The sequence below is a fragment of the Geodermatophilus sp. SYSU D01176 genome, assembly GCF_054050015.1.
On record NZ_JBJGYN010000031.1, the window covers coordinates 1 to 56,193 of the forward strand.

Genomic DNA, 56,193 nt, shown 5'->3' on the forward strand with positions numbered 1-56,193 from the left:
CCCCCCCCCCCCCCCCCCCCCCCCCCCCCGCCCCCCCCCCCCCCCCCCCCCCCCCCCCCCCCCCCCCCCCCCCCCCCCCCCCCCCCCCCCCCCCCCCCCCCCCCCCCCCCCTCGCCGTCTCACAGCAGGTGTGCTGATCGGTCGGCGGTTCGTGCGCGCGCAGCGGCGAGATGCGTGCGAGACCGCCGATCTCGCCAGTCGACCTACTCCCTCACCCACCCGAGAACCGCTGTCAGCGCCCGGCCAGCAGCGCCGTCTCGAGGTCGGCCGGCAGGCCGGGTCGGGGCAGACCGTGCGGCGGGGGCGGCAGCTCGTCGACCCCCCGCAGCCAGGCCCAGGTGTCGGCAACGGTCTGCGCCAGCGGCCCGCTGGGCAGCCCGAGCCGGCGCGCGCGGCTCGTGTCGACGTCCCAGGCGGTGCGGGCCACCTCCGCCGGCAGCCACAGCGGCAGGTGCAGCCACGGCTCGACGCCGGCCGCCAGCAGGTCCGCCTCCGGCACCGGCGCCCACTCCGCGTCCCCGTCGGTCACCTCCCTGCAGAGCTCGAGCAGGCCGCCGAGGGTGGTCATCCCGGCGGGGCCGGTGGCGTTGACCGCACCGGACTCGCCCTGCTCGGCCATCGCCACCAGCCAGCCGGCGAGGTCGCGGACGTCGACGGCGGCGATCGGCTGGTGCCACCCCTCGGCCGGGACGACGACCCGCCCGCCCCGCGCGATCCTCCGCAGCCACCAGCCCAGCCGGTCCACCCGGTCGTCGGGGTCGACGATCAGCCCGGCCCGCGCGGTGAGGAACCGGCCCGGCACCGCGGCACCGATCACCCGCTCGGCGGAGGCCTTGACGGGCCCGTACTCGTCGTCGTCGGTCCCCCAGGTCGGCTCCTCGTCCTCGGGGCCGATCGGGCCGGGCGGCCAGTTCGCGTAGGCGTTGAGGCTGCCGGCCCCCGTGCAAGGTCCCGGCGCGAGCGTGCGAGTGCCGGGGGGCACGGGGGTCCGTCTACTGGCAGGAGGTGTCGACGACCAGGTCGGGCGTCCAGCCGTCCAGGGCCTCCGGCAGCGCGGTGGGATCGTCGCGGTCGCCGTGCAGCGCGCGGGCGCCGGCGGGCGGGTCCCCGGAGACGCCGCGGGTGAAGGTCGCCACCTCGTGACCGCGGTCGAGGGCCGCCGTCGCCACGTGCCGGCCGAGGGAGGAGGTCCCGCCGAGGACGAGCAGTCGCACGTCCCCAGCTCAGCCCGGCCGCTCCCCCGCCGTCCAGCCGGTTCGCTGTCGGCGCAGGCCTCCTCAGACCGCCGGGGTGTACGACAGAGCGTCCGGCACCTGCGGGAGCGGTGTCGACCGGGCGGCGGCCAGCACCATCTGCGGTGAGCGCGGCAGGCCGCGGCGGGTGCACAGCCGCAGCGCCCGGGCCCCGGTGATGACGTCGGTCTCCGGGGGGACGACGAGCAGGTCGGCGCGCCGGGTGCCGCCGGCCCAGGTCAGGCAGACGACCCCGGCGTCCATGCTGCGGAAGCCGCCGGTGCGCACCACCCGCCCGCCGACGACGACCTTGCGCGGCGCCGGGGACCAGGCGTCGAGGGGGTAGGTGAAGCGCTCGACGCGCAACCCCCGCTTGTCCAGTGCGGCGACCAGCTCGGGCAGCTCGACGGCGAGGTCGCGGCTGCGCGGGAACCACGCGCCGTCGAACGCCTGCTCACCGGACCCCACGTCGCTGCGCAGGCTCACCCGGACGTCGATCCCGCCGCGGTGCCCCTCGGCCGCCAGCGTGTGCCGGGTGGTCCTCATCAGCGTCGCCTCCTCGTCGATCCCCCGGGCCCGCCGACACGGCCCCGAGGAGAACGTAGGCAGCCGCGGGGGCGCGTCCCGGTGAGCGTGTCCCGGGCGGGTCGCCGTCCCCCGGCCCGCCGTCACGTCCGGTCATGGGGCGGTCACGACACCCTCGGTGGCGGTTTTCGCGGAAACCGCCACCGGGGCGTCGGGACCTTCAGGACGTCAGCTCGAAGACCGTCGTGCTGTCGTAGACCTCGCCCGGGAGCAGCACCGTCGAGGGGAACTCCGGCTGGTTCGGCGAGTCCGGGAAGTGCTGGGTCTCCAGCACCAGCCCGTCGCCCTGCCGGTAGATCCGGCCGCCGGTGCCCACGAGCGTGCCGTCGAGGAAGTTGCCCGAGTAGAACTGGATGCCCGGCTCGGTCGTCGAGATGGTCAGCGTCCGGCCGCTGTCCGGGTCGTGCACGGCCGCCGCCTCCTCGAGGCCGTCCTCGCTGTCCGAGCCCTCCCGCGCACCGTCGTCCTCGCGGTCCAGCGCCCAGTTGTGGTCGTAGCCCTGCCCGTAGAGCAGCTGCTGGTCGGCCTGGCGGATCCGCGCGCCTATCGGGGTGGGCTCGCGGAAGTCGAAGGGCGTGCCCTCCACCGGGGCGATCTCGCCGGTGGGGATGAGCGTCTCGTCGACCGGCGTGAAGCCGCCGGCGTCGATCTGCAGCTCGTGGTCGTAGACGTCCCCGGAGCCCTCGCCGGCCAGGTTCCAGTAGGTGTGCTGGGTCAGGTTGACGACGGTGGGGGCGTCGGTGGTGGCCTGGTAGTGCACGGTCAGCCGCGACTCGGCGTCCAGGCGGTAGGTGACCGTGGTGGTGAGCGTTCCGGGGAAGCCCTGGTCGCCGTCCTCGCTGACCAGCTGCAGCTGCAGGGCGGCCACCTCGTCGTCGCTGACGTCGGCTGCGGTCCAGACCCGCTCCGAGAAGCCGCCGGGACCGCCGTGCAGGGTGTTGGGGCCGTCGTTGAGCGGCAGCTGGTACGTCACGCCGTCGAGGGTGAACCGGCCCTCGGCGATGCGGTTGCCGAAGCGGCCGATGAGCGCGCCGAAGTAGGGGTCGTCCTCGGAGAGGTAGCCCTCGAGGTCGGGGAAGCCGAGGACGACGTTGTCGACGTCCCCGTCGGCGTCGGGCACCTCGAGGGTCTGGATGACACCGCCGTAGGTGAGCACGCGCATCGTCGCCTCGCCGTTGCTGAGGGTCCAGCGCTCGACGGCGGTGCCGTCCGGCGTGGCGCCGAAGGGCTCGACGCTCGTGCGCGGACCGCCGTCCCCCCTGCCCGGGTCCTCGGCCGCGCCCGCCGGGGCGGCGAGGCCGCCTGCCAGCAGGCCGGCGCCGAGCACGGCGACCAGCGAGCGGCGGCGCCGGCGGCGCCGGGCGGAGGGGGCGGGCGGCGGCTGTCCGGGCATGGGTACTCCGGTGTCCGTGGGCGGTCCACCGGCGTCGTCGCGCGGTGGCAGGACCACTGCCCGAGCCCCGCGCCTGGGACGGCGTGCGCTCGGCTCCCCCGTGGTGCGGCCCCAGAACGCCGCCCGACGCTAGGGAGGCCGCGCAAGGGGTGTCAACGGACCCGCGCACCCGGCGCGCGACACGCCAGAGGCCCCGCCCGGACGCGCCGGACGGGGCCTCTGGATGAGGGTTCAGGACTTCGGCTTGCGGTTCTTCGCCTTGCCGCGCTCGGTCTGGTCGAGGACCACCTTGCGCACCCGGACGGCGGCCGGCGTGACCTCGACGCACTCGTCCTCGGCACAGAACTCCAGCGCCTGCTCCAGGTTGAGGATGCGCGGCGGGACCAGCCGCTCGAGCTCCTCCGCGGTCGAGGACCGCATGTTGGTGAGCTTCTTCTCCTTGGTGATGTTGACGTCCATGTCGTCGGGGCGGGAGTTCTCGCCGACGATCATGCCCTCGTACACCTCGGTGCCCGGGGCGACCATCATCGAGCCGCGCTCCTGCAGCGAGAACATCGCGTACGACGTCGCGACGCCCTGCCGGTCGGCGACCAGCGAGCCGGTGGGGCGGGCGCGCATGTCGCCCATCCACGGCTCGTAGCCCTCGAGGTTGTGGTTGAGGACGCCGGTGCCGCGGGTCTCGGTGAGGAACTCGGTGCGGAACCCGATGAGGCCGCGCGAAGGTACGATGTACTCCATCCGCGCCCAGCCCGTGTCGTGGTGGACGAGGTTCTCCATGCGCCCGCGCCGGGTGGCCAGGGCCTGGGTCAGCGTGCCGACGTACTCGCCCGGGGTGTCGATGGTGACCCGCTCGACCGGCTCGTGGAGCTTGCCGTCGATGGTCTTGGTGACCACCTGCGGGCGGCCGACGGTCAGCTCGAACTCCTCGCGGCGCAGCTGCTCGACGAGGATGGCCAGGGCCAGCTCGCCGCGGCCCTGCATCTCCCAGGTGTCGGGGCGCTCGGTGGGCAGCATGCGCACCGAGACGTTGCCGACCAGCTCCTGGTCGAGGCGGTTCTTGATCAGGCGCGCGGTGAGCTTCTTGCCCGACCGGCCGGAGATCGGCGAGGTGTTGATGCCGATGGTGATCGAGATCGACGGCTCGTCGACGGTCAGCGGCGGCAGCGGGCGCGGGTCGTTCGGGTCGGCGAGGGTGTCGCCGATCATGATGTCCTCGATGCCGGCGATGGCCACCAGGTCGCCGGGGCCGGCGCTCTCGGCCGGGGTGCGGGTGAGGCCCTCGGTGACCAGCAGCTCGGTGATCTTGACGCGCTGGATCGAGCCGTCGGTCTTGCACCAGGCGACCTGCTGGCCGCTCTTCATGGTGCCGGAGTGGATGCGCAGCAAGGCCAGCCGGCCGAGGTAGGGCGAGGCGTCGAGGTTGGTGACCTGCGCGCGCAGCGGCTCCTCGGCGTCGTAGGTCGGCGCCGGGATGGTGTCCAGCAGCGTCGTGACCAGCGGGCCGAGGTCGGGGCTGTCGGGGCTGGTGCCGTCGGCCGGCCGGGTGAGCGAGGCCTGCCCGGTCTTGCCGTTGCTGTAGACGATGGGGAACTCGAGCGCGTCGGTGTCCAGGCCGTTGTCCTCGAGCAGCTCCATGAACAGCTCGTAGGTCTCGTCGACGACCTCGGCGATGCGCGCGTCGGAGCGGTCGGTCTTGTTGACCACGAGGATCACGGGCATCTGCTTGGCCAGCGCCTTGCGCAGCACGAAGCGGGTCTGCGGCAGCGGGCCCTCGGAGGAGTCCACGAGCAGCACGACGCCGTCCACCATCGACAGGCCGCGCTCGACCTCGCCGCCGAAGTCGGCGTGGCCGGGGGTGTCGACGATGTTGACCGTGACCGGGTTGCCGTCCGCGTCGGCGAGCCGGATGGCGGTGTTCTTGGCGAGGATGGTGATGCCGCGCTCACGCTCGAGGTCCATCGAGTCCATGACGCGGTCCTGCGTGGAGTCGTTGTCCGTCCCCTCGCCCTTGGCGCGCCCGAGGGCACCTGCCTGGCGGAGGAGAGCGTCGACCAGGGTGGTCTTGCCGTGGTCGACGTGGGCGATGATCGCCACGTTGCGCAGGTCGTCGCGAGTGGGCATGCGGGAGGGCACCTCGGGGGAGATCAGGGGGTCGGCGCGTCCGTCTCTGTTGCGGAGCGCCCAGACACCAGGGTCAACAGCCGCCGGCCCGGTGACCTTCCCATGCTAGGCGCTCGGCGGCCGGTCCCCGACGTGAGCGGACTCACCCTCGGACGCCGCCAGCTCCCCCAGCATCCGCTCCACGGTCCGCAGGCGGCTGCGCTCCCGGACGGCCAGCAGACCGCCGGCCAGCGCCAGGCCCGCGGCGAGGAGCCAGCCCGCACCGCCCGGCCCCGCCGGCAGCAGCGTCACGACGGCGACCAGCACCGCGGCGAGACCCGCGAGGCCCGGCACGGCCGTCCGGTTGGCCTGCAACCGGCGCCGCTCCGCGGTCAGTCGCCCCTGCCACTCCCCGTCGGCGTCCTGGGGCAGGACGCCCGTCGAGACCGCCCTCCCGACGTCGGCCTGGTCCCGGGCGGTGGCGGAGACCCGCAACGCGACCGCGGCGAACAGCGCGACGCCCACGGTGTAGAGGGCGCTGCGTACGGCGACCTCCGCCCAGCGCCAGACCTCGCCGAACAGCAGGACCTCGGACACCTGCATGACCGGGCCGAAGAACGCACCCCCGACGAGGGCCGGCCACAGGGCCGCCGGCAGCCGCCCCCGGCCGGCCCGCGTCGTCACGCCGTCAGCCTGGCCGACCGAGGTCCCTGCGCGCCAGCCCGAGCAGGCGTGTCAGGCCCGGTCCGCCACCGCGTAGGTCACCCCGGCAGCGACGAGGGTCACCAGGGCCACCGCCAGCCAGGACGCCATCCCCACGCCGAGGGCCAGCACGTGGGCGAGCACGAAGGCGCCGACGTAGAGCGCCCCGAGACCGAGAGCCACGGCCCAGCCGCGGTGCGTCACCCACAGCCACGCCGCCCCCAGCCCGGCGCCGATGAACAGTGCGCCGCCGAGCGCCCGGACCCCGGTGGCCTGCGCGACACCGAAGCCGGCCGCCAGGCCGACGGCGACCAGGACGGCGGACGGGAAGCGCGTGCGGGTCAGGGTGGAGGTCGTCATGCCGTCCAGTCTCCCCGGCCGCGTCCAGCCGCACCCGCAGCGGCCTACGTGGCCGGGCGGACGAGTCCGAACCGCCGGCCGAGCACCGGGCCGATGACCGGCCACGCCGATGCGCGCAGCGACGAGTCCCGCACCGTCATCCGCCACCGTTCCTCGGGCACGAACCAGGCAGCCGTGCGGGCGCCCGCTTCGGCGAGCCGCGCCACGGGCGGCTCGAGCCGCTCGTGGACCCGGTCCAGTGCGGCGGGGACGTCCGCGACGGCCGACACCGTCGCCAGCTCCTCGGCCACCGCCACACCGCCGGCCATCGCGAGCGACGCCCCCTGCCCGGCGAGCAGGGAGACGCACCAGCACGCGTCGCCGAGCAGGGCGACCCGGCCGCGGTGCCACACCCGTGCGCGGACCTGCACGGTCCGGTCGGTGTAGCGGTCCACGGCCGAGGGGAGCGCCGCGAGCAGCTCGGGGACGAGCCAACCGAGGTCGCCGAAGCGGTCGTGCAGCGTCCCGGGGAGGTCGGCACCGGCCTCACCCCCGCCGTCGGGTGACCGGTGCACGAGGAAGGCGGCGGTGCGCCCCTCGTCCACGGGGTAGACCGCCACCATGCGTCCGGGTGCGGTGAGCGTGACGAAGTCCTCGCGGCGGACCCCGCGCAGGCTGCCGTCCAGGAGCCAGGCCCAGACGGCGTGGCCGAGGTCGCGGGTGCTCCACTCGTCCGGCTCCAGCAGGTCCTTGCGCACCCGCGAGTGGACCCCGTCGGCGCCGAGGACGACGTCCCACTCCTCCTCGGCGCCGTCGGCGCAGCGCACGAGGACCGGGCTCCCGTCCGCCGCGGCCGGCTGCACGCCGGTCACCTTGCGCCCGTGGGACAGCCGGACGCCGGCGTCCAGCGCCGCGGAGTACAGCTCTGCCTCCAGGTCGCCGCGCAGGAAGTTGTGGTGCCGCCCGCCGAAGGCGCGGCGGCGCAGCGCCGGATAGCCGACGGCCACCCGCGGTCGACCGGAGCCGTCGACGAACACCAGCCGCTCGATCGGCGCGTGGATGCGCTCCAGTGCGGGGCGCAGCCCCAGGCGGTCGGCCGCGTCGAGGCCGGGACCGAAGAAGTCGATCATGTAGCCGCCGCCTCGGGGCCGGGGCGCGGCCTCCGCCACCGTCGGCGATCCACCGAGCTGACGCAGTCGCAGGGCGGCCGACAGCCCGGCGATGCCGGCTCCGACGACGAGGACCCGCATGCCGCACCCCTCCCCCGCCACGCGGGACGGAGGACGGAGCGCCGTGCCGCACGGTGTGACCTGGCAGACGTCGGAGGCGGTGACGGGGTTCCCGGGACGCGGCGAGGGCCCCGGGCGGATCGCCCGGGGCCCTCGAGGCGCTGGAGCCGTCCCCCTGCAGGGTCCCGCGCCGAGCCGGCGAGGCGTGGGGGCAGAGGGGTTCCTCCTCAGGCGGCGCGGAGCACGGCCTCGATCTCGAGCTCGACGGTGATCTTGTCGCCGACGACGACGCCGCCGCCGTCCATCGGCATGTCGATGTCGACGCCGAACTCCTTGCGGGAGATCTCGGTCTTGGCCGAGAAGCCGGCACGGAAGCCGCCGTAGGCGTCGGGGCCGAAGCCGTTGAGCTCGAGGGCGAGCTCGACCGGCTTGGTGATGCCCTTGATGGTCAGGTCGCCGACGACGGTCCAGTCGGCACCGTCGGTGCGGACCTCGGTCGAGCGGAAGGTCATGTGGGTGTGGTTGCCCACGTCGAAGAAGTCGGCGGAGCGGATGTGCGCGTCGCGCTGCTCCTGCCGGGTGTCGATCGAGTCCATGTCGATCGTGGCGGTCACGGTGGACTGCGCCGGGTCCTCGGCGGTGACGATCTCGCCGGCGAACTTGGTGAAGTACCCGCGGACCTTGCTGACCATCATGTGGCGGACGGAGAAGCCGACCGTCGAGTGGCTGGCGTCGATGTCCCAGGTGCCGACGACGTAGCCGGGGATCTGCGTGGCGGTGGTCATGGTGTGCCTCCAGGTGGTTGAGCGTTTGACTTTCTGCTCGCCCCAGCATAGTTGAGGGTTCATCTATTCCGCCAGTACCCTGGAGGACATGACCGCCGACGTGTCGCTCGTCCCCGGCAACCCGGGCTCGTCCCCCGGGGAGCCGCGCTGGCTCGACGCCGAGGAGCAGCACGCCTGGCGCGCCTGGCTCTACAGCAGCCAGCTGCTGCAGGACCGCCTCGACCGGGAGCTCACCCACGCGACCGGCATCTCGCACGCCTACTACGAGATCCTCGTCGCCCTGTCCGAGACCGAGGGCCGCATGATGCGGATGAGCGAGCTCGCCGACCGCTGCCTGTCCTCACGGAGTCGCCTGTCGCACGCGGTCTCGCGGCTGGAGGAGCGCGGCTGGGTGCGCCGGCAGGTCTGCCCGGACGACGGCCGCGGCCAGCTCGCCGTCCTCACCGACGACGGGTTCGCGGCCCTGGAGGCGGCGGCCCCGGTCCACGTCGAGGGCGTGCGCACCCACCTGTTCGACCAGCTCTCCCCCGAGCAGGTCGCGGCGATGCGCGACATCGGCGAGACGCTGCTGCGCCACCTCGGCCCCCGCTGAGCGGAGACCCCGCAGACGATCATGGCGCCGTGACCAGGCCCGGAGCTCAGGACGTGGTCACGGCGCCATGATCGCCGCCGGAGAGCGCTAGACGGTGCAGCCGTCGGGGCCGCAGACCTCGCCGCCGCTGATCACCGGGATGAGCGGCGTGCGCTCGGCCCAGGCCCGCTCGAGCACCTGCAGCAGCGCGTCGGCCGGCTGGGCGCCGTTGACGCCGTACCTGCGGTCCACGACGAAGAACGGCACGCCGCTGATGCCCAGCGCCTGGGCCTCGGCCTCGTCGGCCCGCACCGCGCCGGCGTAGCGCTGGTCCTCCAGCGCCGCCCGCACCTCGTCGGCGTCCAGGCCGGCCTCGGCGGCCAGCCGGACCAGCGTCGCGCGGTCACCGACCGCCTCGCCCTCGCTGAAGTAGGCGGTCAGCAGCCGCTCCTTCACCGCGTCCTGCACCCCGCGCTCACCGGCCAGGTGGATGACCTGGTGGGCGTCGAAGGTGTTGGCGCGCACCGCCCGGTCGAACCGGAAGTCCAGCCCCTCGGCGGCGGCCTGCTGGGTCATGTGGTCGGTCATCTGCTGCGCGCCGAGCACCGAGGTGCCGTACTTCCTCGCCAGCCGCTCGGCGTACTCGGTCGGCGAGACGTCCTCGCCCGCCGCGGCCGAGGGCGCGCCCGGGTCGAGCTCGAAGGACTTCCACTCCACCTCGACGGCGTCCCGGTGCGCGAACCGCTCCAGGGCGGCCTCGAACCGGCGCTTGCCGATGTGGCACCAGGGACAGACGACGTCGGACCAGATCTCCACCTTCACGCCCGGCCGAACGCCCCTGGTGCCACGCGGCATTCCGCCCGGTTCAGTCCTCGAGCAGGTCCCGGGAGACGACGCCGGTGTCGGGGTTGTCGGTGAACACCCCGTCGATGCCGGTCTCCCAGAACACGAGCTGCTCCTCGATCGCCCGGCCGTAGTCGCCGGGGTCCTCGCCGGCGTCCCGCAGGTCGGCGGGCAGGAACTCGTTCTCGTTGCGGAAGGTGTACGGGTGCACGAGCAGGTCTGCGGCGTGCGCGTCGGCCACGAGGGACGTCGGCTCGCCGAGGGTGCCGTCGGCCTCCCGCGGGATGACCTGCCCCTTCTCCGGGCCCACCCCGTCGGCGTACTGCGCGATCTCCGCCAGCCCCTCGGCCGAGGAGAGCTCGGCGTAGGTGCGCGGGTCGCCGGCGGCCACCAGGTCGGCCGGCGCACCGGTCGCGGAGAGCAGCTGGACGAGGGGGACGTCGACCGTCTCGTCGAGCTCGCGCAGGTTGGCGGTCTCGAAGGACTGCAGGAACACCGGCGAGTCGCGGCGGTCCAGCCCGGCCTCCTCCAGGTCCTCGACCAGCGGCTCCTCGAGGGAGAGGTCGATCGAGTCGAAGTAGGTCGGGTGCTTGGTCTCGATGTAGACGCCGACCTCCCGGCGCAGCTCGCGGCTGAGCTCCTCGCGCAGCTCGAGCACCTCGTCGAGGGTCGGCACCTGGTAGAGGCCGTCGTAGACGGTGTTCTCCTCGCGGAGGTCGGGCAGCCGCTCGACCGCCCGGAGGCTCCGCAGCTCCTCCAGCGTGAAGTCCTCGGTGAACCAGCCGGTCAGCTCCACCCCGTCGATCACCCTGGTGGTGCGCCGGTCGGCGTACTCGGGCCGCTCGGCGACGTCCGTCGTCCCGGAGATCTCGTTCTCGTGCCGGGCCACCAGGACGCCGTCGGAGGTGCTGACGACGTCGGGCTCGATGTAGTCCGCACCCATCCGGGCGGCCAGCTCGTAGGCCCCCAGCGTGTGCTCGGGCCGATAGCCGGAGGCCCCGCGGTGGCCGATGACGAGCAGCTCGTCGGCGCCGGGGCCGGTCTCCTCCCGCTCCGGAGCGGCGGCGGCCGGCCCGGCCAGCAGCAGCGGGACGGTCATGGCGGTCGCGGTGAGCAGCGCGGTGCGGCGGTGGGCAGCTCGCATGGGTTCTCTCCCCGGGGCTCGGACGGCGACCCTCGCCGTCGGCCCCCGGACGATCCGAGCCCGGGAACGTGGACGGGAAGGGGCGCTCGCGCGGCGAGGAGGCGAAACGCCGGGGGCGGGTGGCGGTCGGAGCTGCGCGTGCCGATCCGGTCACCCGAGCGCGGGGCTCAGCCCTGCCAGACCTCGGTGACCTCCGCGACGACTCCGGCGGCCTGCCCGCGGCCGGCGCGCGCCGAGCCCGCGCGGGCGGCGGGGTCGAGCACGTTGCGGCCGATGGCGCGGCGGCTGGCCGCGTCCGGGGCGACGACGGCGACCCGCGCGACCATGCCGGTGACCTGCGCGTCGACGCTGGCCAGCGGCCCGACGCCGCGCGGGACGGGCGCGAGGACGACGACGCGGTCGTACCCCTCGGCGAGGTCGGCGTTGGCCGCCGAGCGCATGCCGCCGTCGACGTAGCGGCGGCCGTCGATGGTCACCGGCGGGTACACGCCCGGGACGGCGCAGCTGGCGGCCACCGCCTGCAGCAGCGGCACGCCGGAGGAGCGGTCGAGGACGCGGAACTCGCCGGTAGCCGCGTCGACGGCGGTGATGCGCAGGTCGCGGTCGGGCCACTCCCGGCTGACCACACGCGAGCCGATGACGTCGAGCCGCTCCCGCTCGGTCGGGGTCAGCCCGGCCTGCTCCGCCGCGAGCGCCAGCGCGCCGACCCGCCGGCGGAACCCGACGTCGTCCCCTCGGCTGCGCAGCACCCGCCCAGGCGTAGCGGGCCAGCGCGGCGCGGGTCATCCGGGCCGCGGTCTCGCCGGTGGGCGGCTCGAGCTGGCGGGCGAACAGCGCCTCGAGGTCCGCGCCGCTGGTGAGCTGCGCGCCGACCACCGAGCCCGCCGAGGTGCCCACCACGAGGTCGGCGCCGGCGAGGTCGACACCGGCCTCGGCGAGGCCGGCGAGGACGCCGATCTCCCACGCGATGCCGGTGATGCCGCCACCGCCGAGGACGAGGGCCGTCCGCTGGTCGCTCATCGGGCCATCCTCACCCGCAGTCGGCCCTCGGCACGGGTGGTGACGTACGCCCCGCTGAGCGCCCCGCCGAGGACGGACCCGGATGACGGCCAGGCCGGGCGCTCCGACCCCGGCCGCGCACAGCCGGCCGCCCGGCCCGCCGCGGTCCCGGGACCACCCGGGGGTCCCGGTCGGCTCCACCCTGCGGGCGGCGGTGCGCCGCTGGGGCGCCAGGTGGCCGACCTCGTGGCGGACCCCGACGTCGCGGTCTGGGACCGGCCGTTCGGGTGCTCGAGCGGGAGCGCGCCGCGCGGGGGCGGGCCGCCGTCACCGGGGGCTGAGCCCCGTGACCGCCGCCGCACCCGTCCGCTCACCCGGACGGGTGCGGCGGTGCAGGCAGGATCGCGGAGCGCTCACTATCGTCCGGCGGGTGGCGAGCGAGATCGAGGCGGGCACCGAACACACCGGCGTGCAGCTCGCGCACGTCGAGGCGACGCCGACCCGACAGGTCTCCCAGCGGCTGCTGTTCGCCTTGTTCGTCTTCGTCGTCACCGTGGCGCTGGTCTACGCCGACCGGGACGGGTACCGCGATGGCGACGACGTCGGCGCGATCACGCTGCTCGACGCCGCTTACTACGCGACCGTCACGCTCTCCACCACCGGGTACGGCGACATCACGCCGGTCACCGACCAGGCCCGGCTGATCAACTTCCTGGTCATCACGCCGCTGCGCGTGCTGTTCCTCATCGTCCTCATCGGAACCACCCTGGAGGCGCTGACCGCGCGCTCCCGGGAGGAGTTCCGCATCCGCCGCTGGAGGTCCCGCGTGCGCCAGCACGTCATCGTGTGCGGCTACGGCACCAAGGGCCGCAGCGCCATCCGTTCCCTGCAGGCCAACGGCACCCCGCTGGAGCAGATCGTCGTCGTCGACCCCGAACCCCGGGCGATCGACGAGGCCAACTCGGTGGGGCTGCACGGGATCGTCGGGGACGCCGGGCGCACCGACGTCCTCCGCCGGGCCCACGTCGAGCGCGCCCGTGCCGTGATCGTCGCCGCCAACCGGGACGACGCGTCGGTGCTCATCACGCTCACCGTGCGCCAGCTCAACCCCAGCGTGCCGATCACCACGTCGGTGCGCGAGGAGGAGAACGCCAACCTGCTCCGCCAGTCCGGGGCGGACACGGTCATCACCACCTCGGCGACCTCCGGCCGGCTGCTGGGGCTGTCCACGGACGCGCCGCGAGTGGTGGCCACGGTGGAGGACCTGGTCACCGGCGGCCACGGGTTGGACCTCCAGCAGCGCCGGGTCACGGCCGGGGAGGTCGGCCTCGGGCCACGGCAGCTGCGCGACATCGTGCTGTCGGTGACCCGCGGCGGGCGCACGCTCCGGTTCGACGACCCGCTCATCGGCACGCTGGAGCCCGAGGACGTGCTCGTCGTCGTGCGCTCGCACCCCCCGGGCGGGGCGGTCGCCGCGAGCTGACGGCGGTGACGAGAGCGCGCTGGGCGACCGTCGTCCCCACGTGCCGGCCGAACAGGTCGCGCAGCCGCTCGCGCTCGGCCAGGCCGGCGACCATCGAGTTGAGACCCGCCTGCAGCAGCCCGATCTCGCCGGCGTCGTCGACCGGCACGCGGACGTCGTGGTCACCCCGGCCGACCCGCTGCACCGCGCGGCGCAGGTCGTGCAGCGGCGCGCCCACCGAGCGCCCGGCCAGCAGGGTGGCGAGGAGTCCGACCAGCAGGGCGGCCACGACGAGGAACACGACCGCCGCCTCGTCGGGCCCCTGCGGGCTGCTCGGGTCGAGGAAGAGCAGGGCCAGGCCGGTGAGCGGGACGCCGCTGGTCAGCCCCCAGGTCAGGAGCAGCCGGACGCGGACGCGAGGCTCAGCTTGCCCACCGGCGGGTGGGCCTCCAGCGCCCGGGCGGTGACCTCGCGGCCGATCCGCAGGGCCAGCAGGTAGGTGACGCCGGCGGTGACCACGCCGCCGAGCAGCGCGGCCAGGCCGATGCGCAGCCCGACCAGCGGGAACGGCGAGACGACGGCGCCGACGACGCCGACCAGCAGCGCCCGCCGAGCCAGGTCCACGCGGCGACCAGGGCGATGTCGACGGGCAGCCGCAGGGCGCGGGCGGCCTCCGCCGGGGTGGGACGGCGACCGGCCGCCAGCCAGGCCGCGGTCGGCCGTTGCAGCCGCAGGCCGGCGAGGACCCCGAGCGGCAGCGCCACCGCCAGGTAGGCCGGGGCGGTCAGCACGATGACGGCGCGACCGCCCGCGGGGTCGTGCGCACCGGCGGACAGGCCGATCAGCAGCAGCGCGACCGTGCCGACGCCGACCAGGTTGGCGACCACGACGAGCACCACGATGACCGGCACGGCGCCCGTCCGGTGGGTGCCCACTCCAGCGCCGCGTCGAGCCGGCGGGCCCGCCGTCGGCACCCTCCTCATGGACGCCGGTGCGGGGGCCGGGTCGTCGCGCACGGCTCCCATGGTCACCGAGGCGCCCGCGCCTGCCCGCGGCCGGGCCTCAGACAAGGAGGGCCTCCAGGGCGTCAGACTGCTGCACCAGGTCGGCCGCTGTGGTCAGCCAGCCGGCGACCAGCAACAACGGCCACGCCTGCTCGTCGTCCAGCGATGCCGTCGTCGCCACCAGTGAGGCCTGGGCCACGGCCCTGCACGCCATGTTCCGCATGACGGCTCCTTCCCTCGGGTGCCAGGACGGTCGGCACCGCGGGCGCCCGGGTCCAGCCGTGCAACACGAACGTCACTCCGAGGGGGTGGGCGGCGCACCGCTGCGGGCGACCGCCTCGCGCCCCGCACCCCCCGGATTGGCGGGCGCGGGGCCCGCTCTGCCGGGGAGAGACTGCCCGGGCCAGCAGCGGTCGGGTCACGGGGGACGGTCACATGTCGGAGGAGTCCGCAGCCGGGAGGAGGCACCGGCACGGGTCGGGCCTGTGGCAGGGCGCGGCCGTGGTGGTCGCCGCCGCCACCCTGATGGCGAGCTCGCCGGTGGACGCGGCCGATCGGCCCGCCGCGAGCACCGAGCAGGAGCCGCCGGCCCGGTTCGAGGCGTTCGCCCACCGAGCCGACGACGCCGCCCTCCCGTCCGCCGCCCCCGGCACGACCGCATCGACCGCACCGACCGGCTCGCCGTCTCCGTCGTCACCCTCGTCGTCGGGCGCGGCGGCGGCCGCGACGGGCCTGGCAGCCGGCGGGATCCCGTCGGTCGCCAAGGCGGCCTACGACGCCGCAGCCGCGGTGGCGCCGGCCGACTGCGGCATCGCGTGGTCGCTGATCGCCGCCATCGGACGCGTCGAGTCCGACCACGGCCGCTTCGCCGGAGCCGTGCTGCAGACCGACGGGCGGTCGGCACCGCGGATCATCGGGATCCCGCTGGACGGCACCGGCACCGCGCTGATCAGGGACACCGACGGCGGACGCCTCGACGGTGACACCGTCCACGACCGCGCCGTCGGCCCGATGCAGTTCATCCCGTCCACCTGGGCGCGCTACGCCAGCGACGGGGACGGCGACGGCAGCAGCGACCCCTTCGACATCCACGACGCCGCCCGGGCGACCGGCCGGTACCTCTGCGGAGCCGGCGGCGACCTCACCACCGTGGGCGGGCAGCGGCGCGCCGTCCTGGCGTACAACCACTCGCACGAGTACGTGGCGACGGTCCTGACCCTCGCGGCGCGGTACGCCGGGACGCCGGCCCCCGTCGTGCCGACCGAGGCGGTGCCCCCGCCGTCGGCCCCACCGGCGAACCCTGGCCCGCCGCTGGCGGTGCAGCCGGCCGCGACCCCGGCGTCGTCCGCCCCGCCGTCGACGGTCGCCGCGTCGCCCAGCACTCCGCCGACGACCACGACCCCGCCGACGACGACTCCCCCGACGGTCACGACGCCGCCGGCCACGACCCCGCCGGTGACCACGCCGACGGTCACCACGCCGCCCAGCACGACGACCCCGCCGACCACCGCGACCCCGCCGACCACCACTCCGCCGACGGTCACCGCACCGCCGACCAGCACTCCGCCGAGCACCACGGCTCCGCCGACGACGACTCCCCCGACGACCACGACTCCGCCGACCACCACCCCGCCGACGGTCACCGCACCGCCGACGACGACCCCGCCGACGGTCACCGCACCGCCGGCGACGCCCGCGCCGGCCCCGACGTCCGGGTGCACGACCCCGGCGGTCGCGTCGCTCGGCGCGGTCGACATCCGCGACGGCTCCGCGGACCCGTCCGTGGCGACCGCCGTCGGTGCGCGCGTGACAGAGGCCGGCGGCACGGTCGGCGCCGTCAGCACCACCCAGGACGCCACCTCCGCCGTCCTCCACCCGGACGGCCAGGGCGAAGTGGCGGCGGCGCTGGCCGACGCGCTCGGCCTGACCGGCACCGCGCAGGCCGCGACGGTCGACCGGACCACCGTGGTCATCGGCGCCGGGGACGCCGCCCGGCTCGGCTGCGCCTGATCCCTGCAGTCAGGCGGCCGTGTCGGGTCCTTCCAGCAGGGTCCGCAACCGGGCGAGGTCGGCGCGGTTGGCCCGGCGGACGGCGGTCGCCATGAAGGGGGCCACCCACCGGGAGAAGCCGTGTGGCCGACCGCGGTTGCGCAGTTCCATCCGGGTCCGGCCCTCCCCCAGCGCCTCCCAGGTGTAGGTCGTCTCCATCGGGAAGGGCCCCTGCGCCGTCCGCATGACCAGTCGCTCGCCCGGCACGAGCTCGGTGACCTCGTAGGTGTAGGCGAGTCGACGCCCCAGGAAACGGGCGACGAAGTCCATCCGGGAACCGACCGCAACCGGCGGTGCCGTCCGCCAGTCGACCGAGTCGATGTTGGCGTACCACTCCGGTGCGTTCGCCGGGTCTCCGGCGTACGCGGCCACCTCCGCCCGCGGACGATCGATCACCGTCTCGGTGCGGACGTCCACGTCCCTGCCCACGCCGTGCATCGTCCCGCGGCGGCGGACGACGCGCGAGGCTGGGCCGGGTCACCGGCTCCGATGGCAGGGCGGGGGCGTCGCCCGCGGAGCGGGCACCTCACGGCCCGCCCGAACCGCGCGCCAGCACGCACGACGACGAATGCCCCGGACCATCCGGCCCCGGGAGCTCCGCGCGATCCGCGGACTTCTCGAGGTGGCGTCTCCCCCGAGATGGAGACCCCCGGGCCACGACGTCGTCGTGGATGTCTCGGACACCATCCACTCAACCGGATCTGTTCGGCTCGCCGGCTGTGCCCTATGGTTCCGCCATGTCCCGCCAGCAGCTCACCACGACGCCGGATCGTCTCCGGCGCTAGCTGCTGCATCGCAAGCAACCACTCAGCCCCGGAGCACCGCTCCGGGGCTGAGTCGTCCCGAGGCTGGGCTCCGGTGGCACGACCACGGAGGAGCCACCGTGACCAGTCATCCGGAGCTGGGAGGTCCGGCGCCGGACCACCGGGACCTGAACGCCGACATGTCCGTCTTCGCGACCGATCCGATGATCGGCGCCGGGTTGCCGCTGTGGCTGCCCGCGGGCGCCGTCATCCGGCAGGAACTGGAGCACCTCGCCCGGGAGATCGCCCAGCACGACGGCTGCCTACCGGTCTACTCCCCGGTGCTGGGCAAGCGTGCGCTCTACGAGCGGTCCGGGCACTGGGAGAAGTTCAGCGAGGACATGTTCCCTCCCATCCACCTCGGCGGGGACCAGCTGGTGCTGCGCCCGGCCAACTGCCCGCACCACGCGATGATCTACGCCGCGGAACCGCGCTCGTACCGGCAGCTGCCCATCCGGCTCAACGAGCTGGCGTCGATGTTCCGGGCCGAACGGTCCGGGGTCGTGAGCGGTCTGAGCCGGGTCCGGCAGATATCGCTGGACGACACCCACGTGTTCTGCCGTCCCGACCAGACCACCGCCGAGGTCGCCCGGGCGCTGCGCTCGGCGCTGCGGGCCCAGGGGCTACTGGGCCTGCCGGTCGCCCACGTCCGGCTGTCCCGCCGCGACACCAGCGACGGCTACCTGGGGTCGGCCGCGCAGTGGCAGGACGCGGAGGACGCCCTGCGCTCAGCGGCCGCGGAGGTGCTGGGCGCGGACGGGCCCCCACTGGTGGAAGCCGTCGGCGAGGCTGCCTTCTACGGTCCCAAGCTCGATCTGCAGATGCGGGACCGGCGCGGTCACGAGGAGACCATCGCCACCGTCCAGCTGGACTTCAACCAGCCCGAGCGGTTCGACCTGACCTACGACGCCGCGGACGGGACCCGCCAACGCGTCGTGATGATCCACCGAGGCACCGTCGGCGCGATGGAGCGCGTCGTCGCCGCGCTCCTCGAGCGCTACTCGGGTCGGCTGCCGCTGTGGCTGGCACCTGTCCAGGTCTGCGTCCTGCCGATCAGTGCTGCCCAGGACGACTACGCCGGCGCGCTGGTCCACGATCTGTGCGCCGCCGGGCTGCGCGCGCGACTGGACACCGACGGCTCCCTGGGGGCGCGCATCCGTGCCAGCCGCCGGCGCCGGGACAACGTCATCGCGGTCACCGGACCCGCCGAGGCCGGCGCCGATCTGGTCCACGTCACCGACCCGACCACCGAGTTCACCGGGCCGGTCGCGCGGGCCACCTTCGTGGCGACCGTCCGCGGCGCCCATGCCACTCGCGCTCGCCGCGTCGCCTGGCCCGCCCTCGACACGGACCACCCAGCGGGCCGACCGTGAGCACACCTCGAGACACACGCGGGGCCCGGTCGTCCTACCGGGCCCCACGTGGTCGAGCTGCAGGTTCCCCCAACCTGGGTCTCGGGGAGAGATCCCAGGCTTCCGGGGAAGACGTCGGGGTGGGGTGGGATCCCGGCGAGAAAGCGAACATGCAGTTCAACAGCTGGGTCTCACCAGGATGCTCACTCGGTTGCACACGCGCGGTTCGGGGTCTGCACACGTAGCCCCGCCTCCCCGAAGCCATGCACCCGGGTGATTGCGATCGATGGAGCGACACATTCCCGAGCCCTGCCGGTCACCTCGCCCCCAGCTCACGCCGGCCGGATGTTGTGGTTGAGGTGGAAGGCGTTGTCCGGGTCGTACTTCCCCTTGACCGCGGCCAGACGAACGTAGTTCTCCGCCCCCAGTCCGGCGACCACGCGATCGTGACCTTCATCGCCGATGAAGTTCAGGTACACCGCGCCGCTGGTCCAGGGCCGCAGCTCGGCCCGCAGGCCACGCGCCCAGCGCCTGCCGCGTTCGTCCTCGGCAGGGTCTGCCCACATGCCGAAGGGAAAGATGTGCCACCGCGCCCGGCGCCACGGGACGGGGTAGTCCGACGGCCCACGGGCGACCGCGCCACCGAGGGGAACCAGCACCTGCTCGGACGGCGACGGCACGATCATGTCCTCGGCGCTCTCGCAGAACCGCTCGATCACCGCATCCGGGAGCGCGTCGAGGTAGTCGGCTGACCAGTAGTTCCGGTAGCCGGGAGGGTCGTCCAGCATGTGTTGCAGCTCGACATAGGGCACCTCGACGACGTGCCGACCGCCGGGGCGGAGTTCGAGCATGGGGCCGATCAGCTGGCGGGTATCCGCTTCGGGGCCCACGTGGACGACCACGGCTGTGCACACCCGCTTGCCGACGAGCTGGGGAGGCGCGAAGGGCTTGTCCGGCGCGGTGTTGAACTTGATGACCCCGCTGACCTCGTCGGGCGCGGACTCGAGGAGATCGCGGTAGGCCGCGATCACCTCGGGGCCGGCGGCGGGGTCCCACAGCAGGAGGGCGGCGGTCATGGCACCCACCGTGTGCAGCCGATACGTGAGAGAGGTCGCAACGCCGAAGTTGCCACCTCCCCCGTGCAGCGCCCAGAACAGATCCGGGTCCTCGTCCGCCGCGGCCCGGACCACCGTGCCGTCCGCAGTCACCAGCTCGACGGCGATCAGGTTGTCGCAGGCGAGGCCGAAGCTGCGGTCCAGCCATCCGGTGCCACCCCCCAGGGTCAGGCCGCCGACGCCGGTCGTGGACACGCGGCCGCCGGTGGTCGCGAGGCCATGCGGAGCCGTGGCCGTGTCGAGGTCCCGCATGGTGGCCCCACCGCCGACCGTGGCGGTGCCCGCGTCGGCGTCGACATCGACCGTGCGCATACGCCGCAGGTCGATCACGAGGCCGCCGTCGGAGAGGGCGGTACCGGCCACGCCGTGCCCACCGCCGCGGACGGCGATCTCCAACCCGGTCTCGCGGCCGAACCTGACGGCGCGCACGACGTCGCCGATGGTCTGGCACTGGGCGATGACACGGGGGCGCCTGTCGATCGCGGTGTTGAACAGGACCCGGGCCTCGTCGTAGCCCGCGTCACCGGGTACGAGGATCCGTCCCGCGAAACGGGTGCGCAGTTCTCTCACTGCCAGCGCGTGCGACGTCATTGCTCCTCACCTCGACCGTGGATCACTGTCGCCTGCGGGTCAGGCTGTGCTCCGGTGCTGTCATCTCGCTGTCATCCGGCGGGCGATCGGCGGCATGCTGATCTCGTGCGGTACCGGGTGCTGGGGCCGCTCGAGGTGGCCGACTCCCGCGGAGGTTCGCTGTCCCTTTCCGGGTCGCGGCAGCGCGCGCTGGTCGCCGTTCTGCTGGCACACGACGGCCACGTGGTTCCGGCGGACCGGCTGGCCCACAGCATCTGGGGCGAGCAGCAGCCCGCGGATCCGGTCGCGGCGCTGCAGTCCCAGGTGTCCCGGCTGCGCACCCGGCTGGGCCACGGCGCGCTGCTGGAGACGGCCGGCCGGGGATACCGACTGCGCCATGCCCCGCACGACCTCGATGCGGCGATCTTCGAGCGCCGGCTCGCCGAGGCGCGGGGGGCGGTGGACCCCGGTCAGGCTCTGCGGCTGCTCGATTCCGCCCTGTCGCTGTGGCGTGGTCCCGCCTACCAGGACCACAGAGACGACCTCGACGTGCGCATCGCCGCCGACCGACTCGACGACCTGCGGGAGATTGCGCGCGAGGATCGGGCCGCTGCACTGCTCGCTCTCGGCCGCAGCGACGAGGCGGTAGCCCAGGCGTCGTCGCTTCTCACGGAGCACCCGCTGCGTGAACGAGCGGTCGCGACCCTGGTCGAGGCCTGCTGTGGGGCCGGGCGCTTGGCAGAGGCGCTCGCCGCCTACGAGTCGTATCGCGCCACGCTGGCCGAGGAACTCGGCCTGGATCCCGGTGAGGATCTACGCCGCCTGCACCTCCGCGTCCTGCGCGGCGAGCCGGACCCGACACGCCGACGAGCCACCGTGCCCCGACCCGTGACGTCGTACGTCGACCGGGACGACGAGGTGAACGCTGTCGCAAGGGCCGTCCGGGACATGCGCGAGGCCACCCTCACCGGGCCCGGCGGCGTCGGAAAGACCCGGCTGGCCATCGAGGTGGCGGCCCGGCTGGGTGAGTTCCCGGACGGCGCGTGGTTCTGCGATCTCGCGGCCGTCTCCGACGCGGCAGCAGTCCCCGCAGCGGTGGCCTCGATCCTCGCGATCCAGCGCCTGCACGGACGCTCGATCAGCGACCGCCTTGTCGAGGTGCTCGACGGACGGCGGGCGCTGCTGGTCCTGGACAACTGCGAACACGTCCGGGAGGCGGCTGCAGGACTCGTGCACAGGATCGTCGAGCACACGGCAGACGTCCACGTGCTCGCCACCAGCCGTGAGCCGCTGGGAGTGCCGGGCGAGCACAGGATCCTCGTCGAGCCGCTGCCCGACGACAGCGCGGCACGGCTGTTCCACGACCGGGCAACCGCCGTGCGACCGGGGCTGCACCTGACCGCGGAGGATGTGCAGGCCGTGCGCCGGATCTGCCGAGAGGTCGACGGCCTGCCCTTGGCCGTGGAGCTCGCCGCCGCCCGTGCCGCTGCCCGGACGCCGTCCGAGATCGCCGCCGATCTCGAAGGCCGGGTCGACCAGCTCTCCGCACCGAGGTCCGGGCCCGCCACCACCGCTCGGTCGCGGCCTTCGTGGACTGGTCGCTGGACCGCCTACCCGAGCCGGAGCGAGATCTGGCCGAGCACCTAGCCGTGTTCGCGGGCGGCTGCACCGAAGAAGCGGCTTCCGCGGTGATCGGCCGGGACGTCGCCGGAACCACCGACCTGCTGGTCGCACTGGTGGACCGCTCCATCGTCACTCCCCGACATGTCGCCGGACGTACGCGCTATGGCGTGCTCGAACCGATACGGGCCCGCGCCGAGCACCGTCTCCGTGAACGTGGCCTGCTCGGCGACGCGCGCCACCAGCACGCGGAGTACTTCGTCCATCTCGCGGCCCGAGCCGGCCGTGGCCTGCGCACGAGCGAAGCGGCGCACTGGATCGACACGGTCGACCAAGAACTCCCGAACCTCCGGTCGGCCTGCTCGTGGTCCCTGGACTCCGACGACGGGGACACCGCTCTCCGTCTGCTCGCGCCTCTGTACCTGTATGCCTGGTCCCAGCTGCAGTCGGAGTTGTCCGAGTGGGCAGAGGCGGCCTGCTCCCGGCCCGCTGCGGCGGGGCATCCGGCGCTGCCGGCCGTCCTCGCACTCGCGGCACTGGGAGCTTGGCGACGGGGCGATCTTCCGCGAGCAGAGCAGCTGGCTCAGCAAGCCACCGTCGCAGCCGGACCTCCGGAGATGAGGGCTCTGGCCTTGCAGGCCTTCGCCGACATCCCCCTCATCGGAGGGCGACCGGTGGAAGCGACGGCCCGGTACCGGATGGCCAACGCCGTGGCTGCGGAAGCCGGGGACCGCTTCCTCGAGCTGCTGTCAGCAGCGGATGTCGCGCTGGCGCGGGGATACGCCGGCGATGACGACGCCGGGGCTGCCGCCGATGAGGTGTGTGCCCGGGCCGAACGGCTCGGCGCCCCGTGGATCGTGGCGTACGCCTGCTACAACGCAGGGGAGGTACATCTCGAGCGTTCCCCGGACAGAGCTCACCCGTTGCTGCGGCGAGCGGAGCAGCTGGCCCGCACCGCCGGGGACCGGTTCACCGCTGCTGCCGCAGGACTGTCGGCGACCTCGATCGAGGTGCGCACCAGGAACCCGGACACAGCATTGACCGACCTCGCAAGGCTCCTCGACGAGTGGCACCGCGCCGGCTCGTGGAACTCGACCTGGCTCACGATGCGGCTCTGCATCGATGTCCTCGTCAGGGTCGGAGAGCACGAGGTGGCGGCCCAACTCGTGGGTGCGCTTCGCGCATCCGCGACGGCCGGTCCGGTGTACGGCGCCGACGTCGAACGCCTCGCGCACGCCCAGACGACCATGCGCGAGGAACTGGGAGATACGACCTATGAGGCGTTGGTCCGCAGCGGCGCGACTCTGGGGGACGACGGCGCCGTGGCCCTCGCCCGACGCGAGCTCCGCGACCGGATGAGGTCCGCCTGATGGCCTCTTGGCCTCACCACGCGAAGAGGCCGGGGCCCGCCGCTGTGCGCGGCGGCCCCGGGCCTCATCTCGCCGTCTGAGGTCCCGGCATCTCGCCAGGACCCCGCGGTGAGATCCTGGCGAGATGAGAACTCGCAGGTAGCAGGGCCCGAATGCGGCACGTGCCATCTGTCCTGCACACGGAGCATCGCGAGTTCTCACACGGATCCGCGCAGATGGTGGTGTGCACGGCCCCGGGCCCGGTCTGGCCGGCACGACACCTCGGGGCCGCCCATGCACGAACGGCTCCTGCGTCAGACGGCGGGCGCGGAGGCGGTCGATCGGCGTGGGATCAGAGTCGGTGGCGCCACCCTGACCCGGTCGTGATCTCCCTGCGCCCCGGAGATGAGCAACTGGAGGGCTGCGCCGGCGATCTGGTCGAACGGCACTCGCACCGACGTGAGCGGAATGGGCAGGCGACTGACGATCGGGATGTCGTTGTAGCCGACGAGCGAGACGTCCTTGGGCACGGACAGTCCGAGGTTCTCGAACGCCGACAGAGCCCCGATCGCGGTGTTGTCGTTGACCGCGAAGACGGCGGTCGGCCGCGGATCCAGGCTCATCAAGGCACGGGCGGCGTCCGCGCCGGAGTCGATGCCGAAGGTCGACTCGACGACCCAGGACGACGCCACGTCCACGCCGGCCTCTGCCATGGCCTGCCGGTAGCCCTCCACCCGGCCGCGGGCGCTGGAGGCATAGCCGGGGCCGGCGATCAGGCCGATGCGCCGGTGCCCGAGGTCGAGCAGGTGCCGGGTGGCCAGGTAACCGCCGAGCCGGTCGTCGCCGACCGAGGCCAGGCTGTGCCCGTCGGTGCGCAGGGCCAGCACGTAGGGCACCCCGCGGGCGGCCAGTTGGCTGGGGAAGTCGTCGCCGAGGCGGGCGGTGGACAGGATCACCCCGTCGACGCGGCGCTGCAGCAGCGCCTCGACCGCGGTCCGCTCGGCATCGGGCTCGTCGCCGGTGGTGGCCACGATGGTGAAGTGGCCGGACCGCTGGCCGGCGTGGGCCAGCGCCTCGTACAGCATCGCCATGACGGTGTCGGTCAGCCGCGGCACCACCACCCCGATCGTCATCGTCTTGCCCCGCCGCAGGCTGGCCGCCGACGGGTCGCGGACGTAGCCGAGCTCGGCGGCCACCTGCCGCACGCGCTCGGCGGTGGCGCTCTCCGAGCGCGGCAGCCGTTCGTCGAGGATCCGGGAGACCGTGGACTTGGACACCCCGGCAGCGGCCGCCACGTCGAGCAGCGTCACCGGCGCGGAACGGGGACGAGTCTGGTGATCCTGAGCCACGAGTCCTCCTGTCACCTCAGCCTATGCCGGACGCTCCGTCTCGTCGGCCCGGGCGGCGCAGACCCGACGCGCGGGTCCGGCAGCGCCGCGGCCGGCCGCGGGCGACGCCGGCGAGTCCCCATCGTCGGTGACGAAGGGTCACCGTGACCCGCGATTTGTGTGCACCCAACCCGCAGGGGTTGACGGGCGTCACACCCGATGGTGCGATGGGAACGTTCCCGAGAACGATCCGGGAAACGAACCTACTCCATCCCCCAAGGAGCACCCCATGTCGGTCATGGACCTTCGCGGCCTCACCCCCGCCCCCGTCACCGCCTTCACCCGGGACGGCGACGTCGACCACGCCGCCAACGCCAAGCTGGCCCAGTGGCTCGTCTCCGTCGACGGCGTCAAGGGCCTCGTCCTGCTCGGGCACGCCGGTGAAGGCACCTACCTGACCCCCGACGAGCAGGTGGCGCTGATCCGCACGGTGGTCGAGGCCGTCGACGGCAAGGTGCCGGTCATCGCCGGCATCACCACCGAGGGCGACAAGACCGCCGCCGAGGAGGCCAAGCGGGCCGCCGACGCCGGCGCCACCGGCGCGCTGGTCTACCCGTCGCACGGCTGGCTGCGGTTCGGCTTCCAGCCCGGCGCCCCGCAGGGCCGGTACAAGGCCGTCCACGAGGCCTCGGGCCTGCAGTGCATCCTCTTCCAGTACCCGGACGTCACCAAGGCGTCCTACGACCTGGAGACCCAGCTGGAGATCGCCGGCCAGCCCGGCGTCGTCGCCACCAAGAACGGCGTGCGCAACATGCGCCGCTGGTACACCGAGATCCCGGTCCTGCGCCAGGAGTTCCCGGACCTGCAGATCCTCTCCTGCCACGACGAGTACCTGCTGCCGACGATGTTCGACGTCGACGGCCTGCTCGTCGGCTACGGCAACATGGCCCCCGAGCTGCTGGTCGAGCTGATCGCCGCGGGCAAGGCCCGGGACTACCCCAAGGCCCACGAGCTGCACGAGAAGCTGCTGCCGCTGACCAAGGCCGTCTACCACCGCGGCTCGCACATGGAGGGCACCGTCGCCCTCAAGCACGCGCTCGTCGCGCGAGGCGTGCTCGACCACGCCACCGTCCGCCCGCCGCTGCTGCCGCTCGCGCCCACGGCCGCCGACGAGATCCACCTGGCCCTCAAGCACGCCGGGCTGGTCTGAGCCACCCGGCACGCTCTGGCACGACGGGCTCTGGCCGGGGGACCCCCGGCTAGAGCCGGGCCGGATCGGTACACGCAGCCCATCCGGCCCCTCCCGCCCACCGGCGCGCTGGTAGCTGCCGCCGCAGTCCGGTGACACTGCAGTCCCCCGACGAACTCCGCGGCCGCGCCGCGGAGGGCGAGGAACGTGAAGCGACCATGTCCCAGTCGTCCGCCCCCGACCGCTCGACCGCGATCCCCACGCCCCCGGCCCCCCGACCGCGGCCCCCGGAGGCCGTCTCCCCCACCACGAGTCCCACGGCCGACGCGGTAGCTCCCGCCGTTGCCCCGACCGGCCGCCGGCGCAACAAGGTCCTGCACACCCTCGGCCTCATGGGGCCGGCGTTCATCGTCGGCGCCTGGCAGTTCGGGCCCGGCAACCTGGTGTCGGCCGTACAGGCCGGCAGCCGCTTCTACTACTCCCTGATCTGGGTCATCGCCCTGTCCACCGTGCTGATGCTGGCGTTCGCCGACATGAGCATCCGCGTCGGGATCAGTTCCCGCGGCTCGGTCGTGGAGACCATCAAGGAGACCCTCGGCCGCGCCACCGGCGTCGCCGCCGGGCTCGGCGTCTTCACCATCACCCTGATGTTCTCCGTCGGCAACGCCGTCGGCACCGGCCTGGGCCTCTCCCTCGTGCTCGGCGGCAACCCGGTGTGGTGGACCCTCGCCTGCACCGCGCTGGTGGCGGCGATCCTGTTCGCCCGCCAGGCCTACAAGGTCATCGAGAAGATCGTGCTGGCCATCGTCGCGACCATGGCCGCCTCCTTCATCGTCACCGCGATCATCACCCGACCCGACTGGGGCGATGCCGCGGCCGGGCTGCTGCCCACCGTCCCGGCCGGCGTCGGGCTGCTGCTGGTCGCCCTGGTGGGCACCAACTTCTCCCTCAACGCCGCCTTCTACGCCGGCTACGCCTCCCGCGAACGCGGCCTGCGCCGCGAGCAGTACCGCGAGACCACGCTGGCCGACACCATCCCCGGAATCGTGGCCCCGGGTGTCATGACCGCCCTGGTCATCGCCGCCGCCGCGGCCGTGCTCGGCGGCACCGGCGGCGAGGAGGGGGCGACCATCGCCCAGTTCTCCGGCGTCCTCGAGCCGCTCGCCGGCGAGGTCGGCCGCACCATCTTCGCCCTCGGCTTCACCGGCGCCGCGCTCTCGGCCATGATCGCCAACGCCACCGCCGGTGGAACGCTGCTCTCCGACGGGCTCGGCTGGGGCAACCGGGTCTCCTCCGGGCGGGTGCGGCTGGGCATCCTGGGCGTGCTCGCCTTCGGTGCCACGGTCACCGTCCTGGCCCAGGGCACATCGCCGGTCCAGCTGATCATCGTGGCGCAGGCGCTCACCGTGATCGTCGCCCCGATGCTCGGCGTGCTGCTGGTCATACTGGCCAACAACCGCCGGCTCATGGGCGACCTGCGCAACCGCTGGTGGCAGAACGTCGTCGCCGGTGTCGGGCTCGTGGCCATCCTCGCCACCTGCTACCAGCTGGTGGTCACCACCTTCTGAACCCCTCAACGGGGTCGGGAGAACTCCGGTCGCATCGCAGCTCCATCCGTCACACGAGCACGAGCGGGTCCACCCCTGTCCGGTGGGCCCGCTCGTGCTCGTGTGGTGCAACTGGTCGCCCAGTCGCGCGCCCCGCGGAGGGGCGCCGGAACGAGGCTGGGGCCGCCGCTGTCCGCGGCGGCCCCAGCCTTTTCGCCAACTAGGGTGCCGGCATTTCACCGGCACCCAGGGGTGGAGGTGGCGGGAATCGAACCCGCGTCCTACGACGCATCACCAGGGCTTCTCCGAGCGCAGTCCGCTCTGTCTCTGCTCGACCCCATCGATCTCACGGACAAGTCGATGTGACGGGCCCAGTCGCTGTTGGGTGTCCCGCGCGCGCCCGCGACCGGCACGCACGGTGAGTCATCTAGCTGATGCCAGGATCCGGGCCGATGACGAACCCGGGCTGACAGAGTCGCTCCGCTGCTTAGGCAGCGAGGGCGAACTCGCGCTGACTGGAGTCGGCGCTTGTGTTGTTTCCGACGCGTGGTTAACGAGCTCATCGTCGGCTTCCTCGGCTCGCTTCCCCTGGTCATCCGACCGCAGTCGAGACCATTCACCCCCTGTGTAGTTGTGCACCCATCGTAACCGGGGTGGCCAGCGGGTTGTTCCCGCGTCGCCGCGGCCGCGCCCCGGTCCCGCTCAGATCCAGTCGCGGCGCTTGAAGACGGCGTAGAGCACGAGGCTGACCCCCAGCATGAGGACCAGCGCCATCGGGTAGCCGTACGTCCAGCCCAGCTCGGGCATGACCTCGAAGTTCATCCCGTACACCGTCCCCACCAGGGTGGGTGCGAACAGGATGGCCGCCCACGCGGAGATCTTCTTGACCTCCTCACCCTGGGCGATCGAGGCCTCGGTCAGCTCGCGGATCTCCTCGTTCTGCCGCTGCGCCACGAGCGTCGCGTTCACGGTGAGGATGTCGCGCAGCTGCAGCCGGAAGGCCTCCACCCGCTCGTTGACCTGCACGACGTGGTCCTCGACGTCCCGCAGGTAGCTGCGCAGGTCCTCGTCAACGCCGTACTTGTCGAAGCCGGCGGCGATGGCGGCGAGGATGCCGGTCAGCGGCTGCGCCGCGCGCTGGAACTCCACGACCTCCTGCGACAGCTCGTAGATCCGCCGGGAGACGCCGGGGTCGCCGCGGAAGACCTCGGTCTCGATCTCGTCGATGTCGGTCGCCAGGCCCTCGACCACCGGCGCGTACCCGTCGACGACGGCATCGAGGATGGCGTACAGCACCGCCTCGCTGCCCTTCTCCAGCAGGTCCGGCTCGCTCTCCAGCCGCCGGCGCACCCGCGAGAGGTCCGGGGACTCGCTGTGCCGCACGGTGATGGCGAAGTTCGGGCCGAGGAACAGGTGCAGCTCGCCGAACTCCACCTCCTCGGCCGCGTCGAGGTACCGGGCGGCCTTGAGGACGACGAACAGCGTGCTGCCGTAGCGCTCGAACTTCGGCCGCTGGTGGGCCTTGATCGCGTCCTCGACCGCGAGCTCGGGGAGGTCGTACTGCTCGGCCAGCTCACCGAGCTCGGCGGGCTCGGGCCGGTAGAGGCCCAGCCACACCAGGCGGTCGGGGTCCTCGACCAGCCACTCGTGGCTCTCGGCGACGCTGTCCGGCGTCGCCACCCGCCGTCCCGACGAGTAGACGGCGTTGTCGACGATCAGCGACTGCCGCTGCCGCGCCGCCGGGGTCGGCGGCTGCGGCGCCGGCGCGAGGGTCAGCTCGGGCCGCGGCCGGCGGGTCAGGGTGGACAGGGCGGTGAGGGACGCGCGACGGCGGTCGACCACGACGGACTCCCGGGGAGACGCTGGAGCGGGGGGACTGCTCGGGAGTCCGCACCTGGTGGCCCGCTGCAGGGTCCCGCCGCGAGCTCGCGAGCGGCGGGGGCAGCGGGGTCCTTCACCAGGCGGTGCGGCCCCCGGTGCCGGTACTGGGCGGTTCGCTGGGCACGCGCAGCACCTCCCGTCGTCCGTGGGCCGGCCCGCTCGAGTGGGCCGTCGTCCATCGTGACACGCGCTGTCCACCCGGCTCCCCCGGCCGGGTGAACGTCTCAGCGGTCAGACGTTGAGGACGAGGTCGATGAGCACCGGCAGCATCACCACGATGAGCAGCGCGCCGAGGACGTCGAAGGAGATGCCCGACCGGATCATCTTGGTGATCGGCACGACGCCGGAGCCGTAGACGATCGCGTTCTGCGGCGTCGACACCGGCAGCATGAACCCGAAGGATGCCGCGAACGTGGCCGCGAGCGCGGGCATGAACGGGTTGATCCCCGCCGCCACGGCCACCGGGATGATGATCGGCACGACGACGGCGGCCGAGGCGGTGTTCGAGGTCGTCTCGGAGATGATGATGGCCAGGACCACCGCGAAGATCGTGATCGCGAAGGTGTTGGTCAGCCCGAGGGCATCGGCCGAGCCGTTGCCGATGGTCTCGGCCAGGCCGGTCTCGGCCAGCAGCGAGCCGAAGATGATCCCGGTGCCGAACAGCAGGATCGTGCCCCAGTCGATCTTCGCGGCGTCCGACCAGTTGAGGGTGAAGTCGCGGCGTCCCCAGTCGGTGGGCAGCAGGAACAGCAGTGAGGCGCCGAGGACGGCGACGATGCCCTCGTCCAGCCGGTTGCCCACCTCGGTGTAGAGGTCGGAGTCGGTGCCCGCGGTCAGCGCGATGACGCCGGGGAAGATCCACAGCGCCACCGTGACCCCGAAGGCGATGAGCGTGTTCTTCTCGGCCCGCGACATCGGGCCGAGTGCCTCGCGCTCCTGCTGCACGTACTCGTGCACGCCCTCGATCCGCTTGATCTCCGGGCGGTTGAGCAGCAGCAGCACCAGCACCAGGGCCACGAACATCAGCGCGCAGATGGGCAGGGCCATCAGCATCCACTGGAGGAAGCCGATCCGCTCCCCCGTCGCCTCCTCGATCAGGCCGCGGCCGATGAGGTTCGGGGGCGTGCCGACCGGGGTGATCAGCCCACCGACGCTCGCGCCGTAGGCCAGCATCAGCATCAGCGCGACGCCCACCCGCAGCCGCAGCGGGTCGAAGTCCGGCGCCACCAGCTCCTTGTCCTGCAGCAGCTTGGCGATCACCGACAGGATGCCGATCGCCGTGGGCAGCAGCATCGCGACCGTGGCGGTGTTGGACACGAACGCCGAGAGCAGGCAGGTGATCAGCCCGAACGCGATGATCACCCGGGCGGTGGAGCCGCCGACCCACCGCATCGACAGGATCGCCATCGCGAACCGCCGCGCGACGCCGTGCTTGAGCATCGCCTGGGCCAGGATGAACGCGCCAATGAAGGTGAAGACCGTCGTCGACCCGAGCGGGGCGACGGCGTCGTCGCCCGACACGACCCCGAGGACGGCGATCGCGCCGACCCCGATCAGGCCGCCGATCGGGATCGGCACCGGCTCGGTGATCCACAGGACGATGACGCCGAGCAGCACCGCGGCGAGCAGGTGCTGGTCTCGCGGCAGGTCCAGAGGCAGCAGCGCGAAGACGATCGTCACCGCAGGGGCGAGGAACAGCCCGACGGTGCGGCGCCCCTTCTCGAACCGCTCCTCGGCCGGGCTGAGTTGCTGCTCCCCCAGGCTGCGGTAGGTGGCGTGGCCGCGAAACGCGGCGTCGACGTCGGTCCGCCGCCCGGATCCGGGCCCCCGATCGGTGATGGCCATGACCCCTCCCCTGGAGTGTGATCCAGACCATAGGCAGCTGCCGGCTATCCGGCGACCTCTCCCGGTGGCGGCGGGACCTGCAGCGCGACGAGGAACCGGGACACCATCGCATAGCCCCCGACCAGCGCCGCCAGCTCCACGACCTGCCGGTCGTCGAGGTGGGACCGGAGGCCGGCGAACACCTCGTCGGGGACGGCGACCTCGCGCGTCGAGGCGTCGGTGAAGGCGAGGACGGCGGCCTGCACCGGCGTCCACACCGGCGCGGCGGCGGCATCGGGACGGCGCAGCGCCTGCAGCTGCGACCCGACCAGCCCGGCACGGCGGGCGACGGGCTCGTGCGAGACCCACTCGAAGGGCGCGTCGTTCAGCACCGCCACCCGCAGCACCACCAGCTCGCGCAGGTCGGCGGGCAGCGTCGTCGCCCCGCGCAGCGCGCCGAGCAGGGCGTTCCAGCCCTCGGCGACCGGCGGGCTGTGCAGCAGCAGCCGGTCCAGCGCGGACAGCCGCCCGCCGCGGCGGGCGCGCAGCAGCTCCGCCGTCGGCCCCTCCTCGGCCGCCTCGGGGAGCCGCGGACCCGGAGCGCTCACCGGGCGGAGAACAGTCCGGCCGGGTAGGCGCCGGCCGCGACGAGCCGGCCGGACAGCGCGCGGCCGAGCTCGACCACCCGGCCGGTCCGCTCCGGGCCCAGGTGCACCCAGGGGACCGCGGAGAGCTCGTCGGTGTCGGCCTCCAGCTGCGCCCGCAGCGCCCGGCCCGCCTCGGTCAGCGCGCCGTCGGCGACCAGGCCGCGCTCGGCGAGCCGCCCGGTGGCCGCGGCCCACTCCTCGTCGCTCCACCCCCGGGTCGCCTTGGCGGCGGCCTCGGTGAAGCCGCGGCCGGTCAGCGTGTGGGTGACCAGCCCCTCCAGGCCGGTCAGCCCCGCCCGGACCAGGCAGGCGATGTGCCCGTCGCCGCGGTGCTCGCGCAGCAGGGTGGCCCCGTGCCACAGCGCCAGCACGGGCTCCTCGGGCCAGGGCTGGTCGGCGTGCGCGGCGTAGAGCGGCCGCCCCTCCGGGGTGAGCGCGGTGCACGCCTCGCGCAGCAGGCCGGCGAGCTCCGCCACCTCCGGCGCGGCCACGGCATCCGCGCCCAGCAGCCGGGTCAGCGAGGCGCGGGCCCCGTCGAGGCGGGCGGCGAGCACCTGCTCCGGGGCGGCGAGCGTCCAGGCGCGCGGCACGTGCCGGGCCACCAGCGCGGGGGCGAAGTTCACGAACGTCGCGACGACGGTGCCGGGGCCGACCGCGCCCATCGCGGCCGCCCGCCCGGCGAAGTAGCACATCCGGCCGGGACGGAGGCCGACCGCGGTCAGGTACTCGTCCTGCTCGGGAGCGAAGTAGAGGTGGTTGTGCAGCGGCTCCACGGCGCGGTGCGCGCGGGCGACGTCGGGGGCGGGCTGATCGGCGCTGACCATGCGCCGGACACTAGCGACCGCCGTCCGGCGGCCCGAGCGAGCGCAGCCAGCGGCGCTGCCACGGCGTCTCCACCGCGCGCGGGTGGTACCGCTCGCGGACCCAGCGGACGGCCTCGTCGGCCGGCAGCCCGTCGAGGACGGCGAGCGCCGCCAGCGCGGTGCCGGTGCGCCCGACCCCGCCGCGGCAGGCCACCTCCACCCGCTCGCCGGCCCGCGCGCGGTCCAGCGCCTCGGTCAGCGCGGCGCGGACGTCGTCGGGGTCCGACGGCACCCCGAAGTCCGGCCAGCCCACCCGGCGCGCCGGCCACGGCGGCAGCGGGCCGCTGCCCAGGACCACCGTCCGGTCGGCCGGGGTCGCCGGGGCACCCAGCCGGCGGCCGCGGACCCGGACGCCGGAGGGCAGCGCGACCACGCCCGGGCCCTCCCAGCTCACGGCACCGGCGGGAGGGCGCGGGCCCACTGGACGCGGGTGCGCACCGGTGTGAAGCCCAGCCGCCGGTACAGGCCGAAGGCCCCCGTCGGGTTCTCGGTGTCGACCTGCAGCCCGGCGGTGTCGCAGCCGGCGGCGGCGCCGGCCTGCAGCGCGGCGACGATGGCGGCCGACGCGATGCCGCGCCCGCGGGCGGGCCGGCGCACGCCGATCTGCCCCAGGTGCGCCTGCCGGACGCCGGTCGCGCGGGTGTCGGCGTCGTACACGTAGGTCAGCACGTAGCCGGCCACCGCTCCGTCGACCAGGGCCAGCACCGACAGGTCGGGCCGGAAGGCGCGCTGCCCGGTGAACCAGGCCCGCCACGCCGTCTCGTCGCGCTCGGCCGAGCCGTGGTGGTCGGTGAAGGCCGCGTTGTGCGCCCGCCGCACCTCGTCGTCCCGGTCCTCGGTGTAGGGCACCAGGTCGACGCCGGGCACCGGCGGGACCTCCGGCAGCCCGGTCAGCGGGCGCTCCATGTCGGCGTACCAGCGCTCGGGCGCGAACCCGGCCCGGCGCACCAGCGACTCCAGCGTCCCCATGCCCGGGTACACCGAGACCGTCAGCAGTGCGGGCAGCGCGGGGTGGTCGCGCCGGTGGACCTCCGCCCCGCGGCGCAGCTGCCAGTCCAGCAGCGCCCGGCCGACGCCGCGCCCCCGCCGGTCGGGGTGCACCCGGCCCTCGAGCGCGATGCGGTGGTCCTCCCGGGCCCCGCCCAGCGACATCACCACGGCGACCGCCACCAGCGCGCCGTCCTCGGCGCACACCGCCCGGCCGTCGCGCGGCAGGTCGACCAGGTCGTTGACCCACCACTCGGCGAGGTCGTCGGCGTCGAAGTGCTCGCCGGTGTCGTCCACCGGCTCGGCCGCGGCCAGCAGCCCGGCCGCGGCGGGGAGGTCGTCGGCGGTGAGCGGGCGGACGGTGAGGCCGTCGGGCAGCTCGGGCACGCCGCGCAGCGTAGGGACGGCGCTGCGGACGGTCGATCGGGTTTCTGCCGCGTCCTTGCGGCCGGGCGCGGGCGGGCGTCAGCATCGGCGCACGCCGCCGAGAGGAGGGCCCCGTGCCCCGCTTCCTGGTCATCGCCCGGTACGAGGCGCAGGGCGCCCGGGCGGTGATGGCGGCCGGCGGGTCGGCCCGCCGCAGCGCCTTCGCCCACGCCGTCCTGGACCTGGAGGGGCGGCTGGAGAGCTTCGACTTCGCGCTCGGGGACGCCGACGTCTACGCGATCGTCGAGCTGCCCGACAGCGCGGCCGCCGCGGCGCTGTCGCTCACCATCACCGGGGGCGGCGTCGCGACGGTCCGCACCGTCGCCCTGCTGACGCCCGAGGAGGTCGACCGCGCCGCCCGGCTGCACCCGGACTACCCCACCGGACCGCAGTGAGCCGGTGCCTCTCAGGGAGCCAGGCCGAACAGCCGCGCGCCGTTGTGCCACAGGACCGCGCGCAGCCACTCCTCCCCCAGATCCAGCCGGTGCAGCGCGGCCAGCTGGTGCGCGTACGGGTACGGGATGGAGGGGAAGTCGCTGCCGAGCAGCACCCTGTCCCGCAGCGCGCCCAGCCGCGGCCGCAGCGCCGGGTCGAAGGGCATCAGCCGCTCGGTGAAGTCGGTGGCGAACATCGTGGTGTCCAGGTGAACCCGCTCGTACCGTTCGGCCAGGTCCAGGAAGTCGGCGTACTCGGGCATGCCGAGGTGGGCGATGACCAGCTGCAGCCGCGGGTACCGCTCGAGCAGGCCGGTCGTCGGTGCCGGGCCGGTGTGCTCGCCGCGCAGCGGACCGGACCCGCAGTGGATGACGACGGGGGTGCCGGTCCCCTCAAGCCGCGCCCACACCTGGTCCAGGAGCGGGTCGCGCGGGTCGAAGGCGCCGACCTGGACGTGCACCTTGAACACCCGCACACCGGCCGCCAGCGCGGCCTCGACGTAGCCGGCCGCCTCCGGCTCCGGGAAGAAGGTCGCCGACTGCAGCACCCGCGGGTGCGCGGCGGCGAACCCGCGCGACCAGTCGTTGAGCCACCCGGCCATGCCGGCCTTGTGCGGGTAGGGCAGCGTCGGGAAGGCCCGGACGCCGAGCCGCTCGAGCACCGCCAGCCGCTCGTCCTCCGCCAGCGGGTACCGCACCGGCCAGGCGGCGCCGTAGTGCGTCTCGGCCTGCGCGAAGTAGTCCCACACCTTGGCCTGCACGCGCTCGGGCAGGAAGTGCACGTGCACGTCGACCAGCCCGGGCAGGCCCAGCTCGCGCCAGTACCGGGGGACGTCGGCATCGTCGGCCGGTGGAGTGGTCACGCGAGCGTGACCACGACCTTGCCGCGCACGTGCCCGCCCGCGACCAGCTCCTGCGCCTCGGCGGTCCGCTCCAGCTGGAACGCCCGGGCGATCGGCACCCGCAGCTGCCCGGCGTCGGCCATCCGCCCGAGCTCCTCCAGGTGCTCGTGCTCGGGACGGACGAACACGTAGCGCCCGCCCATCTCGTTCACCACCGGGTCGACGACGGAGACGACGCGGGCGGGGTCGCGGACCTGCTTCGGCGCGTCGGCCAGCGTGTCGCCGCCGACCAGGTCGAGGACGGCGTCCACCGGCTCGGACAGCTGCGCGCTGATCGGCCCGGCCGAGTAGTCGAGCACCTCGGCGGCCCCGGCGTCGCGGAGGAAGCCGTGGTTGCGCGGGCTCGCCGTGCCGACGACGTGCGCGCCGAGCGCGACCGCGATCTGCACGGCGGAGAAGCCGACCCCGCCCGCGGCGCGGTGCACCAGCACCCGCTCGCCCTCGTGGACGTCGAGCGCCTCGGTCAGCGCCTGGTAGGCGGTGAGCCCCGCCAGCGGCAGCCCGGCCGCCTCGGCGAACGACAGCGACTCCGGCTTGTGCGCCAGGCAGCGCTGCGGCGCGGGCACGAACTCCGCCGTCGTCCCCCACTGGACGTCGTCCCGGCGGACGTAGCCGAACACCTCGTCGCCGGCGGCGAACGCGGTGACCGCCGGGCCGACCGCCTCGACGACCCCGGCGACGTCCCAGCCCGGCACGATCGGCAGGTGGTGCGGGTACGCGCCGGTGAGGAAGCCCTGCCGGATGGTCATGTCGACCGGGTTGACCCCGGCGGCGTGCACCCGCACCAGCACGGTGTCGGGGCCGACCGGCGGGTCGGGCAGGTCGTCGCGGAGGGTCAGGACCTCGGGGCTGCCGTACCGGTCGTAGGCCACACCGCGCACTTACCGCCGTCCCTTCACGTACCGCCCGAAGGCCTTCTGGATCTCCCGGCGCGAGTCGCGCTCGGCCAGGTCCTGCCGCTTGTCGTAGGACCTCTTGCCCTTGGCGAGGGCGAGGGTCGCCTTGACCTTGCCGTCCTTGAAGTACAGGTCGAGCGGCACCAGGGTCAGGCCGCCCTCCTTGGTCTTGCCGATCAGCTTGTCGATCTCGGCGCGGTGCATGAGCACCTTGCGCTTGCGGCGCGGGGCGTGGTTGGTCCAGGTGCCCTCGGTGTACTCGGGGATGTGCACGTGCTGCAGCCAGACCTCGCCGCCGTCCACCGTGGCGAAGCCGTCGACGAGCGAGGCACGGCCGGCACGCAGGCTCTTCACCTCGGTGCCGGTGAGCACCAGGCCCACCTCGTAGGTGTCGAGGATCGAGTAGTCGTGCCGCGCCTTCTTGTTCTGGGCGATGAGCTTCCGCCCCTGTTCACGCGGCATGCACCCAGGTTACTGGGCGCCTCCCGACGACGAGATCTGCACAGTGGCGGCCATCAGGGGGCTGAAGGCTGCCACTGTGCAGATCTCGACGGGGAGGGGCGGGGGGTCAGATGCGGACGTACAGCCGGAGCGTCACGTACGCGGCGACGGCGGCCAGGCCCACGCCGGCGGCGGCGATCACCGGGCTGATGAACGCGATCGCGCCCCAGTCGACCGGCGGGATGATCCCGGCCCGGATCGGCCCGGCGAGGGTCTTGTCGACGAACAGGATCTTGGTGACCACCAGCCCGCCGATGGCCAGCAGCGCGCCGATCAGCCCGGCCAGCGCGGCCTCGAGGATGAACGGCAACTGGGTGTACCAGCGGGAGGCGCCGACCAGCCGCATGATGTTGGTCTCGTTGCGCCGGTTGAAGGCCGCGAGCTGGATCGTGTTGGAGATCAGCAGCAACGCGGCCAGCGCCTGCACGACGGCCACCGCGATGGTGGCGTTGCGGGCGCCGTTGAGCAGGCTGAACAGCCGGTCGAGGAAGTCGCCCTCGTCGCGCACCTGGTCGACGCCGTTCTGCCCGTTCGGGAACTCCGCGGCGATGACCTCGTAGCGCTCGGGGTTCACCAGCTCGACGCGGAAGCTCTCCGGCAGCGCGTCGGCCGGGGTGTTCTGCACCAGCTCCGGCTGCTGGCTGAACTGCTGCTGGAAGCGGGCGTAGGCCTCGTCCTTGGACTCGTAGATGTGGTTGGCCACCTCGGGCGAGGCCGCGAGCTGCTGGTCGATGGCCGCCCGCTGCTCGTCGGTGACGTCGTCGGCCAGGAAGATGGAGACCTGCACCTTGTCGTAGTAGATCTCCTTCATGTCGGAGATCATCCCGGCGATCAGCAGGCCGGTGCCCATGAGGCCGAGGGAGATGGCAGTCGTCAGGATCATCGCGACCGTCATGGTCAGGTTGCGACGCAGCCCGGTGGCCACCTCGGAGAGCACGAAGTTGACGCGCATGGAATCCCTGTCGTGAGGTCAGGCAGGAGCGGCGGGACGCCGGGTCAGCGGCCGACGCCGTAGACACCGCGCGACTGGTCGCGGGTGAGGACTCCCCCGTTGAGCTCGATCACGCGGCGGCGCATCGAGTCGACGATGTGGTAGTCGTGCGTCGCCATCACGACCGTCGTCCCGGTGCGGTTGATCCGCTCCAGCAGCAGCATGATGCCCTCGCTGGTCTCGGGGTCGAGGTTGCCGGTGGGCTCGTCGGCCAGCAGCACCAACGGCCGGTTGACGAACGCGCGGGCGATGGCGACGCGCTGCTGCTCGCCCCCGGAGAGCTCGCTGGGCAGCCGGTTGGCCTTGCCCTCCAGGCCCACCATCTCCAGCACCTCGGGGACGACCCGCTTGATGGTCCGCTGGGGCTTGTTGATGACCTCCAGCGCGAAGGCCACGTTCTGGGCCACGGTGCGGTTGCGCAGCAGGCGGAAGTCCTGGAAGACGCAGCCGATGGTGCGGCGCAGCTTGGGCACCTGCCACTTGCTCATCGTGTTGAGCGTCTTGCCGTTGACGACGACGGTCCCCTTGGTGGGGTCGTCCTCCTTGAGCAGCAGCCGCAGGAAGGTCGACTTGCCCGAGCCGGAGGAGCCGATCAGGAAGACGAACTCGCCCTTGTCGATCTCCGTCGACACGTCATCGAGGGCCGGCCGGGAGCTGGCCGGGTAGAGCTTGGTGACGTGTTGCAGTTCGATCACGAGGGGCCACGGTACCTCTCGAACCCGGGAGACTGGAGTGTCACGCGCGGTCGGCCGCCGTCCCGTTCCCGACGGAGCGTGACGACTCCGCCGAGGGCCCGGGACGCCCGTCACCCAGCGTGGCCCATCCGGCGCCCCGCCGTGCGACGGGTGTGACGAACGGGACCCCTGATCCCGCTCAACTCGACGGCACGGCCTCCTGCTGACGGCGCCACCGGATGCCGGCCTCGATGAACGGGTCGATCTCCCCGTCGAGGACGGCGGCGGTGTTGCCGGTCTCCTGCTCAGTCCGCAGGTCCTTGACCATCTGGTACGGGTGCAGGACGTAGGAGCGCATCTGGTTGCCCCAGCTGCTGCCGCCCTCGCCCTTCAGCGCGTCCATCTCGGCCCGCTGCTCCTCCTGCCGCTTGGCCAGCAGCCGCGCCTGGAGGACCCGCATCGCGGCCGCCCGGTTCTGGATCTGGCTCTTCTCGTTCTGGCAGGAGACGACGATGCCGGTCGGCAGGTGGGTGATCCGGACGGCGGAGTCGGTGGTGTTCACGCTCTGCCCGCCGGGGCCGCTGGACCGGAAGACGTCGATGCGGATCTCGTTCTCCGGGATGTCGACGTGGTCGGTCTGCTCGACGACGGGCAGCACCTCGACGCCGGCGAACGACGTCTGCCGGCGGCCCTGGTTGTCGAACGGCGAGATGCGCACCAGCCGGTGGGTGCCCTGCTCGACCGAGAGCGTGCCGTAGGCGTAGGGCTGCTTGACGGCGAAGGTGGCCGACTTGATGCCGGCCTCCTCCGCGTAGCTGACGTCGTACAGCTCCACCGGGTACCTGTGCCGCTCCGCCCAGCGCAGGTACATGCGCATGAGCATCTCGGCGAAGTCCGCGGCGTCGACACCGCCGGCCTCGGAGCGGATGGTCACCAGCGCCTCGCGGGAGTCGTACTCGCCCGACAGCAGGGTGCGCACCTCGAGCTCGTCGATCGCCTGGCGCAGGCTCTCCAGCTCCCGCTCGGCCTCGGCCAGGGTCGCCGCGTCGTCCTCCTCCTGCGCGAGCTCGTGCAGCAGGCCGACGTCGTCCAGCCGGCTGCGCAGCTCCTCCACCCGGCGCAGGTCGCCCTGCAGGTAGGACAGCTTGGAGGTCAGCGCCTGCGCGGCCTCGACGTCGTTCCAGAGGTCGGGGGCGGAGGCCTGCTGCTCGAGGTCGGCCACCTCGCGGCGCAGCCGGTCGACGTCGAGGACCGCCTCGATGGACGTCAGGGTCGTGTCGAGCTCGTCCAGGACGACGGGGAAGTCAGCGGCCACGTCCACCGAGGGTAGTGCGCTCCCGGTCCGGGGTAGCCAGCCGTGGCATGAGTGATCCCCGACGCGAACCCCGGTCGCGGGAGGACTACGCCCGCGGCCTGCCCGACCACCACGACCCGACGGCCGGGATCGGCGGCGCGCGCCCCGCCCAGTCGGCCCTGACGCTGCGGCTGGTGCTGGCCGCCTTCGGCCTGGTCGTCTGCACCGGCGGCGGCATCCTGTGGCTGGCCGCCGGCCTGCCGGTCTGGGCGGCGGTGGCGCTGTTCGTGCTGGCCGCCGTGGCCGCCGTCGACCTGGTGGTCGTGGCCCGCCGCAAGGCGCGCGGCGAACCCGGCTGACAGAGGACCTCCCTGCCCCCCACCGCTCGTAGAAGGAACCCCGTCCTCCTCACCACTCGCGGGCTCGCGGTGAGCCTCTGGACGGGGCCGGCGGGCCCCTGCAGGGAGGCCGGTCAGCGGACGGCGGCGACCGGCTGCCCGCCCCGCGCGGCGACCCAGCTGCTCAGCTCCTCCGCCGGCATCGGCCGGGCCAGGTGGAAGCCCTGCGCGAAGGTGCAGCCGAGCTCGGTGGCCAGCGCCAGCTGGTCGGCGGTCTCCACGCCCTCCGCGAGGGTGCGCACGCCGCAGGCCCCGGCCAGCGCGACCACGGCGGCGATCGCCGCGGCCGCCTGGCTGCGCCGCCCCTCGGGGTAGGCCACCAGGCTGCGGTCGATCTTGAGCTGCCCGGTGGGCATCGCGACCAGCTGGCTCAGCGAGGAGAAGCCGCTGCCGAAGTCGTCGATCGACACCTCGACCCCGGAGCAGCGCAGCTCGGCGAACTGGGCGGCCGCACGCTCGACGTCCTCCGCCACCGACCGCTCGGCCAGCTCCACGAGGAGCTGCTGGGCCGGCAGCCCGGACTCGGTCAGGGCCTCCCGGACGTCGGCCACCAGGGTCCCGGCGGCGATGTCACCGGCGCAGATGTTCACCGAGGTCACCAGGTGCAGGCCGGCCGCCGCCCACTCCGCCGTCTGCCGGGTGGCCTCGCGCAGCACCCAGCGGGCGATCGGCGCCATCAGGTCGTGCTGGACCGCGGTGGGCAGGAAGTCGGCCGGGGCGAGCAACCCGCGGCGGGGGTGTCGCCAGCGGATCAGCGCCTCGACGCCGGTGTACCGGCCCGACGGCAGGTGCAGCACCGGCTGGTAGTGCAGCACCAGCTGGCCGTCGTGCACCGCGTCGCGCAGCTCGGCGGCCACGGTGGCCTTGTACTGCGCGGCGGCCCGCAGGTCGGCGGTGAACAGCCGGACCCGGTTGCGGCCGGCCGCCTTGGCCGCGTACATGGCGAGGTCGGCGTCGCGGACCAGGTCGGTGGAGCGCACGCGGGTCGGCCGGGACTCCGGCGCGGTGGCGATGCCGATGCTCACGCCCAGCCGGACCATCCGGCCGCTCAGGTCGAAGGGGCGGTCGATGCTGGCCCGGCAGCGGTCGGCGAGGGCCTCGGCGCCGGTGGTGTCGCAGTCGCGGCACAGGACCACGAACTCGTCGCCGCCGAGCCGGCCGACGGTGTCGCCGGCGCGGGTCACGCCGGTCAGCCGCTGGGCGATCTGGCGCAGCAGGTCGTCACCGGCGTCGTGGCCCAGGGAGTCGTTGACGTCCTTGAAGCCGTCGATGTCGAGGAAGAGCACCGACACCGGCCCGCGCTCGTGCTGCTGCAGCTCGGCGTCGATGAGCTCGTGCAGGTGGGCGCGGTTGGGCAGCTCGGTGAGGGTGTCGTGCCGGGCCCGCCAGTCCGAGGCACGCTCGGCGGCCACCCGGGTGGTGACGTCGGTGTGGGTGACCACGACCTGGCCGGCCTGGTCGACCCGGGAGGCCTGCAGGTGGATCCAGTGGGTGCCGCCGCGCAGCTCGAGGGCGTAGTCGGCCTGCACCGAGGACCGCTCGCCGCGGGAGAGCTCCCGCAGCTGCTCGATCAGCCCGGAGCTGCTGTCGTCGCGGTTGAGCCGCCGGGCCATGGCGAAGTAGTCGCCGTCCACCCCGATGCGGACCCGGTCGTCGCCGAGGGCCCCGGCGGCCTTCTCCCAGGCGGTGTTGGCCAGCAGCACCGTGCCGTCGGCGTCGATCAGCAGCGTCGGTGAGGGCAGCGCGTCGAGCACGGCCTCGACGACGACGGCGGGCTGGGCCGGCCCGTCGACCCGCCGCCGGACGTCGCGCGGCAGCTCGGACTCCTCCGGCCGTCGTCCCACGGGCGCTCCTGCCATGTCGAGGCGGTACTCCTCGGTCTCGGTCGATACGGTGCCCAGGTCGACGACGCTCACGCCCCCCGTCACGCCTCCCCGCCCTCCGGCTCCCGGGTCTCCCGGACCACCCAGTCGAGGTAGCCGGGGTTGCCCCCGGTGAGCGGCAGGGCGATCACGCAGGGGACGTCGTACGGGTGGAGCTCGGCGGTGCGTGCGACGACCGCCGGCACCAGCGACCGGCGGGTGTGCAGCGCGACGCGCGCCTCGGGTTCGTCGTGCACGGCACCCTCCCAGCGGTAGACCGACCGGATCGCGGCGAACTGGTGGCCGCACGCCACCAGTCTCTCCTCCACCAGTGTCCGTGTGTACCCGCTCAGCCACTCGGCGTCACTTCCGGTGACCACGATCTCGCACACGTCCTCCGTCACGGGCCCCATCCTGCAGGGGTGGAGAGACAGGTCCGCGGGGTAGGGCGGGGGCCATGAGCGACGAGATGACCATCACGGTCGACAGCGAGGAGTACGTGCTCCGCCCCGAGGGCGGGACCGTCAAGGTGGGCCGACGGGTGGCCGGCGACACGGCCTGGCTCGAGGACGTCGACCTCGCCACGCTGCCCGAGCGCGCCCGCGACGCCCTGCAGCGCGGCGACGCCTCCGACGACGCGCTGCTGCTCGCGCTGCGCGGCGTGGTGGCCGCCGAGGTCCAGCGCGGCGGCTGAGCGGACCGGGAGGGGCCGTGCCTACGGTGCGGGCATGCCCCCTCCCGACCGGCTGCCGGCCGACCTGGTCCTCGAGGGCGGTGGGGTCAAGGGCATCGCCCTGGTGGGCGCCGCCGTCGAGCTGCTGCGCGGTTACCGGTTCGAGCGGGTCGCCGGCTCCTCGGCCGGCGCCGTCCTCGCGGCGTTCCTCGCCACCGGACTGGACGCCGACGCCGCGCTCGAGCGGGCGTCCCGGCTCGCGTACGACCGGGTGCCCGACGCCTGGGCGCCGCTGCCGGTCGTCGCCCCGGCGCTCGGGCTGCTCACCCGGTCCGGGCTGCACCCCGGCCGCTACATCACCGAGTGGGTGCGGGAGGAGCTCGCCGACCTGGGCGTGCACACCTTCGGCGACCTGCGCCGCGACGACCCCGGCGACGACCCCGCCCTGGCGCCGTGGCAGCGCTACCGGCTGGTCGTGACGGCCACCGACGTGACCCGCGGCCGGCTGCTGCGGCTGCCCTGGGACTACCCGGACTACGGCCTGGACCCCGACGCCCAACCGGTCGCCGACGCCGTCCGGGCCTCGCTGGCCATCCCCTACTTCTTCGCCCCGCGGACGCTGACCGACCCGCGCACCGGGCGCCGCTCGACCCTGGTGGACGGCGGGGTGCTCTCCAACTTCCCGCTGGAGGCCTTCGACCGCACCGACGCCGCTCCCCCGCGCTGGCCGACGTTCGGCGCGGTCGTCGGCGACACGCTCTCCGAGGAGGACGTGTCGGTGTTCCGGTCCCCGTGGCTGCCCCGGCCGCTGCGGCTGCTGGACTCCCTGGTGGCGACGTCGATCAGCGGGCGCGACCGCACCCACCTCGCGCAGCCGTGCGTGCGGCGCCGGGCGTTCTCCATCGACACGACCGGCACCGGGCTCACCGAGTTCGACGTCGACGCGGCCGAGCGGGCGCGGCTGATCGCCTCGGGCACCGCGGCGGCCCGGGACTTCCTCGCCGGCTGGAGCTGGCCGGACTACCTGCGCGAGTGCCGCGGCGCGGGCTGAGCACCGGGGGTCACCGGACGGCCGGGGTCTCCCCGGACCTCGTCGCGGCGCCGTGCGCGTCGTCGGCGCCCCGTCCACGGCCGACGTCCAGGAGCAACCAGGCCCCCCCGGAGCCGGAGAGCAGCAGCCAGGCGCTGAGGCCGCCCACCACGTAGAGCGAGGTCGGCGATCCGTTCCACGCGAAGGCGACCAGGCCGAAGTAGACCCCCAGGGACACGGGGAGGCCGATCCGGATCTGCCGCTGGTCGAAGGTGTCGGCCTCGTCCTCGTGCCGCAGGTAGAGCCAGCCGTGCCAGACCAGTCCGAGGAGGCCGACGGACCCCATGAGCAGGTAGCCGACCCGCCACGGGTTGCCCGGCATGAGGGCCACGACGCCGGCCAGGAGCGGCACCAGCAGTTCGAGGAGCGCCAGCGCTCCGGCGGCCGCCCTGAGCGTCGAGCTCCGCCACGTCCTCCTCGTCACCTGCAGGGTCGCGAGCAGGACGGCGAAGGCCGTGGCGGCGACCTGCGCCAGCGACGAGAAGAACGGCTCCCAGTCCGAGGTCACGGCGCCATGCCTCCGATCCGGGCGGCTGTCGGTCTCCCTGCAGGAGGAGGACCTCCCTGCCCCCCCACCGCTCGCAGGCTCACGGCGGGACCCTGCAGGGAGGCCGGGGCCAGGATGGTCCTCTCAGCCGTCCTCGCCGTCCACCAGCTCCAGGGCCATCTCCGGCCACCACTGCCCCGCGGGCGGCCCGCCTCCGCAGGTGCCGTCGGAGTCGCCGGGCTGCTTGATCCACAGCAGCGCGTCGACCCGGGGCAGCTCGGGGGACGTCGTCGGCGGCTCGCCGAGCGCCCGGCCCGGCGGGTTGCACCAGCGGCCCTCACCACCGGCGGCGGTCTCCGGCGGGCCTGCGCCGTTGCGGCTGGTGTCGATGACGGCGTGGGCGGTGGGCGTGCCCTCCGGCGCGCCCTCCTCCAGCTCGCGGGACAGCTCCAGCCCGTACTCCGCGCTCGCCTCGGTGGTCTCGTAGTTGGAGACGTTGAGGGCGAACCCGTCGGTCCGGTCGACGCCGCTGCGGCGCAGCGCGTCGGCGAGCGCCGGCAGGTCGTCCACCCAGCTGGCGTTGCCGGCGTCCAGGTAGACGCGGGTCCCCGGCTGCCGGTCGAGGATGTCCACGGCCTGGGCGAGCAGCTGGTAGCGCGCCGCGGGGTCGACCCCCTGGCAGCCGGCCAGCGCCTGCGGGACGGCGTCCGGCTCGAGGACGACGACCGCGGGCCGGTCGCCCAGGGCCGCGGCGAAGCTGCCGATCCAGGCCAGGTACGCGTCGACGTCGGCGGCCCCGCCGGCGGAGTAGGACCCGCAGTCCCGCCCGGGCACGTTGTAGGCCACCAGCACCGGGAGCTCCCCGGCGGCGGCCGCGGCCCGGGAGACCTCCTCCACCGCCGGATAGGGGTTGTCCGGGGAGGCGATCCAGGTGGCGGTGGGCTGCTCGGCCAGCGGGGCGAGCGCCTCGGCGTCCGCCGCCCGCCCCTCGGCGAGGGCCTGCTGGACGGCGGCGGGGCCGTGGCCCTCGGGGTTGAGCCACAGCTCCTCCCCCGCCAGCCGGCTGGACTCCTCGGGCGCGGCGGCGTCCGGCGTCTCGGCGCTGCCGCAGGCCACCGCGGTGCCGGCCGCGGCGGCCAGCACCGCGGTCCGCACGGACCCTCGGCGGTGCAGTCGTGTCCTCATCCGACGCGCACCCAGCGCGCCGGGGAGGGGACGCCCTCGTCGTCGAGCACGACCAACATGTACCAGCCGGACGGCGTGAGGCCCTCCTCCTCGGGGACACCCAGCTCGTAGGCCCCCGCCCCGGTGCGCCGGACGTCCAGGGCGACCGAGCGCTGCTCGGGGTCGGTCTGGTGGGTCACGGCGCTGGGCCGCAGCAGCCGGGCCTCGGCGACGTCCGCCCCCTCGGTCGTGACCGGGAAGCTGCTGCCGCGGCTGACCTCCTCCGGTGCCCCGGTGACCTCCGGGCGGTCGCCGGCGAAGAGGTACGGCGGGGAGTAGACCTCGATGCGCGTCTCGAACGTCCCGGGGATGGTGTTCTCCTCGTCGGAGAACAGCGGGTCCGACCCCATGGTCATGACCCGCCCGTCGGGCAGCAGCAGCGCGGTGCCGTGGTAGTTGCGGCCCACCTCGTTCGGCGCCGCCTCGTGCAGGTGACCGCTGTGCGGGTCGTACATGGTCGTCAGGTGCAGGTCGCTCTGCGAGTTGCCGCGGTAGCCGACCGAGCCGCCGGTGAGCAGCGTGGAGTCGTCGGGCAGCGTGACGGCGTTGACGTACCGCGCCGGGCTCGGGTAGTCGGTGCCGGCCGGCTCGTACCGCGGCTCGGGCTGCGTGAGGTTGACGACGTCGAAGCGCGCCGTGGACTCCTCGCTGTCGCCGACCCCGCCGCCGCCGACGATGCCCACCCGCTGGTCCTGCACGGGCGCCAGCAGGAACGAGGTGCTGGTCTCGTTGAAGCCCGGGTCGCGGAGGCCGTCGACGTCGGCCCAGCTGTTGTCCTCGAGGTCCCAGATGCCGGGCTGGCGGCCCTCCTCGGCCGGGCCGTAGCCGGTGTTGGAGCCGCTGTAGAACACCCGGTGCCCGTCGGCGAGGCGGAACAGGGCCGGGTAGGTCGGGAAGTAGCGCTCCAGGTCGGGGCGGTCCTCCCAGGTGCGGGTCTCGGGGTCGTAGACCTCGTTGTCGCCGTCGACGACCTGGCCGTACTCGTCGAGGCCGGAGACGGCGAGCACGCCGCCGTCCTCCAGGCCCACCAGCGTCGGGTACCAGCGCGACTCGGTCAGCCGGTCGGTCTCGCGGTAGGTCTCGGTGGCGACGTCGAACTCGTAGGAGGCGTCGAGCCCGCGGTAGTTCTGCTTGTCCAGGGTGATGGTGTCGCCGACGCCGTAGAGGGTGGCCCGCTCCTCGGCGTCGAGCTCCTCGACCTGGAACGGCTGGCCGCCGGTGACGACGTACTGCTCACCCTCCGCCTCGGCCTCGATCCACACCTCCTGCTGGCCGGCCATGTGCGTGCCGTCGGCCATCTGGTGCGCGGGCGGCACGGTGACCTCCTCCGCCGACACGTACGCGTTGCCGCGCGCGGTGAAGCGGGTGCCCGCGGGCAGGGTGACCGGGCCGTCGAGGCGCTCGTTCTTGACGGTGAGGACGCCCGCGGCCTTCGTGACGTCGTCGGCCAGGACCTCGTACCGGCTCGTGCCGCCGGCGACCAGCAGGTTGCCGTTGGGCAGGTAGGCGTGCCCGCCGCAGAAGAGGTCCTCCGGCGTCGGGACCTCCGTCGTGTCCCCGGTCTCCGGGTCCCAGACGATCGTCCGGAAGCTGCCGGCCTCGAAGTCCTCGGCGCTGTTGCCGGACCCGGCGATGAGCAGCACCTTGCCGGTGTACAGCAGCGCGGCGTGGACGGCCTGCGCCCGGTACTCCTCGGGCAGCTCGATGGTCTCCCAGGAGCCGTGCCGGGCCTGGTACTCGGGGCGGCTGCGCTGGTAGTCGGTGTAGGCCTCCTGGGCCACCGCGGTGACGACCGGGCCGTTGGCCGCCACCAGCCCGGCCACCGTGGCGCTGACCAGGGCGGCGTTGCGCAGCCGGCGGCTGCGCCGGGGCTTGGGTCGGTTCATCGGGTGCTCTCCTGGAGCTGGGGGACCTCGGCCGCGCGGTTGCCGACGAAGGTGACGGCCGGCGTGCGGGGACGGGTCGTCCGGACGACGGCCGGGGCGGCGGGGGTCGGCGTCCGCTCGGGGACGGGCTGCCGGCGGGCGGACCCGGCGGCCCAGATCCCCACGGGCAGCAGGCACATGACGAGGCTCAGCACGGCCCAGACGCGGATCGCTGCGTGGGTGTGGCCGAGCACCTGGGACGCCACCAGCGCGGCGAGCAGGACGGCGGCCCAGGCGAGGTGCCGGGTGAAGGACGACGCCCGGTCACCGCTGACCGCGCCCTTGCGGGTGACGGCGAAGCCGGTGCTGCGGTTGCGGACGGCGGCCCACAGCGCGCTGACGTACAGCGGCGTCGACATCACCGAGATCGCCATGCCGCTGACGCCCGAGGAGCCCTCCTCCTCGTGTGGGCTCACGTTGTGCCGCCGGTTCCAGAAGTAGACGGCCACCTGCAGCACCGCGGCGTTGACGTAGAGCATCAGCCACAGCTGGGCCGAGACCAGCAGGCCGGCCACCCCGGTGAGCAGGTAGGCGACCAGGTTGGTGGCGCCGAGGACCCAGCTGACCGCGGTCGCCGGGTAGTAGGACATCAGCAGGGCGTAGTGGATCCGCCGCGGCAACGACAGCTGCGGGGCCAGCCGCCAGAAGCGGCGCAGCACGACCTCGTCGGTACCGCGGGCCCACCGGCCCTGCTGGGTGAAGTAGTCCCGCCAGGTGCTCGGTCCCTCGCCCACCGCCAGGACGTCGGGGGTGTAGACGGACTTCCAGGCCGCGCCGGTCTCCGGGTTGGTGCTGGCGTGCCAGACGATGCTGGTCGCGGCGTCCTCGGTGATGGAGTCCTGCAGACCGCCGATGGCCCGCAGCGCCGAGATGCGGACGGCGTTGTTGGTGCCGACGAACATGGCGGTGGTGAACCGGTTCGCCGCCCGCTGCAGCACGCTGTGGAACAGGTACTGCTGCGACTCGGCGGCGCGCGTGACGAAGTTGTCGTAGTTCCCGTACACCTGCGGGCCGACGACGAAGGCGACGTCCGGGTCGTGGAAGTAGCCCATGAACCGCTCGACCATGTTCGGCAGCGGCACGTGGTCGGTGTCGACCGACACCCAGAAGTCGTAGTCGTCGCCGTGCGCCTGGAGCCAGGCGTTGTAGTTGCCGTGCTTGGTGCGCGCCTTGTGGCGGCCGGTGGGCCGGTTCCACTCGGCGACGCCCAGCCGGCTGAAGTGCCGGACGCCGAGTTCCGCGCACATGGCGCGCACCGCCGGGTCGTCGCCCTCGTCGAGCAGCCAGACGTCGAGCGTGCCCTCGTACCGGACGGCGACGGCGGCCTCCAGCGTCCGGCGCACCAGCTCGATCGGTTCCTTGCGCGGCACGATCGTGGTGATGAAGGCGATGCGCTGACCGGTGAGCGGCGTCTGCGGGATCGGGTCGCGGGCGTTGAGTGTCGCCACCGCCAGGGTGAAGACGTTCACCAGGCGCAGGCCCTCGATGACGGCGATGCTGCCGATCAGCGCCATGGCCAGGTACGACTGCCAGTCGCCGGTGAACTCGGGGTGGTTCGCCGGCCGCAGCAGGAAGACCAGGAACAGTGCCTCGAACAGCAGGGCCGCCGTCACCAGCAGCCAGGCCCGGGCACGGGCCCCGCCGCGGGTCACCGGCCGGAAGCGGACGCGGTTGTCCTCCGCCGGCTCCTGCACGGGTCCGGCGAGCTCGCTGAAGTCGCCGTAGGGGTAGGCGGGCCGCGTCTCAGCCACGTCGGGACGTGACCAGGAGGCTGCCTCCTTCCCGGAGGCGCGCAGCGCGGCAGGACAGGGGAACGCTCGGGAGCATGGGAGAGACCCGTTCGTGGAGGTGAGCGAGGGGAAGGCACGCAACGGCCCGGCCCGGGAGTCGGGCCGGAGGCCGATCGGCGCTACCGGGGTCGCAGGCGAGACACAGCGGCGTGCTTGGGACGCCCGGCAGCGGGCGTGCGCTCAGCTCAGGTGGACGGTGGAGCGGTGCTCGGTCGTGCGGTCAGTACCGCCGGGAGCGGCGAGGACGAGGACGCTGCGGGCAGGGCACAGGTGCTCCCTTCAGGCTGGTGGGACCTGACAGGACGGCGGCCTCGCGACCGCCTTCACCCCGTGCACCTGCGCTGGCGTCGGGTGGCGCCTTTCCGGTACTCCACGTTCGTCTCGGACCCCCCTCGGGGGCCGACAGCACCGTAGTCAGGGTCCTTGGTCCCTGACCAACCGATCGGGCGACCAGCCGGCCGAGGGGCGCCTCGCTCGGAGTGTTCGTCACGGAGCGTTGGTGTGCACGGGACCGAGAGGTACCGTCGGGAGTACCGAGAGTGGCCGGTCCGGATGCTTCGGGTCATCACCCTCGGCGTGCCGCCACGCGCTGGAGACCGCAGTGGCTGTGTGTGACGAAGATCGCCTTCCGGGGGCGGTGGCACGTCGGCGCGGATCCGGCGGCTGCCGGGTATCTCGCGCCCCCCGTAGGCCTCTGGTGGATGCACGCGCACGGTGCTGCAGTGGCACCCCAGCCGAGGGCTCGGGCAGCACGGCGGCGCCGCTTCCACGGACGGGAGAGACCGATGGCCAGCCTGATCGCGACAGTCACCTCCACGAGCACGCGGGCTCCGCTGGCCCGGCTCCTCACGGCCCCCCTCGGCCTGGACGTGTGGGAAGTCAAGCCCGACCACCTGGTGCTGCAGACCGACGAGGCCCAGGCCGCCCGGCTGGAGGCCATGGGGTACAGCGTCGAACAGGTGGAGATGATCGAGCCCTACCTGTCGACCTTCGCCACCGACGCCGCCGCGACCGGCTACCACTCCGCGGCGAGCCTGGAGGAGGACCTGCGGCGCCTGGCCGACGAGCACCCGGACATCGCCGAGCTGCACGAGATCGGGCGCAGCGTGGAGGACCGGCCGATCTGGGCCCTGCGGCTCGGCGAGCGCCGCGGCAGCACGTCCAAGGTCGCCTTCCTCGGCTGCCACCACGCGCGCGAGTGGATCTCCGTCGAGGTCCCCTACCGGCTGGCCGAGCACCTGCTCGAGGAGTCGTCGTCCGACCCGGTGCAGCGGTGGCTGCAGCAGGGCGAGGTCTGGGTGGCGCCGATGGTCAACCCCGACGGCCACGAGTTCAGCCGCACCGACAACCGGCTGTGGCGCAAGAACCGGCGGCGCAACCGGGACGGCAGCATCGGCGTCGACCCGAACCGCAACTACGGCTACATGTGGGGCACGCTCGACATCAACACCTCGAGCCACGTCCCGTCGGACGACACCTACGTCGGACCGCGGGCCTTCTCCGAGCCCGAGGTGCGCGCCGTGCGGGACCTCGTCGCCCGCGAGCAGTTCCGCGGCGTGCTGACCTACCACAGTTACTCGCAGCTGGTCCTGTACCCGTGGGGCTACACGTCCGACCCGATCGAGGACGACGCCGACCTCGCCGCGCACCGGGACCTCGCCCAGGAGATGGAGCAGCTGATCCGGAAGGTGCACGGCAGGACCTACACCGCGCAGCAGTCCTCCGAGCTGTACCCGACGGCGGGTGACACCACCGACTGGACCTACGGCGAGTACGACGCGCTGTCGTTCACCGTCGAGCTGCGACCGGCCACGGCGCAGGAGGGCGGGTTCATCCTGCCGGCCAGCCAGATCCAGCCCACCTGGGAGGAGAACCGCCCCGCGGCGTTCGCGTTCATCGAGCGCGCCCTCGAGCGGCCGGAGCCCGGTGACCACGGGTGAGGGCGACGAGCCGGTGGTCGCCCGCGTGACGCCGGAGACCGGCAGCAGCGTCGCGAGGCTGCTGGGCCTGCCGCTGGGGCTCGACGTGTGGGAGCGCCACGCCGACTTCCTCGTCGTCGCCGCGCCGGAGAGCCGGCTGCGCGAGCTGGAGCGTCGGCGGCTGGCCCGGGTCGACCGCTGGGCCACCGCGGCGGACTACGTGGCCCAGATGCGGGAGCACCCGCCGACCGAGGAGGACGGCGACTGACCGGAGGTGGCCTCTGCGGGGGTTTCCCGCACTCTGCGGGTGCTACCGCGCCGGCAATCCACGGAGAACGCCCCGCAGAGGCCGTCGGTCAGCCGGTCGACGTGGTCCTGGTGGCGGCCCGTGGTGGCTCGCGACCGGTCGAGCTGTGGCCGGGCAGAACCAGATCGGCGATGACCGGCAGGTGGTCGGAGCCGGTGGTGCTCAGCACAGCGGCAGAACGCGGCACGACGTCGTTGCTGTGCAGGACGTAGTCGAGGCGGGCGTGGGGGTTCTCCGTCGAGAACGTGTAGCCGTTCCCCACGCCCACCTCGGCCCACGCGTCGACGAGGTCCTCGGTGATGGCGTCGATCTCCGGGGTGCCCGGGCGGGCGTTGAGGTCGCCGGCGAGGACGACGGACTCCTGGGCACCGCCGATCACCTCCCGGACGGCGGCGATCTGGGCGATGCGCTCCTGTTGGCTGTTGTGCTGCAGGTGCGTGGTGAACACCCGCACCGGGACTCCCCGCACGGTGACCAGCGCCTCCAGCAGGCCGCGCTGCTCGAGGTTCCCCGTGCGGGGCAGCAGGGTGTTCCGCCACCCGCGGATGGGCGCGTCGGACAGGATGGCGTTGCCGTACTGACGCCGCGGCCCACCGGGGTCCAGCGGGTCGAGGTCCAGGTTCGCGCCGTACACGACGTGCATGGCCAGCTCCCGCGCCAGTTCCGCCGCCTGGTCGGCGAAGTCGCTGCGCTCACCCCAGTGCCGGTCGACCTCCTGCAGGCCCGCGATGTCGGCGCCGGAGTTCCGGATCACGGCCGCGGTGCGGGCGAGATTCAGGCGGTCGTCGACGCCCCGACCGTGGTGGATGTTGTAGGACATGACGCGGATCCGCCGACGGCGGGCGGTCGCCGTCCGGCGCGGCGTGGTCCGGCTGAGGTGCACGAGGCCTCCCGAGAGCGCGGGTCCGGTCCCCCACCTTGCCGTCACCGACCTCCGCGGGCGTGCTCCGGGCACTGCCGGTGTCGTCGTGTCGGCAAGGCATGAGAGACGCCGGCAGACGTCGGTCAGGCGTCGACGTAGCGGTCGCGCTCGACGACGAACTGGCCGGTCGCGGTGTTGGCGTCGACGAACTCCGGCAGCAGCGGGATGCGCACCGTGACGGTCACGCACACGGAGAACTCCTCCCCCGGTACGAGGGTCGGCGCGTACCCGCCCGCGGCGTCGCAGCCGGCCCCGGCCGGGGCGTAGGCGACCACGACATCGGTGGCATCGACCGACTGGTCGGCCACCGCCAGCCGGGCGGCGGCCTCCGCCCGCGCCGCGCCGGTGACCGGGTCCGGCGCGGTGCCCATCGCCCGCCCGGCCTCCCGCGCCGCCGCCGTGGAGGCGAACACCCCGCGCTGCACCGCCGAGAACCCGGCCACGACGTAGACCAGCGGCACGAACACCACGATCGCGATGAAGGTGAACTCCACCAGCGCCGAGCCGCGCTCCCCGCCGACCATGCCCAGCCGGGCCCGCAGCCAGCTCACGGGGCCTCCTCCACCGCCCGGCCGGTGACCTCGACCGGCAGCAGCGCACCCAGCCCGGCCAGCAGCGTCGGCACCGCGCCCGAGCAGCGGACCACCACCAGGGTCACCCCGCTGGCGTCGACCTCCTGCGCCGAGCTGCACACCAGCCCGTCGGCGGTCTGCTGCGAGGTCGCCCGCGCCACCACGGCCACCGTGCGGTCGGCACCGGCCGACGACGGCACGTCGGCGTTGGCCGCGTACCGGGCGCCGTCCTGCGCGCTGGCGGTCACCACGTTGCGCACGTGCACGTAGACCGCGACCTGCAGCACCGCCAGCAGCAGCACCACGACCAGCACCGACACGAACACGAACTCCACGACCGCGGCCCCCCGCTCACGGTCCCCGGACGGCCCCTCTGCAGGCGAAGGGACCCCTCTGCCCCCCACCGCTCGCACGCTCGCGGCGGGACCCTCCAGAGGGGCCTCAGCCACCGGTCGTGACGGATGCCAGGGCGTTGGTGACCGCGGCGACGATCGCCTCGCGGAACGGGATCAGGATGGCCAGCACCAGCGCCGCCGTCATCACCGTGATCATCACCCAGCCGGGCACGTCGCCCCGCTCGGGATCGTCACCGGTCAGGCGTTCGGCCAGTGCGGCCAGCGCCGCGAGGACCCCCGTGAAGCTGGGCATGCTGCGTCCTTCCTGTCGTGTCCGCGGGCTCATCGCGCCAGCGAGACGATGCTGATCAAGCCGGGGTAGAGCGCGAAGAGGACGGTCACCGGGAGCACCAGGAAGACGACCGGGACCACAAACGTCAGGTACTCACTGTCCGCATGGCCGAGCGTCTTACCCCACACAGCTGGCCCGTCCGGTGTGACGCGCGGCCTGCCGATACGACACAGGGGCGGGCCAAGCGGCGCCGCCTCACTAGAGAGGACTCCCATGCCCCGTCATCCCCTACCCGCCGCCTTTGCCGCCGCCGGCCTGCTCCTGACGGGCTGCGGAGGTGACGAGGCCGACACATCCGCGGCGGCGTCAACTGCAGCGTCCAGCCGCCCCAGCAGCTCGAGCTCATCGTCGACCGCGATGACGACCTCGGCGTCGCCCACGACTACGGCTTCGTCACTCGGCCAGGTCGACACGTATGCATGCCAGACGTTCGTCGCCGAAGCCGGCGACGCGTACAGCTGGATCAACACGCTGGAGAGGGAGCTATCAGCTGGGGCCGAAGACGTTGGCTGGTTAGAGGCCTACCAGATCGGTGGGGCTGCCAGCTTGTACGCGGACCAGGTCGAGTCGGGGGCGTTGCGCAACGCGCTGAAGATGATCGTTACTGAGGGCGGGATTTTGCAGCGCTCCATGGACGGGGAGATTCCGACGGAGTCTCCATATCGGCTGAGAATGGCGCTGGAGAACGCCGCTGACTTCTGCGAGGCCGGTGGGTTCGTCGTCAGTTGGCACATCTGATGAGGGCGTAGCCCCGGAGGGCTCGGCGCTACCCGGCCACGCTCTCCCCGAGAGCTTCCTCGATTGCCGCCCGCAGGTCCCGCAGCTTGTCGGCGTCGGATCGATTCCGCGCCCATGCCCGATCTGCGGCCTGGACCCGTAAGATCTGCCTTCGCTCGGTGGAGGCCCCCTGGGGGTTGGTGGTGTCCGCGTTGACGAGTTCGGCGCGGCCGACGCCGCCGACGCGGATGCCGTCCCGGCGCCTGTAGCACTCCTGGAAGGCCGTGCCGCGGGGGCTCCTGACCTTCATGAAGATGTGCGGGCCCGCTACGCGGACGACAGTTCCGGTGACCTGCCTCGGCCGGCGGAAGTCCTGCGCCGACTCGATGGTGACCGTGTCGCCGGGCTTGAGAGCTGCGAGCTGCTCGGTGGTCAGGCGGGACTCCTCGCGGCGTCATCGGTGGACTAGCGGGCGGCTAGTCACAGGCGATGGAGGCGAACGCGCTCGGGCGGCACGGACTGCACATGCTTTCCGCGGCCCCACTCGTGCTGCGTCGTGTACTCGACCTGGGCCATCCAGCCCCGACCGTCATCGCACAGGAGCCACCGGGATTGGAAGCCGGGGCACCACCGGCCGCCGTCCTCGACCTCCACAGACCGGGGTGGGTCGTACCGGCGTTCCTCGAGGAGACGGATGGATACGGTCACGACCGTTGCATTAGCCAGCTCGAGACGGTCGGCAGTCAGTGACGCACGGGCGTGAGACCAAGTGGCATCAACCGGCGCCCGGGCCGTGAGCAATAGTCGGCCGTTTCGTGGGGTCCCAGGCATGCCTCACGATCCGCCGCCCCGTGCCCGCCTCGCCGCCATCGTCCACAGGTGCTTGCACAAGCCCCACAACCTCTGCCACCTCGGCTGGCTTATCCAGGCTCAGCGCTGTGGCATGTCGAACGGGAGCTCGATGCTCGCACCCCACTCCTCGTACTTCCCGTTGTCGCCGAAGTGAGTGAGCCCAGCTTTACTGCAGGCGCTCTTGCTGTGCTTGTTGCTGGGATCCACCAAGCCGACCACCGTGACGACTGAACAACCGGCACTGAAGGCTCTGGATTCGGCTGCTTGCAGTGCCATCTCAATGGCCTCAAGACCATAGCCGCCGCCTTGATACTCAAGGGCCACTGCAACTGCCGCAAGCTTCATCAAGTAGGTATCGGCGTCGCGCTCCACGTCGTAGAGCAAGACCACCACGGTGGACGTCTTTGGCCCGTGCTCAACGGCGGATGATGAAACCGCGACCGCTCGAGTCGAGGCACCGCCACCCAGTTTAGGTTTCGGGGGATTTTGGCCGGGCTGACACGCGAGCCTGACGGCGCCGGTGTAACCTGTCAACCCCGACAAAGGGGATCATTGAACGAACCAGGACGTCCTATGGCCTGGTGGAATCATGAGTATGAGGACGTGCCGTCCTTCGGTGTCAGGAAATGGGGTCCGACGATCGGCTGCATCAGCGGGTAGGCGAGTCGAGCCATCGCGCGAGATCATCGAGCAGGTTCTGCGCGGCCCATTCCAGATGCTCGGGGTCGCCGTCCCATGGGTCGCCGTTGGGCTGACTGCTGTGTCGCCAGATCCATTCGCGTACGGCGGTCAGTTGGTCGACCGAAGAGCCGGTCGGACGGGCGTCGGAGTCTTGCATCAGGGGCACACCTCCTGGCGGCGCCCTCTCGCGCCGCATGTGAGGGCCGGCTCGCTCGCGACAGTGTAAGTGCCGGCTCGGCGGCGCGTCGCGCGGGGGCCGGCGTGGAGGCCCACGGTGTCCCCCGAGGGCCACCTGACGGCCGTCACGGCGACCTGGCCACCCGCTGATCAGCCGACAGTGACGAGCAGTTCGGGGTCGGTCGCGCCGCGACGAGTGACGACCTCGCTGACTCGTTGGTAGGCGGCGTCGCCGGACTGGGTGGGGACCACGACCAGGCCCTGGCCCCGGTGCTGGATC

Annotated in this window: 58 protein-coding genes, 1 other RNA gene and 1 pseudogene (1 of these 60 only partly in view); 15 read left to right on the forward strand and 45 right to left on the reverse strand. The window is 73.4% G+C overall.

The features are described from left to right. Positions 1–232: 232 nt before the first annotated feature. From ACI78Z_RS16300 to ACI78Z_RS16340, 9 genes are all read right to left on the reverse strand, one after another. A complete protein-coding gene (locus tag ACI78Z_RS16300; RefSeq protein ID WP_457037584.1) occupies positions 233–982 on the reverse strand; it encodes an NAD-dependent epimerase/dehydratase family protein in 750 nt (249 codons plus the stop codon). 10 nt (positions 983–992) lie between these two features. Next, entirely contained in the window at positions 993–1,214 is a 222-nt protein-coding gene (locus ACI78Z_RS16305) for an NAD-dependent epimerase/dehydratase family protein (RefSeq protein WP_457037585.1), read from the reverse strand. Between the two features lie 63 nt (positions 1,215–1,277). Further along, complete coding sequence (locus ACI78Z_RS16310) at positions 1,278–1,778, reverse strand: DUF5994 family protein (protein WP_457037586.1); 501 nt, start codon at positions 1,776–1,778, stop codon at positions 1,278–1,280. Positions 1,779–1,977: 199 nt separating this feature from the next. Further along, entirely contained in the window at positions 1,978–3,210 is a 1,233-nt protein-coding gene (locus ACI78Z_RS16315) for an aldose epimerase family protein (RefSeq protein WP_457037587.1), read from the reverse strand. Between the two features lie 231 nt (positions 3,211–3,441). Then, the gene (gene typA, locus ACI78Z_RS16320; RefSeq protein ID WP_457037588.1) at positions 3,442–5,331 is read right to left on the reverse strand and encodes a translational GTPase TypA; all 1,890 of its coding nucleotides are present in this window, start codon (positions 5,329–5,331) and stop codon (positions 3,442–3,444) included. A 105-nt stretch (positions 5,332–5,436) separates the two neighbouring features. After that, complete coding sequence (locus tag ACI78Z_RS16325; protein WP_457037589.1) at positions 5,437–5,994, reverse strand: hypothetical protein; 558 nt, start codon at positions 5,992–5,994, stop codon at positions 5,437–5,439. Between the two features lie 51 nt (positions 5,995–6,045). Further along, positions 6,046–6,372, reverse strand: coding sequence for a hypothetical protein (locus tag ACI78Z_RS16330; RefSeq protein ID WP_457037590.1), 327 nt, complete (start codon positions 6,370–6,372; stop codon positions 6,046–6,048). 44 nt (positions 6,373–6,416) lie between these two features. Continuing rightward, complete coding sequence (locus tag ACI78Z_RS16335; protein ID WP_457037591.1) at positions 6,417–7,601, reverse strand: FAD-dependent monooxygenase; 1,185 nt, start codon at positions 7,599–7,601, stop codon at positions 6,417–6,419. Positions 7,602–7,807: 206 nt separating this feature from the next. Continuing rightward, positions 7,808–8,365 (reverse strand): YceI family protein, encoded by a 558-nt coding sequence (locus tag ACI78Z_RS16340; RefSeq protein ID WP_457037592.1) that lies wholly within the window; start codon positions 8,363–8,365, stop codon positions 7,808–7,810. A gap of 88 nt (positions 8,366–8,453) precedes the next feature. Between ACI78Z_RS16340 and ACI78Z_RS16345 the strand changes: the two genes are divergently transcribed. Next, positions 8,454–8,957, forward strand: a complete 504-nt coding sequence (locus ACI78Z_RS16345) for a MarR family winged helix-turn-helix transcriptional regulator (protein WP_457037593.1) — start codon at positions 8,454–8,456, stop codon at positions 8,955–8,957. An 87-nt stretch (positions 8,958–9,044) separates the two neighbouring features. On the opposite strand, the gene ACI78Z_RS16350 is transcribed toward ACI78Z_RS16345, so the two are convergent. From ACI78Z_RS16350 to ACI78Z_RS16365, 4 genes and pseudogenes are all read right to left on the reverse strand, one after another. Continuing rightward, on the reverse strand, positions 9,045–9,758 hold the full coding sequence (locus tag ACI78Z_RS16350) for a DsbA family oxidoreductase (protein WP_457037594.1): 714 nt from the start codon (positions 9,756–9,758) through the stop codon (positions 9,045–9,047). A 43-nt stretch (positions 9,759–9,801) separates the two neighbouring features. Continuing rightward, positions 9,802–10,923, reverse strand: a complete 1,122-nt coding sequence (locus tag ACI78Z_RS16355; RefSeq protein WP_457037595.1) for a glycerophosphodiester phosphodiesterase — start codon at positions 10,921–10,923, stop codon at positions 9,802–9,804. Positions 10,924–11,090: 167 nt separating this feature from the next. Further along, positions 11,091–11,672 (reverse strand): patatin-like phospholipase family protein, encoded by a 582-nt coding sequence (locus ACI78Z_RS16360; RefSeq protein WP_457037596.1) that lies wholly within the window; start codon positions 11,670–11,672, stop codon positions 11,091–11,093. Between the two features lie 124 nt (positions 11,673–11,796). Next, positions 11,797–11,943, reverse strand: a pseudogene (locus ACI78Z_RS16365) (patatin-like phospholipase family protein); the annotation flags it as partial. 409 nt (positions 11,944–12,352) lie between these two features. On the opposite strand from ACI78Z_RS16365, the gene ACI78Z_RS16370 reads away from it, so the two are divergent. After that, positions 12,353–13,405, forward strand: coding sequence for a potassium channel family protein (locus tag ACI78Z_RS16370; protein ID WP_457037597.1), 1,053 nt, complete (start codon positions 12,353–12,355; stop codon positions 13,403–13,405). Here the strand turns inward: ACI78Z_RS16370 and ACI78Z_RS16375 are convergent. From ACI78Z_RS16375 to ACI78Z_RS16385, 3 genes are all read right to left on the reverse strand, one after another. After that, positions 13,326–13,685 (reverse strand): HAMP domain-containing protein, encoded by a 360-nt coding sequence (locus ACI78Z_RS16375; RefSeq protein WP_457037598.1) that lies wholly within the window; start codon positions 13,683–13,685, stop codon positions 13,326–13,328. The genes ACI78Z_RS16370 and ACI78Z_RS16375 overlap by 80 nt on opposite strands. Before the next feature lie 92 nt (positions 13,686–13,777). Beyond that, on the reverse strand, positions 13,778–14,008 hold the full coding sequence (locus ACI78Z_RS16380) for a hypothetical protein (protein ID WP_457037599.1): 231 nt from the start codon (positions 14,006–14,008) through the stop codon (positions 13,778–13,780). 438 nt (positions 14,009–14,446) lie between these two features. Next, positions 14,447–14,611 (reverse strand): hypothetical protein, encoded by a 165-nt coding sequence (locus tag ACI78Z_RS16385; protein WP_457037600.1) that lies wholly within the window; start codon positions 14,609–14,611, stop codon positions 14,447–14,449. 212 nt (positions 14,612–14,823) lie between these two features. On the opposite strand from ACI78Z_RS16385, the gene ACI78Z_RS16390 reads away from it, so the two are divergent. Next, complete coding sequence (locus tag ACI78Z_RS16390; protein WP_457037601.1) at positions 14,824–16,398, forward strand: lytic transglycosylase domain-containing protein; 1,575 nt, start codon at positions 14,824–14,826, stop codon at positions 16,396–16,398. A gap of 9 nt (positions 16,399–16,407) precedes the next feature. Here the strand turns inward: ACI78Z_RS16390 and ACI78Z_RS16395 are convergent, their stop codons facing one another. Further along, a complete protein-coding gene (locus tag ACI78Z_RS16395; protein WP_457037602.1) occupies positions 16,408–16,866 on the reverse strand; it encodes an SRPBCC family protein in 459 nt (152 codons plus the stop codon). Positions 16,867–17,320: 454 nt separating this feature from the next. Here ACI78Z_RS16395 and thrS point away from each other — a divergent pair, with 454 nt between their 5' ends. Beyond that, the gene (thrS, locus tag ACI78Z_RS16400) at positions 17,321–18,613 is read left to right on the forward strand and encodes a threonine--tRNA ligase (protein ID WP_457037603.1); all 1,293 of its coding nucleotides are present in this window, start codon (positions 17,321–17,323) and stop codon (positions 18,611–18,613) included. 311 nt (positions 18,614–18,924) lie between these two features. Here thrS and ACI78Z_RS16405 read toward each other — a convergent pair whose 3' ends face one another. Next, on the reverse strand, positions 18,925–20,136 hold the full coding sequence (locus ACI78Z_RS16405; protein WP_457037604.1) for an FAD-binding oxidoreductase: 1,212 nt from the start codon (positions 20,134–20,136) through the stop codon (positions 18,925–18,927). On the opposite strand from ACI78Z_RS16405, the gene ACI78Z_RS16410 reads away from it, so the two are divergent. Then, positions 20,074–21,924 carry an AfsR/SARP family transcriptional regulator gene (locus tag ACI78Z_RS16410; protein ID WP_457037605.1) on the forward strand — a complete coding sequence of 617 codons (1,851 nt, stop codon included), beginning with the start codon at positions 20,074–20,076 and terminating at the stop codon, positions 21,922–21,924. The genes ACI78Z_RS16405 and ACI78Z_RS16410 overlap by 63 nt on opposite strands. After that, entirely contained in the window at positions 21,867–23,267 is a 1,401-nt protein-coding gene (locus tag ACI78Z_RS16415; RefSeq protein ID WP_457037606.1) for a hypothetical protein, read from the forward strand. Before ACI78Z_RS16410 ends, ACI78Z_RS16415 begins: the two co-directional genes overlap by 58 nt. A gap of 293 nt (positions 23,268–23,560) precedes the next feature. Here ACI78Z_RS16415 and ACI78Z_RS16420 read toward each other — a convergent pair whose 3' ends face one another. Next, positions 23,561–24,595, reverse strand: a complete 1,035-nt coding sequence (locus ACI78Z_RS16420; protein WP_457037607.1) for a LacI family DNA-binding transcriptional regulator — start codon at positions 24,593–24,595, stop codon at positions 23,561–23,563. 268 nt (positions 24,596–24,863) lie between these two features. Between ACI78Z_RS16420 and ACI78Z_RS16425 the strand changes: the two genes are divergently transcribed. Continuing rightward, entirely contained in the window at positions 24,864–25,784 is a 921-nt protein-coding gene (locus ACI78Z_RS16425) for a dihydrodipicolinate synthase family protein (protein ID WP_457037608.1), read from the forward strand. Positions 25,785–25,981: 197 nt separating this feature from the next. Further along, the gene (locus tag ACI78Z_RS16430; protein ID WP_457037609.1) at positions 25,982–27,331 is read left to right on the forward strand and encodes an Nramp family divalent metal transporter; all 1,350 of its coding nucleotides are present in this window, start codon (positions 25,982–25,984) and stop codon (positions 27,329–27,331) included. 229 nt (positions 27,332–27,560) lie between these two features. On the opposite strand, the gene ssrA is transcribed toward ACI78Z_RS16430, so the two are convergent. From ssrA to ACI78Z_RS16465, 7 genes are all read right to left on the reverse strand, one after another. Next, positions 27,561–27,934: a transfer-messenger RNA gene (gene ssrA, locus ACI78Z_RS16435) on the reverse strand. A gap of 78 nt (positions 27,935–28,012) precedes the next feature. Next, positions 28,013–29,152 carry a magnesium and cobalt transport protein CorA gene (locus ACI78Z_RS16440; RefSeq protein WP_457037610.1) on the reverse strand — a complete coding sequence of 380 codons (1,140 nt, stop codon included), beginning with the start codon at positions 29,150–29,152 and terminating at the stop codon, positions 28,013–28,015. Between the two features lie 270 nt (positions 29,153–29,422). Beyond that, positions 29,423–31,036, reverse strand: a complete 1,614-nt coding sequence (locus tag ACI78Z_RS16445) for an SLC13 family permease (protein WP_457037611.1) — start codon at positions 31,034–31,036, stop codon at positions 29,423–29,425. Positions 31,037–31,080: 44 nt separating this feature from the next. Continuing rightward, positions 31,081–31,623, reverse strand: coding sequence for a carboxymuconolactone decarboxylase family protein (locus ACI78Z_RS16450; protein ID WP_457037612.1), 543 nt, complete (start codon positions 31,621–31,623; stop codon positions 31,081–31,083). After that, entirely contained in the window at positions 31,620–32,486 is an 867-nt protein-coding gene (locus ACI78Z_RS16455; protein ID WP_457037613.1) for an SCO6745 family protein, read from the reverse strand. Before ACI78Z_RS16455 ends, ACI78Z_RS16450 begins: the two co-directional genes overlap by 4 nt. Positions 32,487–32,496: 10 nt before the next feature. Next, positions 32,497–32,898 (reverse strand): protein-tyrosine phosphatase family protein, encoded by a 402-nt coding sequence (locus ACI78Z_RS16460; protein WP_457037614.1) that lies wholly within the window; start codon positions 32,896–32,898, stop codon positions 32,497–32,499. A 17-nt stretch (positions 32,899–32,915) separates the two neighbouring features. Then, positions 32,916–33,899 carry a GNAT family N-acetyltransferase gene (locus tag ACI78Z_RS16465; RefSeq protein ID WP_457037615.1) on the reverse strand — a complete coding sequence of 328 codons (984 nt, stop codon included), beginning with the start codon at positions 33,897–33,899 and terminating at the stop codon, positions 32,916–32,918. 113 nt (positions 33,900–34,012) lie between these two features. Between ACI78Z_RS16465 and ACI78Z_RS16470 the strand changes: the two genes are divergently transcribed. After that, positions 34,013–34,333: a GYD domain-containing protein gene (locus ACI78Z_RS16470; protein WP_457037616.1), complete on the forward strand. Its 321-nt coding sequence runs from the start codon at positions 34,013–34,015 to the stop codon at positions 34,331–34,333. Between the two features lie 11 nt (positions 34,334–34,344). Here the strand turns inward: ACI78Z_RS16470 and ACI78Z_RS16475 are convergent, their stop codons facing one another. From ACI78Z_RS16475 to prfB, 6 genes are all read right to left on the reverse strand, one after another. Beyond that, on the reverse strand, positions 34,345–35,235 hold the full coding sequence (locus ACI78Z_RS16475; RefSeq protein WP_457037617.1) for an amidohydrolase family protein: 891 nt from the start codon (positions 35,233–35,235) through the stop codon (positions 34,345–34,347). Then, positions 35,232–36,155 carry an NADP-dependent oxidoreductase gene (locus ACI78Z_RS16480; RefSeq protein ID WP_457037618.1) on the reverse strand — a complete coding sequence of 308 codons (924 nt, stop codon included), beginning with the start codon at positions 36,153–36,155 and terminating at the stop codon, positions 35,232–35,234. Before ACI78Z_RS16480 ends, ACI78Z_RS16475 begins: the two co-directional genes overlap by 4 nt. Next, complete coding sequence (gene smpB, locus ACI78Z_RS16485; RefSeq protein WP_457037619.1) at positions 36,156–36,632, reverse strand: SsrA-binding protein SmpB; 477 nt, start codon at positions 36,630–36,632, stop codon at positions 36,156–36,158. It abuts the gene before it with no gap. Between the two features lie 106 nt (positions 36,633–36,738). Continuing rightward, entirely contained in the window at positions 36,739–37,623 is an 885-nt protein-coding gene (gene ftsX, locus ACI78Z_RS16490) for a permease-like cell division protein FtsX (RefSeq protein ID WP_457037620.1), read from the reverse strand. A gap of 44 nt (positions 37,624–37,667) precedes the next feature. Then, positions 37,668–38,357 (reverse strand): cell division ATP-binding protein FtsE, encoded by a 690-nt coding sequence (gene ftsE / locus ACI78Z_RS16495; RefSeq protein ID WP_457037621.1) that lies wholly within the window; start codon positions 38,355–38,357, stop codon positions 37,668–37,670. Positions 38,358–38,535: 178 nt separating this feature from the next. Further along, positions 38,536–39,651 carry a peptide chain release factor 2 gene (gene prfB, locus ACI78Z_RS16500; RefSeq protein ID WP_457037622.1) on the reverse strand — a complete coding sequence of 372 codons (1,116 nt, stop codon included), beginning with the start codon at positions 39,649–39,651 and terminating at the stop codon, positions 38,536–38,538. 47 nt (positions 39,652–39,698) lie between these two features. Here prfB and ACI78Z_RS16505 point away from each other — a divergent pair, with 47 nt between their 5' ends. Then, entirely contained in the window at positions 39,699–39,989 is a 291-nt protein-coding gene (locus tag ACI78Z_RS16505; protein WP_457037623.1) for a DUF6343 family protein, read from the forward strand. 113 nt (positions 39,990–40,102) lie between these two features. Here ACI78Z_RS16505 and ACI78Z_RS16510 read toward each other — a convergent pair whose 3' ends face one another. Further along, positions 40,103–41,944 (reverse strand): putative bifunctional diguanylate cyclase/phosphodiesterase, encoded by a 1,842-nt coding sequence (locus tag ACI78Z_RS16510; protein WP_457037624.1) that lies wholly within the window; start codon positions 41,942–41,944, stop codon positions 40,103–40,105. An 8-nt stretch (positions 41,945–41,952) separates the two neighbouring features. Then, complete coding sequence (cutA, locus tag ACI78Z_RS16515) at positions 41,953–42,294, reverse strand: divalent-cation tolerance protein CutA (protein ID WP_457037625.1); 342 nt, start codon at positions 42,292–42,294, stop codon at positions 41,953–41,955. Positions 42,295–42,347: 53 nt separating this feature from the next. Between cutA and ACI78Z_RS16520 the strand changes: the two genes are divergently transcribed. Together ACI78Z_RS16520 and ACI78Z_RS16525 are read left to right on the forward strand one after the other, a co-directional pair. Continuing rightward, on the forward strand, positions 42,348–42,584 hold the full coding sequence (locus tag ACI78Z_RS16520; RefSeq protein WP_457037626.1) for a hypothetical protein: 237 nt from the start codon (positions 42,348–42,350) through the stop codon (positions 42,582–42,584). A 34-nt stretch (positions 42,585–42,618) separates the two neighbouring features. Beyond that, on the forward strand, positions 42,619–43,614 hold the full coding sequence (locus tag ACI78Z_RS16525) for a patatin-like phospholipase family protein (RefSeq protein WP_457037627.1): 996 nt from the start codon (positions 42,619–42,621) through the stop codon (positions 43,612–43,614). A gap of 10 nt (positions 43,615–43,624) precedes the next feature. Here the strand turns inward: ACI78Z_RS16525 and ACI78Z_RS16530 are convergent, their stop codons facing one another. From ACI78Z_RS16530 to ACI78Z_RS16545, 4 genes are all read right to left on the reverse strand, one after another. Next, positions 43,625–44,161: a hypothetical protein gene (locus ACI78Z_RS16530; protein WP_457037628.1), complete on the reverse strand. Its 537-nt coding sequence runs from the start codon at positions 44,159–44,161 to the stop codon at positions 43,625–43,627. A gap of 123 nt (positions 44,162–44,284) precedes the next feature. After that, a complete protein-coding gene (locus ACI78Z_RS16535) occupies positions 44,285–45,295 on the reverse strand; it encodes a glycoside hydrolase family 6 protein (protein WP_457037629.1) in 1,011 nt (336 codons plus the stop codon). Between the two features lie 26 nt (positions 45,296–45,321). Beyond that, positions 45,322–47,250, reverse strand: a complete 1,929-nt coding sequence (glxA, locus tag ACI78Z_RS16540) for a radical copper oxidase GlxA (protein ID WP_457037630.1) — start codon at positions 47,248–47,250, stop codon at positions 45,322–45,324. Continuing rightward, positions 47,247–49,040, reverse strand: a complete 1,794-nt coding sequence (locus ACI78Z_RS16545) for a glycosyltransferase family 2 protein (protein WP_457037631.1) — start codon at positions 49,038–49,040, stop codon at positions 47,247–47,249. Before ACI78Z_RS16545 ends, glxA begins: the two co-directional genes overlap by 4 nt. Before the next feature lie 824 nt (positions 49,041–49,864). On the opposite strand from ACI78Z_RS16545, the gene ACI78Z_RS16550 reads away from it, so the two are divergent. Together ACI78Z_RS16550 and ACI78Z_RS16555 are read left to right on the forward strand one after the other, a co-directional pair. Continuing rightward, positions 49,865–51,019 (forward strand): M14 family metallopeptidase, encoded by a 1,155-nt coding sequence (locus ACI78Z_RS16550; protein ID WP_457037632.1) that lies wholly within the window; start codon positions 49,865–49,867, stop codon positions 51,017–51,019. Next, on the forward strand, positions 51,006–51,266 hold the full coding sequence (locus tag ACI78Z_RS16555) for a hypothetical protein (protein ID WP_457037633.1): 261 nt from the start codon (positions 51,006–51,008) through the stop codon (positions 51,264–51,266). Before ACI78Z_RS16550 ends, ACI78Z_RS16555 begins: the two co-directional genes overlap by 14 nt. 88 nt (positions 51,267–51,354) lie before the next feature. Here ACI78Z_RS16555 and ACI78Z_RS16560 read toward each other — a convergent pair whose 3' ends face one another. The 4 genes from ACI78Z_RS16560 to ACI78Z_RS16575 form a co-directional block, all read right to left on the reverse strand. Then, the gene (locus tag ACI78Z_RS16560; protein ID WP_457037634.1) at positions 51,355–52,188 is read right to left on the reverse strand and encodes an endonuclease/exonuclease/phosphatase family protein; all 834 of its coding nucleotides are present in this window, start codon (positions 52,186–52,188) and stop codon (positions 51,355–51,357) included. A 122-nt stretch (positions 52,189–52,310) separates the two neighbouring features. After that, the gene (locus ACI78Z_RS16565) at positions 52,311–52,778 is read right to left on the reverse strand and encodes a hypothetical protein (protein ID WP_457037635.1); all 468 of its coding nucleotides are present in this window, start codon (positions 52,776–52,778) and stop codon (positions 52,311–52,313) included. Further along, a complete protein-coding gene (locus tag ACI78Z_RS16570; protein ID WP_457037636.1) occupies positions 52,775–53,134 on the reverse strand; it encodes a TadE/TadG family type IV pilus assembly protein in 360 nt (119 codons plus the stop codon). Before ACI78Z_RS16570 ends, ACI78Z_RS16565 begins: the two co-directional genes overlap by 4 nt. Before the next feature lie 106 nt (positions 53,135–53,240). Then, positions 53,241–53,447 carry a hypothetical protein gene (locus ACI78Z_RS16575; RefSeq protein ID WP_457037637.1) on the reverse strand — a complete coding sequence of 69 codons (207 nt, stop codon included), beginning with the start codon at positions 53,445–53,447 and terminating at the stop codon, positions 53,241–53,243. A gap of 396 nt (positions 53,448–53,843) precedes the next feature. On the opposite strand from ACI78Z_RS16575, the gene ACI78Z_RS16580 reads away from it, so the two are divergent. Beyond that, positions 53,844–54,224 (forward strand): hypothetical protein, encoded by a 381-nt coding sequence (locus ACI78Z_RS16580; RefSeq protein WP_457037638.1) that lies wholly within the window; start codon positions 53,844–53,846, stop codon positions 54,222–54,224. A 909-nt stretch (positions 54,225–55,133) separates the two neighbouring features. Here ACI78Z_RS16580 and ACI78Z_RS16585 read toward each other — a convergent pair. The 3 genes from ACI78Z_RS16585 to ACI78Z_RS16595 all read right to left on the reverse strand — a co-directional run. After that, positions 55,134–55,439 (reverse strand): hypothetical protein, encoded by a 306-nt coding sequence (locus ACI78Z_RS16585; RefSeq protein WP_457037639.1) that lies wholly within the window; start codon positions 55,437–55,439, stop codon positions 55,134–55,136. 265 nt (positions 55,440–55,704) lie between these two features. After that, positions 55,705–55,893 carry a hypothetical protein gene (locus ACI78Z_RS16590; protein WP_457037640.1) on the reverse strand — a complete coding sequence of 63 codons (189 nt, stop codon included), beginning with the start codon at positions 55,891–55,893 and terminating at the stop codon, positions 55,705–55,707. A 170-nt stretch (positions 55,894–56,063) separates the two neighbouring features. Further along, positions 56,064–56,193: the 3' end of a CapA family protein gene (locus ACI78Z_RS16595; RefSeq protein ID WP_457037641.1), read on the reverse strand. 860 nt of this gene lie beyond the right edge of the window; only the last 130 of its 990 coding nucleotides appear in the window; the start codon falls outside the window, past its right edge; its stop codon occupies positions 56,064–56,066.

Coding starts and splice junctions, on each gene's coding strand:
- ACI78Z_RS16310 (WP_457037586.1), bottom strand. CDS start 1,778: ATGAGGACCACCCGGCACACGCTGGCGGCCGAGGGGCACCGCGGCGGG.
- ACI78Z_RS16315 (WP_457037587.1), bottom strand. CDS start 3,210: ATGCCCGGACAGCCGCCGCCCGCCCCCTCCGCCCGGCGCCGCCGGCGC.
- typA (WP_457037588.1), bottom strand. CDS start 5,331: ATGCCCACTCGCGACGACCTGCGCAACGTGGCGATCATCGCCCACGTC.
- ACI78Z_RS16330 (WP_457037590.1), bottom strand. CDS start 6,372: ATGACGACCTCCACCCTGACCCGCACGCGCTTCCCGTCCGCCGTCCTG.
- ACI78Z_RS16335 (WP_457037591.1), bottom strand. CDS start 7,601: ATGCGGGTCCTCGTCGTCGGAGCCGGCATCGCCGGGCTGTCGGCCGCC.
- ACI78Z_RS16340 (WP_457037592.1), bottom strand. CDS start 8,365: ATGACCACCGCCACGCAGATCCCCGGCTACGTCGTCGGCACCTGGGAC.
- ACI78Z_RS16345 (WP_457037593.1), top strand. CDS start 8,454: ATGACCGCCGACGTGTCGCTCGTCCCCGGCAACCCGGGCTCGTCCCCC.
- ACI78Z_RS16355 (WP_457037595.1), bottom strand. CDS start 10,923: ATGCGAGCTGCCCACCGCCGCACCGCGCTGCTCACCGCGACCGCCATG.
- ACI78Z_RS16385 (WP_457037600.1), bottom strand. CDS start 14,611: ATGCGGAACATGGCGTGCAGGGCCGTGGCCCAGGCCTCACTGGTGGCG.
- ACI78Z_RS16390 (WP_457037601.1), top strand. CDS start 14,824: ATGTCGGAGGAGTCCGCAGCCGGGAGGAGGCACCGGCACGGGTCGGGC.
- ACI78Z_RS16425 (WP_457037608.1), top strand. CDS start 24,864: ATGTCGGTCATGGACCTTCGCGGCCTCACCCCCGCCCCCGTCACCGCC.
- ACI78Z_RS16430 (WP_457037609.1), top strand. CDS start 25,982: ATGTCCCAGTCGTCCGCCCCCGACCGCTCGACCGCGATCCCCACGCCC.
- ACI78Z_RS16445 (WP_457037611.1), bottom strand. CDS start 31,036: ATGGCCATCACCGATCGGGGGCCCGGATCCGGGCGGCGGACCGACGTC.
- ACI78Z_RS16455 (WP_457037613.1), bottom strand. CDS start 32,486: ATGGTCAGCGCCGATCAGCCCGCCCCCGACGTCGCCCGCGCGCACCGC.
- smpB (WP_457037619.1), bottom strand. CDS start 36,632: ATGCCGCGTGAACAGGGGCGGAAGCTCATCGCCCAGAACAAGAAGGCG.
- ftsX (WP_457037620.1), bottom strand. CDS start 37,623: ATGCGCGTCAACTTCGTGCTCTCCGAGGTGGCCACCGGGCTGCGTCGC.
- ACI78Z_RS16505 (WP_457037623.1), top strand. CDS start 39,699: ATGAGTGATCCCCGACGCGAACCCCGGTCGCGGGAGGACTACGCCCGC.
- ACI78Z_RS16520 (WP_457037626.1), top strand. CDS start 42,348: ATGAGCGACGAGATGACCATCACGGTCGACAGCGAGGAGTACGTGCTC.
- ACI78Z_RS16525 (WP_457037627.1), top strand. CDS start 42,619: ATGCCCCCTCCCGACCGGCTGCCGGCCGACCTGGTCCTCGAGGGCGGT.
- glxA (WP_457037630.1), bottom strand. CDS start 47,250: ATGAACCGACCCAAGCCCCGGCGCAGCCGCCGGCTGCGCAACGCCGCC.
- ACI78Z_RS16550 (WP_457037632.1), top strand. CDS start 49,865: ATGGCCAGCCTGATCGCGACAGTCACCTCCACGAGCACGCGGGCTCCG.
- ACI78Z_RS16575 (WP_457037637.1), bottom strand. CDS start 53,447: ATGCCCAGCTTCACGGGGGTCCTCGCGGCGCTGGCCGCACTGGCCGAA.
- ACI78Z_RS16580 (WP_457037638.1), top strand. CDS start 53,844: ATGACGACCTCGGCGTCGCCCACGACTACGGCTTCGTCACTCGGCCAG.
- ACI78Z_RS16590 (WP_457037640.1), bottom strand. CDS start 55,893: ATGCAAGACTCCGACGCCCGTCCGACCGGCTCTTCGGTCGACCAACTG.